The sequence below is a fragment of the Microbacterium sp. KSW4-4 genome, from assembly GCF_023091185.1.
GTDB lineage: Bacteria > Actinomycetota > Actinomycetes > Actinomycetales > Microbacteriaceae > Microbacterium > Microbacterium paraoxydans.
The window spans coordinates 844,059-899,312 of the sequence record NZ_JAHWXJ010000002.1 but is presented as its reverse complement, the minus strand read 5'-3'; the positions used below and the strand labels follow the sequence as shown (position 1 = coordinate 899,312).

Below are 55,254 nucleotides of genomic sequence, written 5' to 3'. Positions count from 1 at the left end.
ACTTGATCTGCCCGTACAGATCGACCGGGTAGCCGTCCGTGCTGAACTCGGTGGGGGTCGCGTCGGCGAGCACGACGAACGGGTTGGCGGCGAGCGCCCACCACACGAGGTCGAACCGCGGCGCCTCGTACGTGTAGCTCTCCCAGCTCTCGCAGTCCACGTTGCCGTTGCTGTCGTAGGGGCGGCTGTAGCTCGTCGCCTCGCTGCGCACGGCCAGACCGCCGAGCGCGAAGACGATGATCGTGCCGATGACGAGCGCGGACACCACGAGGTAGGTGGACGCGACGGAGAAGAGCGGGCGGGCGATGAGTCCGCTCAGGCCGACGCCGATCGCGGCGACGATGATGATCTCGACGGCGAGGATGAGCAGCGCCACGAACAGCACGATCGGATCGGTCCCGCCCGCCAGCAGCGACGCCGCGAGGAAGGGAACCGCCACCAGGAGGAACGCGCCGCCCGTCGCGATCGCCGCGAGCAGCTTGCCCAGCATGATGTCGCCGGTCGACGCCGCGGTGACCTGGATCGGCGCGAGCGTGGCCGCCTCCCGGTCGCCGTTGATGGCGTTGCCGCTGAGCGTGGGAGAGACGAGCACGACGAGCAGCAGGACCACGTTGACGACGATGGACGATACGCCCGCCCCGACGTCCTCCCCCCAGGAGTACACGGCGAACGACAGGCCGGTGACACCGAGGAGCACGAGCGCGAAGACGCCGAGGAGCACGTACCAGCCGACGCTCCGCAGCCGCTGGGTCAGTTCGAGGCGCGCGATGACGCCGATGTTCGCGAGGCTCATGCTCCCGCCTCCGTTCCGTGGGGTGCCGCAGGCGGCGGGGGCGGCGGGGTCGTCGCCGCGGGCGGCTGCGGGTGCCGGAGCGCGAGGAACGTGTGCTCCAGATCGCTCTGCGCGGGTGCGAACTCCGCGACGGGCAGTCCCGCCTCCACGAGGAGACGCAGCGACCGGGCGGCGGCATCCTCCCCGGGGAAGCCGACGAGGACGGCGCCGCGGTCCACAGCGAGGGACTCGGGCGCCAGCCCGAGGGTCGATGCGACCTGCCACGTGTCCGCGTTCAGGCGCTCCGCGGTCGCACCCGCGAGCCGCACCCGCCAGGCGCGGACCGTGCTCTGCGCCGGGGCGGCATCCACGACGGCCCCGCCGACGAGGAAGACGGCGTCGTCGACGACCTCTTCCAGCTCGGACAGCACGTGGCTGGAGATGAGGACCGTGCGTCCTTCGGCCGCGAAGCGGCGCAGCAGCACCCGCAACTGCACGCGGGCCTCGGGGTCGAGACCCGACGCCGGCTCGTCGAGGAGCAGCACCTGCGGGTCGTGGACGAGAGCGCGGGCGAGGCCGAGCTTCTGCTTCTGCCCGCGGGAGAGCACCTTCGCGGCGGAATCCGCGAGCTCTCCCAGGCCGACGAGACCGAGGAGGTGCTGCGCCCGCCGCTCCGCGTCCGCGCGGTCGATCCCGTAGAGGCGGGCCGTGGTCACGATCGTCTCGCGGGCCGTGAGCGAGGGCCAGGCGCCGAGGGCGTCCGGCATCCACCCCAGCACGCGACGCGCCGCGAGCGGATCGGCTTCGGGGTCGATGCCGCCGATGCGGATCGAGCCGCTGTCGGGGGCGAGCAGCGAGGCGAGCATGAGGAGCAGCGTCGTCTTGCCCGCGCCGTTCGGGCCCACCAGGCCCGTCACCCTTCCCGCCTCTGCGCGCAGCGTGGCCCCTCGCACGGCCTGCACGTCCCCGAACGCCCTGCTGACGTCGTCCACCACTATTCCGGTCATGCGGTCAGTCTGGCATCGCCGGGCGCGAGCGCGGGGGACCTCCGGGCTGATGCCCAGCCGCGCCGCGCCGCGGGTGACACAATCGCTGTATGCGCACGATCCTCAACATCATCTGGGTCATCCTCGCGGGCTGGGCGCTCTTCCTCGGCTACGTGCTGGCCGGCCTGCTGCTGTGCATCCCGATCATCACGATCCCGTGGGCCATCGCGTCGTTCCGTATCGCCGCCTACGCCATCTGGCCGTTCGGGCGCGAGGTCGTCAGCAAGCCGACGGCCGGCGTCGGGTCGTTCCTCGGGAACGTGCTCTGGGTCATCCTCGCGGGGTGGTGGCTCGCGCTCGGCCACATCGTGTCGGGACTCGCGCTGTGCATCACCATCATCGGCATCCCGATGGGCATCGCCGACTTCAAGATGGTCCCGGTGTCGCTCATGCCGCTCGGCAAGGAGATCGTCTCCACCCGTCAGGGCGCGTTCGACCGCACGCTCTGACCCGACGGGTCAGCTGCGGAAGAACGCCACGCCGAGATGGGGGTGGTCGACGAAGACGCCGTCCACGCCCTGCCGGGCGATCACGCCCCACTCGGCCTCGTAGTGCCCGAACGCGCTCTTGCCTCCCGGACCGCGGTAGGGCGCCGCGAGGAAGGCGTTCTCCGGGCGGCAGGTCCACGTGAAGACGGTCAGGCCGCGGGCGTGCGCATCGGCGACCAGCGCCGTGCCCGGCACCAGGAGCATCTTCTTGTCGACGCTGATCCCGTCGACCCGACCGACCAGGCGGTCCAGATTCCCGGGGGTCACGGTCTCCGGGTAGCTCAGGGCCTTCGACCCCTCGGCGACGAGCAGGTCGTACGGCTGTCCCGCCGCCTCGATGAGGTAGACGAAGCTCGCGTCGACCCCCACGGCGCGGAGCTGTCCGAGCACGGTCGATTCGAAGCTCTCGACGATCAGCGGCAGCTCCCCCGCCGCCCACCGCGCATCCCGCAGCTCCTGCGCGATGAGGGGCGCGAGGTCGAGCCCGATGCTCGCGAAATGCGTGGCGTGCTTCACCTCGAGCACGACGCCGATCGGCCGGCCCTGCTCCTGCGCGGCCGCCCGTACGAGGTCCAGGACGTCGCGCAGGCGCAGGATGGGTTCCGTGCCGTCGAAGGAGGCGCTGGACGCCCGGAGCTTCGGCAGCCGTTCCCGGCAGCGCAGCGTGGACAGTTCGGCCCAGGTGAAGTCCTCCGTGAACCAGCCGGTCAGTGCGGCGCCGTCCACGCGCCGCGTCGTGCGGCGGTCGGCGAACTCGGGGTGATCGGCGACGTCCGTGGTGCCGGAGATCTCGTTCTCGTGCCGCACGACCAGGACGCCGTCCTGGGTGGCGACCACATCCGGCTCGACGGCGTCGACCCCCATCGCGAGGGCGAGCTCGTAGGACGAGCGGGTGTGCTCCGGTCGGTGGCCCGGGGCACCGCGGTGCCCGATGACGAGCGGGGATTTGCTGGGCACGCTCACAGCGTAAGGCACCCCGGGAGTGTCGCCTCACGGGTATCGTGGAGGAAAGCGACCTAAGACCCCCCTTTGGAGTGAGGCCCACCTGATGAGCAACTTCGCTTTCAACAATCCTGCTTTCCAGCAGCAGGACCCGCGCAACGTCGCGACCTACCCGGGTGCGCCCCAGGGCGCTCAGGGCGCGCAGGCCGCGTCGCTCCAGCACGGCGCGATGGATGCCGCCGCCAACGCGCAGCTCGAGGGCATGTACGCCGCTCCCGCCGCGGGCGCCCTCGAGACCGACCGGATGTCCGTCGAGGACACCGTGTGGAAGACCGCCGGCCTCTTCGGCATCCTCCTCGTCACCGCCGTCGTCGGCTGGGTGCTGACGCTCGGCGGCCTCGACGTGCCGCGCTACGACCCGTACAACCCCGCCGCCGTCAACGTGCTGCCCTGGGCTCTCGGGGCGCTCGGCGGCTTCGTGCTGGCGATGGTCATCACCTTCACCTCGCGCAAGAAGGTCCGCCCCGCGCTGATCTTCGCCTACGCGGCCTTCGAGGGCCTCTTCATCGGCGGCATCTCGGCGTTCTTCGAGGTCCGCTGGCCCGGCATCGTCTTCCAGGCGACGCTCGCGACCGTCTCGGTCGTCGGCGTGACCCTCGCCCTCTTCGCGAGCGGCAAGATCCGCGCGTCCAAGAAGGCCACGAAGATCTTCATGATCGCGATGATCGGCTACCTGGTCTTCTCGCTCCTGAACCTCGTCCTCATGTGGACCGGCGTCAACACCAACGCCTTCGGACTCTTCAGCCAGGAGATCATGGGCATCCCGCTCGGCCTCATCATCGGCGTCCTCGTCGTGATCATGGCGGCGTACTCGCTGGTGCTCGACTTCGACCAGATCCAGCAGGGCGTCCGCAACGGCGCTCCGCGCAAGTACGGCTGGCTCGGCGGCTTCGGCATCATGGTCACCGTCGTCTGGCTCTACGTCGAGATCCTCCGGATCATCGCGATCGCCCGCGGCAACAACTGACGCGATCCGTCGCGACCAGAGGCCCGTCTCCCTGCGGAGGCGGGCCTCTTGCCATATCCGGGAGGGAGCGCGCAAGGGGTTGGCACGCGATTCCGCGGCCGGGCACAGTAGGTGTCACGAAGCCCCGGCACCCCGGGGCTCCTGACCCAAGGAGCTGACCATGAGTTTTCTCGGCTTTCTTCTTCTCGGCCTCATCGCCGGAGCCATCGCGAAGCTGATCCTGCCCGGCAAGCAGGGTGGCGGATGGTTCATCACCCTGCTGCTCGGCGTCGTCGGCGCCCTGCTCGGCGGCTGGCTCGGCAGCCTGATCCTCAACCGTCCGCTCACCGAGTTCTGGGACCTCGGGACCTGGCTCCTCGCCATCGGCGGTTCGATCATCGTGCTGCTGATCTACGGCCTCATCGCCGGCCGCGGCCAGCGGGTCAACGACTGACGCAGACCCCACTCGACGCGCTCCGCGTCACCCACGCCCGTCCCTCACGGCTGCGAGAGCATCCGTGAGGGGCGGGTCTTTTCGTGCCGCGGCCGGTCAGCTCGCGGCGCCACGCGCCTTGCGCTCCAGGAGCTCGCGCTCACGGTCGTTGCCGGCCAGCCCCGCGGCCGCCGCGAACTCGCTGCGCGCCTCGCTCTCCCGCCCGAGTCGCCGCAGCAGCTCGCCGCGCGTGGCCGGGAGCAGGTGGTAGCCGTGCAGCGCCCCGGACGCCGCCAACTCATCTATCAGCCGCAGGGCGGAGGCGGGCCCGGTGGCCATGGCCACGGCGGCCGCGCGGTTCAGCTCCACCACCGGGGACGGGGTGAGCCTACTGAGCGCCTCGTAGAGGACGACGATGCGATCCCAGTCGGTCTCGTCCACGGACGGCGCGACGGCATGGCATTCGGCGATGGCGGCCTGCAGAGTGTACGGCCCGCGTCCACGGCCGAGCCCGTCCGCCCGCGCCAGGGCCCCTCTCCCCCGCGCGATGCGGCTGTGGTCCCACCGCCGACGGTCCTGATCCGCGAGCAGCACCGGGTTCCCGTTCCGGTCGGTCCGCGCCGGGAAGCGTGCGGCGGTGAGCTCCAGGAGCGCGAGCAGACCGTGCACCTCCGGTTCCCGAGGCTGCAGCGCGGCAAGCACCCTGGCGAGCCGGATGGCCTCGTCGCTCAGCTCCGGCCGCATCCACTCCGGACCGCTGCTGGCCGCGTGCGCCTCGTTGAAGATGAGATAGAGCACCCCGAGGACCGCACCGAGCCGCGCCGGCTGCTCTTCCCGCGGCGGCAACTCGAACGGCGCGTGCGCGGCCGCCAGCGTCTTCTTCGCGCGCACGATCCGCTGCTGCACGGTCGCCGTGGGGACGAGGAATGCGCGGGCGATCTCCTCACTCGACAGACCACCCACGACCCGCAGCGTCAGCGCGACCTGCGCCTCCCGGGAGAGCACCGGGTGGCACGCGATGAAGAGGAGGCGTAGCACATCGTCGTCCACGGCATCCGGGTCCCAGGGCAGCTCGGGCCCCTGCGCCTTCTCCCGTTCGAGGTCGTGCGCGATCAGAGCGAGGCGGTCGTCCAGCCGCTCGCGGCGGCGCCACCCGTCCACCGCCTTCCGCTTCGCCACGGTCGTGAGCCACGCCGCGGCGTTGCGTGGCACCCCCTCGACGGGCCACTGCCGCAGCGCGGCGACCAGAGCCTCCTGCGCGAGGTCCTCCGCCAGACCGAAGTCGCCGACCATCCGCGTCAGTGTGCCGACGATGCGCGCGGACTCGATGCGCCACACCGCCGCGACGGCCCGCTCGGCCGCCTCCTGCGCGGAGGCGGCCGAGCTCGTCACGGGGTCGGGTGAGCGGTCCATCAGCGCAGCGGCGTCACGCCTGCTCGGCGCGGCGGGCCTGCTCCTCCCGCCAGCCCGCCTCCTTCTCGATCCACTCGTTGTCGGCGGGGAAGTCCTCCGGCCCGGTCACCCGTCGCACCTCGAGGAACGATCCCGGTCCGAGCGGCGCCCGGCTCGCCCATTCCGCGGCCTCCTCCCGCGAGGAGACCTCGATGATCCAGAAGCCGTTGAAAAGCTCCTTCGTCTCCCCATAGGGGCCGTCGGTGATGAGCGGCTTCTCGGCGCTGAAGTCGACAACGAAGCCCTCGGCCGCGTCGGTCAGCCCCTCGCCCGCGACGAGGACGCCCGCCTTCATCATGGACTCGTTGTACCGGCCCATGGCCTCGATGACCTGCTCGAAGGGCATCTCCTGATAGGCCGCCACCGCGTCGTCGGTCGCGCGCATGATGAGCATGAACTTCATGATGTTCTCCTTGTTCCGAAGGGCCGTGTCTCGACCCTCTCATCACAGACGTCGAACGGGAACGGCGGAGATCGACATCGGGGGCGGAAGTTCTTCCCGCTCCCACGCCGAGCGCCCTGTTCGACATCGTCGGGGCCGGGGGCGCGGGAGCGCTACGGACCCGACGTACCGCGACGCCCCATCGGGACGGTCGCGTTTCAGCGGCGCCGTGACGGAGCCTGCACGACGGCTGAGATGGTCGCGGCCAGCGCCTCCATCGACCGCTCCGGACTCCACGCCGCAGCGACGGCCGGCGCCTCGGCACGCAGCGCCGTCAGACGCTCCGGGTCGGTCAGCAGTTCCCGCAGCGCAGCGCCCAGCGCAGCGATGTCTCCCGCGGGGACGAGAACGCCACCGCCCGCGCCGAGGACATCGCGGATGCCGTACCGCACGTCGTAGGACACCACCGGCGTGCCGTGCAGGAGCGCCTCCACGATGCCGAGCGGCTGTCCTTCGAACGCGGTGGAGGTGATCAGGACGGACGCACGATCGAGCACGGTGGCCGGGTCCGCGGTATAGCCGCAGAGCCGCACGCGGTCCGCGGCGTCGAGCTCGGCGATCAGTGCCGCCAGCTGCTCCTGCTCCGCTCCCGTGCCCCAGATCTCCATCCGGGAGCCCGGCACGTCCGCCTCGACGAAAGCGCGGATGGAATGGTCGATGCGCTTGCCGGCCGCGAGCCGACCCAGCACGACCACGAGACCCTCCTCGCGCAGGTCGTCACGACGCTCGACCGGCGCGATGGGATTCGGCACCACGACATGGTTGGCGGCCTCACCGAACCGCGCCACGACATCGTCCCGCTGCGTAGCGGTCGGCCAGATGACCGCATCGAACCGGTCGGCGAGGCGGAACCAGCGCGTCCAGAGCGTATTCAAGCCGGCGTCGGGCGTGTAGGGCGCCTCGACGTGCATGGTGTGGATGGGGTGCAGGATGCGCACGCGCGGGTCCCCCCAGTCGGCGACCAGTTCGCCGAGCTGACGGGATTCGCAGATCACGACGATCGGACGGTCCCCCACCGCCGCGGTGACGTGCCCGAGCCAGGCACCGTAGAGTCCGCGGAAACCGTGCAGCGCCCCGACAACCACGCCGGCGCCGTCGTACACCAGCACCGGTTCATCCGTCAGATGCCAGTCGGGGTTGCCGGGGATCACCGGGAGGGCCACGAAGGGACGACCCTCCGGGTCCGCGAGCACCCGGTACTCCACATCGGGGTCGACCGTCACCGCATCGTCTGCCGCGTCCCGCAGCCAGGCGGCGGCTCCGCCCTGCGGGGCGACGGCCTCGTCGAAGAGGTTCCGCAGACGATCCGGGTCCGCGAGCGCGCCGCGGTCGGCGAAGACGCGGCGGTGCTCGGCGTGATCCGCGCGCGTTCCCGGGTCGAAGGTCAGCAGCTGCGGACCCCGGCCCTCACCGGCGCCCGCTCCAGCGAGCATCCTGGCGCGCGCGAGCGTCGCGATTGTGTACCCGCCGTCCAGACCCGGGATCAGGCGACTGGACAGCACCAGATACTCGGCGTCCGGGAGGACCGGTGCCGAGACCGGGGGCATCGTGCCCCCTACTCCCACTCGATCGTCCCCGGCGGCTTCGACGTGACGTCCAGCACGACGCGGTTGACGTCGCGGACGCCGTTCGTGATGCGGTTCGAGATCTTCGACAGTACGTCGTACGGCAGACGGGTCCAGTCGGCCGTCATGGCGTCTTCGCTGGAGACCGGACGCAGCACGATCGGGTGACCGTAGGTGCGGCCGTCGCCCTGCACGCCCACCGAGCGCACGTCAGCGAGGAGCACGACGGGGCACTGCCAGATCTCCTGGTCGAGTCCCGCCTTGGTCAGCTCCTCGCGGGCGATGGCGTCGGCCTCACGCAGAATCTCGAGACGGTCAGCGGTGACCTCACCGATGATCCGGATACCGAGGCCGGGCCCCGGAAACGGCTGACGCCCGACGATCGCCTCGGGGATGCCGAGCTCGCGGCCGATCGCACGGACCTCGTCCTTGAAGAGGGCCCGCAGCGGCTCGATGAGCTCGAAGTCGAGGTCGTCCGGCAGGCCGCCCACATTGTGGTGCGACTTGATGTTCGCGGTCCCCGCGCCGCCGCCCGACTCGACGACGTCCGGATAGAGCGTGCCCTGCACGAGGAACTTCACCGGGGCGCCGCCGTCGGCCTTCGCCTCCTCGACGAGGTCGAGCTGCACCTTCTCGAACGCGCGGATGAACTCGCGGCCGATGATCTTGCGCTTCTCCTCGGGGTCGGTCACGCCCTTCAGATGGCCGAGGAAGGTCTCCGCGGCGTCGACCGTGATGAGCCGCACACCGGTGGACTCGACGTAGTCCTTCTCGACCTGCTCGCGCTCGCCCTTGCGGAGGAGACCGTGGTCGACGAAGACGGCGGTGAGCTGGTCGCCGATGGCCTTGTGCACGAGAGCGGTCGAGACGGCGGAGTCCACGCCGCCGGACAGCGCGGAGATGACCCGGGCGTCGCCGACCTGCTCGCGGATGCGCTCGACCTGCTCGGCGATCACGTTGTCGGGGTTCCAGTCGGACGCGAGGCCCGCCCCCTTGTGGAGGAAGTTCTCCAGCACGCGCTGGCCGTGGTCGGAGTGCTTGACCTCCGGGTGCCACTGCACGCCGTAGAAGCCGCGCTCCTCGTTCGCGAAGGCGGCGACCTTCGTGGCCTCCGTCGTCGCGAGCACCTCGAAGCCCTCCGGTGCCTTCGCGACCTGGTCGCCATGGCTCATCCACACGTTCTGCTCGGTCGGCTGCCCGCTGAGCAGCGTGCCGCCGTCGCCGGAGATGACGGCATCCGTGGCGCCGTACTCGCGGAGGCCGGTGTGCGCGACCTCCCCGCCGAGGGTCTGGGCCATGTACTGGAAGCCGTAGCAGATGCCGAGCGTGGGGACGCCGAGGTCGAAGACCGACGGGTCGAGCTTCGGCGCGCCCTCCTCGTACACCGACGAAGGTCCGCCGGAGAGGATGATCGCGACGGGGTTCTTGGCGGCGATCTCCTCGGCCGTGGCGGTGTGCGGCACGATCTCGCTGTAGACGCCGGCCTCGCGGACGCGGCGGGCGATGAGCTGCGCGTACTGGGCGCCGAAGTCGACGACGAGCGCGGGGCGCTGCTGGGTCTCGGACTGTTCGGTCAACGGACACCTTCCGGGGCGATCGCGGAGGCCTCGGCGGCCTCCCGGGTGGCGAGATAGGTCTTGACTTCACGGGCGACGACCGCCTCCATGAAGAACGACAGCAGCGGCACGACGCCGCCGAGCGCGAGCAGGATGAACCGCGGGAAGCGCCAGCGCATCAGGCTCCACATGCGGAAGCACGCGAAGAGGTAGACGACGTAGAACCAGCCGTGGGCGACGAGGATGAACAGCGAGATGTTGAAGCCGTCCCCGAGGGAGGTCATCTCGCACGAGTTCGTCCACGGCGCGAACAGCGACCACCACTGGCAGTCCGGCCCCGCGATGACGCCGGCGAACCAGAGCGGGCCGCCCGATCCTCCGGCGAAGAGCTCGAGGTGGATCGGGGTGTACTTCAGCACCATCTCGGCGAGCAGCAGGAGCAGCATGACTCCCGTGATGATCGACGCGATCTGGTAGAACTTCAGCGCACCGCGGATCGCCGGAAAGCTGGCGACTTTCGGTTCGGGCATGCCCCCAGTCTAGTCGGCAGCGGGCGACGCCCCGACCCCGCGGGAACGACGGAGGCCGCCGGGTCGCCCCGACGGCCTCCGCCTCGTCATCCGCCGATCGGCGTCAGAACCATCCGGTCAGGAGGTCCCACAGCCAGTCGACGATGTCCTTGATGATCCCGCCGATGCCGCCGGCGCGGTTGACGGTGACCGTGGCCGTGGCCTCGTCCCCATCGGCCTGCGCCACCGCGACGGTGTACTTGCCGGGCTGGGCGTTCTTCGGCACCGTCACCGAGGCGCTGAACGTGCCGTCCTGCCGGACCTGCACCGTGCCCACCTGGACGCCCTGCCCCTTCTTCGGCCGGAGCTCCACCGTGACGGTCTCGCCGGGCTGGTAGCCCTCGCCGGTGACGTCGAGCTTCTTACCCGCGGCCACCTTCGAGGAGCCGAGCGCGATGGTCCCCGCGAACTCCTCCTCGCCGGCGATCGTGAACGGCACCTGCACCGTCGTGCCCGTCGCCGGGACCTCGACCGTGAGCTGCTGCTCACCGAACACTCCGGACGGCACCGCGAAGGTGAGGGTGGCGCGGCCGCCCTCGTCGGTGGTGTCCACGATGGTCGGGTCGACCGTGCCGGCCGCGAGCTGGGTGTCTCCGAGCGACAGCGTGACCGCTCCCGGTGCCGCCTCGCCACCGCTGAACGCCAGCGAGGAGAGCGAGACCGTCACCTGGTCGCCCGCGCGGTAGCCGTCGGCGTCAGCCGGACTGACGGTCACGCCGACCGCACGCTGGGCGAGGTCCGGCGAGGCCGTCTTGTTCGCGTCGAACCAGTCGACCATCGACTGGAGGTCGATCTTGCCGGTGTCCCGCTTGCCCGCGCCCTCCTTGAAGGTGGCGAAGTTGTCGCCGCCCGCCGCGAGGAAGGAGTTCGCCGCCACCGTGTACTCCCCGTTCGGGTCGATCGCGGTGCCGTTCAGCGTGATCGAGGTGATCCGCGAACCCGCGGCCGCCGTCGGGTCGTAGGTGTAGACCAGACCCTCGGAGACGCCGAGCTTGAGGAACGGTCGCGCCGATCCGGCCGGCTGCCACTGCTCCTCCAGCACGCCCTTCAGCTGCGTCCCGGTGAGGGTCAGCGTGACCAGGGTGTTCGCGAACGGCTGGACGGTCGCCGCCTCTCGGTAGGTGACGTTGCCGTTCGGGTCGGCGGCGTTGCTCGACGCGTAGGTCAGGTTGGCACGGATGCCACCCGGGTTCATGAGCGCGATGTCCGCACCCGTGGACCACTTCTGCACGTCGGCGACGAAGTTGCCGATGGTGGACTCGCCACCGCGGTTCTCCGAGCCGTTGGTCTGCCGCGCGCGGTTGAAGTCGGCGGTGATGTCGCCCACCTTCACCGCTCCCAGCACGTCGGCCTCCGCCTTCGCCTTGTCGACGATGGCCTGCACCTCCGGCACCGCCGGGTACAGCGGCTTGCCTGCGGACGTGAGGGGCTTGATCTCGTTGGTGATCGAGAGCAGCTCCTTCGTCTTCGGGTCGACCTGGATGTTCATGAGGCCGAGGTTCTCGCCGTACTGCCCCGCCGAGACGACCGGCCGGCCGTCGATGACGTGGTTGTAGGCGAGGTGCGTGTGCGCCGAGACGATCGCGTCCACGTCGTCGTCGACGCCGTAGACGATCTCGCCCAGCGGCGAGTCCTCGGTGATCGCGGACAGCGCGGTGCTCTCCGCACCCTCGTGCACGAGCAGGATCACGACGTCCGCCTCGCCGTTCGCGGGGTCCCCGTCGCGCAGGTCGTCGGCCACGGCGTTCACGGAGTCGACGATGCTGCGCACCTCGAGATCCGCGATGCCTTCAGGCGAGACGAGCGAGTCGAGGTCTTCGGTGACGGCGCCCACGAAGCCGACGCGCACCCCGTCGAGCTCCTTGACCCAGGCCGGGGCGAGCGCGGGCTCACCGGTCTCGGTGAGGAACACGTTCGACGAGATGTACTCCCAGTCCGCGCGCTCCTGCACCCGGTCGCGCAGGTCTTCCCACCCCTGGTCGAACTCGTGGTTGCCCGCAGCGCTCACGTCCAGGCCGGCGGCGTTGAGCGCGTCGATCGTGGGGTTGTCATCGTTGATGAACGAGGTGAACGTCGAGGCCCCGATCAGGTCGCCGGCTCCGGCGAAGATCGTGTTCGGGTTCGCCGCGCGGAACTGCTGCACAGCGCCCGCGAGCACCGCGGCACCCGCCGCGGCCCCGTCGGCCTCGATACGGCCGTGGAAGTCGTTCACCGTCACGACGTCGATGTTCACCGGCGGGATCTCCGAAGAGACGCCGACGAGGATCGGGTCGTGGTCGCTGGACCGGTAAGGGGTGCCCTCCTCGGTGGCGCCGAACGCATAGCCGCGGTCGCTCCACTCCGGCGAGTTGATGCCCCACACACCGGCGCCCGTGATCGACGGGACGAGCGAGGGCGACGCGATCACGTGGTCGAGCGAGCCGAGCTCCCCGTCGAACGTGTACGTGTACTGTCCTGCGGCCTCGTCGGCGGCCACGTCGCTCCACCCCTGCGAGGTGAACACGTCGATCGGGTCTTCCTGCCCGTAGGCGTTGAAGTCGCCGATCAGCAGCATGTCGCTGCTGCCGCTGGTCTCGGCCAGCTCGTCCGTGAAGGCGAGGATGGCCTGCGCCTGCTTCACCCGGTCGGCGTTGAAGAAGCCCTGGCCGTCGGCCGGCTCCGCCCCGGCGCCCTGCGGCGGGGACTTCGACTTCAGGTGATTGGCGACGACGGTGACCACACGGCCGTCGATGTCGAACGCCTGCGCGATCGGCTCGCGGGCGTTGCCCCACACCGACTCGTCGGTGACGGTGGCGCTGTCGCCCACCGTGCTCACGGCGTCCTTCTTGAAGATGATCGCGTTGGTGATGTAGTCCGTCGTCGCCGGGTCCTGCAGGGCCTTCGGCGTGCGGACGTAGTCCCACACGTCCGAGCCCGCGTCGGCGTTGAGGCCGGCGACGAGGTCCTTCAGGGCGGTGTCGACGGGCTTACCGAGCTTGACCGAGTTCTCGATCTCCATGAGCGCCACGATCTCGGCGTCGAGGCCGTTGATGGCCGAGACGATCTTGGACTTCTGGATCGCGAACTGGGCGGCGTTCGCCGCGCCACGGGCGTCGGCGTTCTCGCTCTTCAGCGTCGTGAAGTAGTTGTAGACGTTGAACGACGCCACCTGCGCGTCACCGCCCACCTCCGGAGCCTTCTCGGGACGCGGGTTGGTCGCCTCGAAGGTGACCTTGCGCTCCGCCGGGGAGGCGTCGTCGATCGGGACGACCGGCTGCAGCCGCCAGTCGTCGAAGCCCCACTGGAGCACGTAGCCGTTGGACCCGAAGTCGACGGTGTCGCCGTTGCGGACCACCGTGTCCTCCGTGAAGTACGGCTGCTGGCCCGGGTGGCCGTTGTTGGTCACCTGGATGGACCAGGCGTCGTCGAGCAGGATGCGGTTGGCGCGGTTCTCGGCCGCGATGGCGGCCGCGTCGGCACCGGGACGCGTGGTCTCGGTGCTCTTGACGTTGAGGTCGTCGCCGGCGTTCAGCCACAGCGCCCCGTAGTTGTAGAGCTGGTGGCTCGACGCAAGCCGATAGGTGCCTGTCGGGGCGACGTACATGTTCTCGTACTGCTCGCGGTCGGCACCGCGCACGGTGTCCGGGAGCGGCGTGAGGGCGGGCACGCCCACACCCGCGGTGACGACGGAGACGTCGGCCACCGCGGCGGGAGCGATCTGGGTCTGGCCGTAGTACTCGCTCACGGTGCCGGTCACCGAGACGAGGTCGCCGATCTCGAGCGTGGGCGCCATCGCGTTCAGGAAGACAAACACGCCATCCGAGGCGCCGGGGGTCGCGTCGGTCTCGCCGCCCGAGCCCTGCGTCTGGATCACGATGCCCTTGTAGCCGCCGGTGCGGTGATCGGCGGTGACGACACCCTCGACGCGGACGCGCTGTCCGGCCAGCGGCGAGACGTCGCCGGTGCCCTGGACCTCGGCGATCGTGGCGGTCTTGGGCTCCGTCCCCGGCTCCTCGCCCGGGTCGGTGCCGGGGTCGGTGCCACCGGAGTTCTGCGGGGTGATCGTCGCCGACAGCGCGAAGTCCGCCTTGTTGTCGTCCTTGTCGGCACCCGCGGTGCGGTTCAGCGAGCGGACGTCGGTGTTGCTCGAGGGTGCGGCGGCGGCCGCCGTCTCGAAGGTGTTCGAGGTGCCGTAGCCCAGGAGATCGATCACGCCGTCCACGCCGACCGTCGAGCCGGGGGTCAGGGTGACCGCCGCGGTGCCCTCGACGAGGGCCAGCGTGCCGTTGGTGCCGCTCGGGCTCAGCGTCGTGGTGGCGTCGGGGGTCGGGAGGGCGGCGCCGTTGGTGCCGTTGCTGTTCCCCTGCACGAGGAAGTAGCCGCCCGCGGGGATCGTGCCCTTCAGCGGCGCGACGCCGTTGAAGGCGCCGGTCCCCGCCGCGGAGCGGTACTGCAGCGACAGGCCGTCGAGAGTGACGGGCGCCGTCGTCGGGTTGTACAGCTCCACGAACTTGTTCGTGAACGCCGCCCCCGCGCTTCCGCCGGACAGGTAGGCCTCGTTGATCACCACCCCGGTGCCCTCGGTGTTCGCCGACGCGGGCGCGGCCACCAGCGAGCCGAGGCTCAGGGCGGCGACGCACGTCGCGGCGAGGGCGCCCACGCGCCCTCGGATTCTGCGGTGCGAGACGGGGGTCAGGGTCTCCCCGTGCTCAGGAGCGGACATCATCGGTGCTGTCTCCTCGATCGTGTTCCGGCGCTGCTCAGGACGCTGTCATCGCACACATCGGGAACTCCCAGCGTGCGCACATGGAGCGAGCATACGGAGCGGTTCGGACATCCTCAACGGAGTTTTCCCATTGGTCATCCAGCGCTCACCGAATGGCCGCGACACCCCCTGACGAAGGTTCACACGGAGCCGTCTCGGCGCGCAGAAGCGCAGCGTCCGTCGCGCGGATGCGCAACAGCGGTCAGACGGCCGCGGACCCCTCGGCGTCCTCGAACTCCTCCAGCTCGCGCTCCCAGGCATCCTTCGCCAGGCGGTACCAGAGGTAGAACGCGAAGCCGGCGAAGATGACCCACTCGGCGGCGTAGAACACGTTGAGCCAGTTGACCGGCGACTGCTCGTCGGGCGCCGGGGAGGCGATGTCGGCGAGGCCTGCCGTCGCGGTCGTAGAGGCGAGGTACGGACGGTAGACGTCGAGCTGCTCGATGTCGTGCCAGCGGCTCAACAGAGCCGCCGGGGACATCCGGTCCAGCTGCTCCGGATCGGTGCGCGGCGGCACCGACGGACCCTCATCCGAGATGATGCGACCGGCGACGGGGACCACGCTGCCGTCCGCGTCGGCCTCGAGGCGCTCCACAGCGGCATCGGCGGCCTCCCGATCCGGTGCCCAGCCGATGGCCACCGCCAGCGAGACCCGCTCGTCGACGCGGAGCTGACCGGTGACCCAGTACCCCTCGACGCCGTCGTTGAAGCGGCTGCCCACGACGAGGAAATCCCCGGGGACCCAGACACCCTCGGTCTCCACGCGCTGCCCGACCAGGGGCTCGGGGAGGTACTCCCCCGGCACTACGACGTCATCGAGCGGTCGGATCTGCTCGGTCGCCCCCGGCGCCGGAGGATCGGTCTCGATCGCCCGCTCCAGCTGCCACTGACCGAGCCAGGCGAACACCCCGGCGACGACGAGACACAGCAGCAGCATCGCGATCCAGCGTCCCCGCAGCATGACCTCACGGAGGGTCGGCGGGAAGGGAGCAGGTGCGGTCACGGTGATGCGGAGACCTCAGGCCTCGTACGGAGCCAGGACGACCTCCACCCGCTGGAACTCCTTGAGGTCGGAGTACCCGGTGGTGGCCATCGACTTGCGCAGCGCGCCGATGAGGTTCGCGGTGCCGTCGGCGACCGGAGCGGGGCCGTAGAGGATCTCCTCCAGCGTGCCGATGCCGCCCACCTCGACGCGTCGCCCGCGCGGGAGCTTGGGGTGGTGCGCCTCGGGACCCCAGTGGAACCCCTGGCCGGGGGCGTCCGTGGCACGGGCCAGGGCGACGCCGAGCATGACCGCGTCGGCGCCCATGGCGAGCGCCTTCACGATGTCGCCCGAGGTGCCGACGCCGCCATCGGCGATCACGTGCACGTAGCGTCCGCCGGACTCGTCGAGGTAGTCCCGACGCGCGGCCGCCACATCCGACACCGCGGTCGCCATGGGCGCGTGGATGCCGAGGGTGGCACGGGTGGTGGACGCCGCACCGCCGCCGAAGCCCACGAGCACGCCGGCCGCGCCGGTGCGCATGAGGTGGAGCGCCGCGGTGTAGGTCGCCGCTCCGCCCACGATCACCGGCACGTCGAGGTCGTAGATGAACTTCTTGAGGTTCAGCGGCTCCGCCACGCTCGACACGTGCTCCGCGGAGACGGTCGTGCCGCGGATGACGAACAGGTCGACCCCGGCCGCGGCGACGGTGTCGTAGAACTCCTGAGTGCGCTGCGGGGTGAGGGAGCCGGCGACGGTGACGCCCGCCTCCCGGATCTCGGCGAGGCGGCGGGTGATGAGCTCGGGCTTGATGGGCTCGGAGTAGAGCTCCTGCATGCGCACGGTCGCCCGGTCCTCCGCGAGGCCCGCGATCTCGGCGAGCAGCGGCTCCGGGTCCTCGTAGCGGGTCCAGAGCCCCTCCAGATCGAGCACCCCCAGACCGCCGAGCTGTCCGAGCATGATCGCGGTGCGCGGGCTGACGACCGAGTCCATCGGCGCCCCGAGCACCGGGATCTCGAAGCCGAAGGCGTCGATCGTCCACGCGGTGGACACGTCCTCCGGGTTGCGCGTGCGCCGCGAGGGCACCACCGCGATGTCGTCGAACGTGTACGCGCGACGCGCGCGCTTTCCTCGGCCGAGCTCGATCTCCATGGTCACCCGTCCAGCCTACCCGGCGCCCGGCGGCCTCCGCGGCGGTCAGCGCGCACGGGCCACCCGCCGCTCGTCCCACACCGGCTCGTCGGACTCGTAGACCTCGCCGTCCGTTCCGAACACGAGGAACCGGTCGAAGGAGCGCGCGAACCACCGGTCGTGCGTGACCGCGACCACCGTGCCCTCGAAGCGTCCGAGCGCCTCCTCCAGCGCCTCGGCCGACTCGAGGTCGAGGTTGTCGGTGGGCTCGTCGAGGAGGAGCAGAGTCGCGCCGGAGAGCTCGAGCAGGAGCACCTGGAACCGCGCCTGCTGTCCGCCGGAGAGCGATTCGAACGGCTGCTGCGCCTGACGCACGAGGCCGTACCTGTCCAGGGCCGAGCTCGCCGCGTCGCGGGGCATCCCGTCTCGGAGGTCGTCCCCGCGGTGCAGGATCTCGAGCAGGGTGCGGCCGACGAACTCCGGATGCGCGTGGGTCTGTGCGAAGAGCCCTGGAACGACGCGGGCGCCGAGCACCGCGCGACCGGTGTGCGCGACCGGGCTGAGCTCCTCCGCGACCGCGGTCACGTGCCCGAGGGACGGATCCGGGTCGGTCCCGCCGAGGGCCAACAGCCGCAGGAAGTGCGACTTGCCCGAGCCGTTGGAGCCGAGCACGCCGACGCGGTCGCCGTACCAGATCTCGGTGTCGAACGGACGCATGAGGCCGGTCAGCTCCAGACGGTCCGCGACGACGGCCCGCTTGCCGGTCCTGGCACCGCGGAGGCGCATGTCGAACTCCTGCGCCGGGGGCCGCTCCTCCGGCGGGCCCGCCTCCTCGAACTTCCGCAGCCGCGTCTGCGCCGCCTGGTAGCGGGACGCGAAGCCGTCGTTGGCGGACGCCTTGACCTTGAGGTTCGCGACGAGGACGCGGAGCTTCTCGTGCTGCTCGTCCCACCGCCGGCGCAGCTCGTCGAGCCGGTCCATCCGGTCGGTGCGCGCCTGGTGGTAGGTGGCGAAGCTCCCGCCGTGCACCCAGGCGGTCGACCCCGCCGCGCCGGGCTCCAGCGTGATCAGCCGATCGGCGGCCCTGGCGAGGAGCTCGCGGTCGTGCGAGACCAGCAGCACGGTCTTGTCGGTGGCGCGCAGCCGCTCCTCGAGCCACCGCTTGGTCGGCACGTCGAGGTAGTTGTCCGGCTCGTCGAGCAGGAGCACCTCGTCCGGGCCGCGCAGCAGCGCCTCCAGGGCGAGCCGCTTCTGCTCGCCGCCGGAGAGGGAGGTGAGCTCGCGGTAGCGCGCCCGCTCGAACGGCACGCCGAGCGCCGCCACGGTGCACTGATCCCACACGGTCTCGTGCTCGTAGCCGCCGGCGTCCGCGTACTCGGCGATCGCGGAGGCGTAGGCCATCTGGGTGTCGTGCTCGTCGCGGTCGATGAGGGCGTTCTCCGCCGCCTCCAGCGCCTGCGCGGCGGAACGGACGCGGGTGGGAGCCACCCGCACGAGCAGCTCGTGCACGGTCTGGCCCGGCTCGCCGTGTCCGACGAACTGGTCCATGACGCCGAGGCCGCCGTCGATCGTCACCACCCCGTCGTCGGCCGGCTGCTCGCCGCGGATGATCCGCAGCAGCGTCGTCTTCCCCGCCCCGTTCGGCCCGATGAGAGCACTCGTCGAGCCCGCCCCGACACGGAACGACACCTCGTCGAGAAGCGGTCTGCCATCGGGAAGCGTCAGCGAGATCCCGGATGCGTCGATGTACCCCACAGGCGTGGCCGTCCTTCCGCCCGCGGACAGCGAGCCGACCAGGCTATCAGTCCGCGCGGCTCCGCGACCACCGGGGCGAGCCTTCCGGGCCCGTCAAGCCGCGTCTTCCTGCGCTGCGGCCGCTCGACGCTCATCGTGGAGCGTGTTCGCCAGACTCGCACCGGTGAGCTGCGCACGGACAAGTGTCCGCGCCTGCTCCCGTGCGAGGAGGACGACGCCGCCGCGGTCCTCCTCGATCATCAGCAGAGTGGTGCCCTCGTTCCAACGCTGCCGCGCGCGCAATTCGCCGGGAATGACCAGGCGCCCGTGGTCATCCAGCGAAGCAGTGAAGGTGGCGGTCATGACGCCCAACGTACCGCTCCCCCACCGATGTGTCAGTCCGCGCGGCTGAGGGTCTGCAGCACCTCGGTCTTGGGTGCCGCCGGGAGGAAGAACCGGAACTCGGTGCCCACCCCCTCCTCGCTGGTCACGTCCATGGAGCCGCCGTGGGCCAGCACGATCGCCCGCGTGATCGTGAGACCCAGCCCCACGCCCGGCACGGCGTTGCGGGTGGCCGTCGAGGCCCGGAAGAACCGGGTGAAGAGCATGCGCTGCTCGTCCTGCGGGATCCCGACCCCGGTGTCGGCGACGGCGACCTGCACCCCGCCGTCGAGGCGACGCACGGCGGCCGTCACCCGACCCCCGCGCGGGGTGAACTTGATGGCGTTCGAGAGGAGGTTGTCCACGGCCTGCCCGAGGCGTCCGGGATCGACGAGCAGCGGGATCGGCTCGTCGCCGACCTGCAGGTCCAGCTCGATCCCCTCGCGCTGCGCGTGCGGTCCCGCCGAGGCCACGGCCGAACGCACGAGCGCCGCGACGTCCGCCTCGTCCCGCTCCAAAGGGAAGCGCCCCGACTCCACCTGCGCCGTGAAGAGCAGGTCGCCGACGAGGTTCAGCAGGCGCTTCGCATTGCGCTCGATGATGCCGACGAACTCCTGCTGGTCCTCGGTCAGCGGCTGACCCGGATCGTTCTGCAGCAGGTCGAGGAAGCCGATGATCGCGCTCAACGGCGTCCGCAGCTCATGGGAGATCATCCCCACGAACTCGTCCTTCATGCGCGCGACCTCGACGGCTCTCGTCTCATCGGTGAGCACGAACAGGTAGCCCTGCTGCGCGCCGGACGGATCCTTGTGCGGCGTCACGGTCACCCGGGCGGGTACCGTCGTACCGCCCGCGGTCCTGACCTCGATGTCTCCGTCGACGGTATGCCCGGCGTCCGCCTGGGCGAAGAGCTCACAGAGGCCCTCCGAGACGCCGGTGCGCGCGGTCGGATCGCTCGCCGCCCCCGCATCCCCTTCGCGCGCGGCGGTGTCCTCGGCCAGCATGGCCAATGCCGACGACGAGAAGAAGCGGTCGACACGCACGTCGTCGAGAGCCTCGTCGTGAGAGAGCCCGAGCAGGCGGACGGCCCCGGGGTTCCACGCCGTGACGCGCCCCTCGCGATCGGTGCCGATCACGGCCTGCGCGGTGATCGACGCCCACAGGCCCTCGAACGAGTCGAGCAGCACGCGGTACTCGTGCTCCTTCTGTCGCAGCTGCACGATCATCGAGACGTTCTCGGACAGCGCCTTGGTCCGCTCCGTGACCAGCTCCTCCGCCTGCTGCACCCGCAGGCGCTGTTGCCGGGAGAGCTCGTTCACCACGGCCGCGACGGCCGCGAAGACGAGAGGACCGACGACGCCGCGGAGCCACACGACCGCGTTCGTCGGCGGTTCGATGACGTAGGGGATCAGCAGCGCGAGCGACGTGAACGCGCCGACGACGAAGACCCAGCGGATTCCTGGCGCCGCCGCGATCCAGATCACGGGGAGCAGCACGAGCGAGCTGAAGAGCGAGGCCGCGCCTCCCGTCCCGGCGCGGAAGAGCCCCAGCCCCAGGATGTCGACCATCGGGACCAGGAGCACGATCCAGCCCTCCCGGATGTGCAACGCGCTGAGCACTCCGGCGTGGAGCGTCGCGACGAGGACGATCGCGAGGCCGGCCAGGGCGAGGGCGACATCGGTGAACGGCAGGCTGGGGATGGCCCAGGTCATCACGCCTGCGATCGCGGCGGCGACGAGCGTCGGGATCTGCTTGACGATCGGGTTCGGGTTGTCGATGACCCGGTACCAGCGGTTCTCGGCGCGCTCCAGCGGTGTCGCCCTCATCGCGGAACCCGTTCCACGGCGCGATGCAGGTCGGCCCCGGTGATCGGCTTCGGCAGGGCCGCGTCCGCCGGCGGGTACTCGGCGACGTCCAGCACCGAGCTGACGATGAGGAAGCAGTCCGGAAAGCGTTCGTGGATCAGCCGGCAGCAGGCCTGCCCGGAGATTCCGGGGAGCAGCAGGTCCAGGACGGCGACCCTGGGGTCGATGTCCGGGAAGGCGGCGATCGCAGACTCGGCGTCGGACGCGACGAACACGTCGAAGCCCTCGCGATCGAGGTACCGACCCAGCAGGGTCGCCTGATCCGGAGCGTCCTCGACGACCAGGGCGAGCGGTCGTCCGGTCATCGCAGGAGCAGCTCTCGGACGACGACGATCACGACCACGACGGCGAGGGAGATGAGCGCCTGCGGGATGAGGCGGCGCTCCTTCCGGGCGTCGGCCGCGATCTCCTCCACCTCGGCGTCGTGCGATGGTGCGTCGGTCATGAGTCGACCCGTCCGATCTTCTCGGTCTTGATCCAGGAGGCGTCCGCGCGACGCCACTCCTTGAGGTACGAGTCGGCGGTGATCGCGCACAGCAGCGATCCGTAGCCGCAGATGTAGAGCAGCAGGCCCGCGAAGAAGCGTCCGGCCGGAAGCGGCTCGACCGCTCGCGCGAGCCAGATGCCGAGCATCGACACCGGCCCCCAGAGGGCGAACGCCAGCAGCCACAGCACACGCGTCTGCTCCGTCGACTCCTGCCCGGCCGCGCCGATCAGGCCGTCCAGGGCCCAGGGGAACAGCGCCAGGGCCATGAGGATCAGCGCCCCGAGTCCCGGGAACATGATCGCCTCGCGCCACGACTGCCGCCCGATGCGCGGATCGAGCTGGACGGAGTAGAGCATCGAGAAGATGTAGATGGCCGCCGCGGCGATCCACATGAACCGGAACACGAACTCCGCGACGTCGCTGTGCAGGAGCAGGAGGACGATCATCGCGGTGGCGGCGAGGAGCAGGAGCGCCGGCATCAGCAGGATCGTGAACCAGGCCAGCCCGAAGGGGATGCTGCCCAGGTTGTGGTCGCGACTCGGACGGAACCAGAGCCTCTTGTAGATCGAGGTGAGCTGCACGTTGCCGCGCGCCCAGCGCAGCCGCTGCTTCCAGAGACTGTCGATCGTCCGCGGCTCCTCGGCGAGCACCACGGCGTGCGGCTCGAACACCATCCGGCGGCCGTGGAGCTGACTCTCGAAGGTCGTCATGGTGTCCTCGGCGAGCGTGCCCGTCGGGATGCGTCCGCCGATCGCCTCGAGGTTCGCGCGGGAATGCAGCTGGGCGCCCCCGGCGAGGCAGGCGATCGCTCCCCCGACGTTCTGCGTGCGCCGTGCCGAGAGCTGGCCGATGACGTACTCGATCGCGATGAACCGGGTGAGGTAGTTGCGGTCCCTGCTGCCCTCCGCGATGTAGGCCGTGACGGCCCCGACCTCCTCGTCGGCGAGGTGCCGGGTGAGCTTGCGCAGGGAGTCCCGCGCGAAGATCACGTCGGCGTCCATGATGAGCACCGCTTCGGTCCACGGGTCGGCGAGCACGACGTCGAGGCCGTGGTTCAGCGTGTGTGCCTTGCCTTCCCCGCCCTTCTCGCGCCGCAGGTGGACGACCCGCCCCGGGTGGGTCGCCGCCTTCTGCTGCACGATCGCCGGGGTGTCGTCCGTGGACGCATCGTCGACCACGAAGACACGGAGGCGCTCGGCGGGGTACTCGAGCTGGAGCAGCCGCTCGATCGCGGGGCCGATCACCAGGCCCTCGTTCCACGCCGGGATGACCACCGCCACGTTCGGGTGGTACGGGGCGGCCTTGCCGTAGTGATTGCGGAAGGCGTGCAGCGGCAGCATGAGGAACTGCAGACCGGTGTTGACGACCGGCAGCGTGCCGATCAGCACGCACAGCAGGAGGATGACGACGACGACCGTCTCGATCCAGGTCAGTTCGGGCATCAGCGTCCTTCCGTCCCTGTGAGCAGCGGGACGATGCGGGAGTACCGGCCGACGTCTGCGGCCACGTGGCTGTCGGTGGAGGCCACGATGCCGGCGCCCGCGCGCTCCAGGGCGTTCAGCGCCTCCGCGCCGGGGCACACCCACTTCTCGTTGACCTCGACGAGCGTGCCCGTCTCCGCGGCGGCTCGCGCCCACGCGTCGAGGCGCTCGACCCCGAGCTCCTCCTCCGCGAGACCGATCTTCGGCAGGATCGAGAAGCAGTGCGCGAGCTGGTTGCCCGGATGGCGGCGCATGGTCGCGACGATGGCGTCCACGAACTGGTCGAGGACGTCGGCCGGCGCCCAGCCCGCGGCGATGCGTTCGCGGACCGCGGTGGGTCCGAGCGGCCCGTCCACACCGGGGAACTGATGATCGGCGATGAGGATCCGGTCGATGCCCGCCGGAAGCGCCGGGATGTCGAGCGCGCCTGAGGCGTCGAGGACCTTCGCCTCGACGCCGGTCAGCACCGTCAATCCGTCCGGGACGTCCAGCCGGCGGACGGCGGCGAGGTACTCCGGCACCCAGGTCGTGGTCTGCCGCACGTGGTCGACGAGACGGACGGTGTCGAGACCGACGGCCGCAGCCGCGGCGACGTTCTCCTCCAGCGTGGAGACCGCGTCGTCGGAGAACGTGGAGTGGACGTGGTGGTCTCCGCGCAGGGCGGGATGACTCACAGCTCCTCCTGGTGACCGGCGTGCGCCGACACGAGCACGTCGTCGACCTCGACGATCACGTCCTCCAGGAAGCGCACGGAGGCGACCTCCCGGAAGGGCACCTGCACCGGGATCTCCCGGCCGAGGAAGAGGTCGGCGACGAGCGAGGGGATGTCGACTCCGGCGGCGATCGTCAGCGGGAGCGCGCCGGGGAAGCGCGGGTTGACCTCGAGCAGCACGGCGCGCCCGTCTCGATCGCGGCGGAGCTGCACGTTGGCGACGCCGACCAGGCCGATCGCCCGCGCGATGGCGGCAGCGGTCTCCTCGAGCTCGGGGTCGCGGAGCGTGCGGCCGGCGATCGCGACCCCGGAGTCCACGCGGGCACGGGTGCGCGGCACCGCGGCGACCACGCCGCCGGAGGCGTCGGCGATCACATCGACCGAGTACTCCTCGCCCGGGAGGAAGTCCTGCACGATCAGCCCCTCATCCGTGGGGAGGGCGGCGAGCGCCTCCGCGTCGGGGACGAGGCGCACACCGCGGCTGCCCGCCCCCTGCCGGGGCTTGGCGAACACGGGGAACTCCCACGCGACCTCCGCGGCATCCGGGCCGGCGAGCACGGTGCGCGGCACACGACCGGTCGGCGCGCAGCGCTCCGCGAGGGCGAGCTTGTCGAGGGCGGTGTGCAGCGTGTCGGCGGGCGGCGCGGCGAGGACCGCCGGGGCCAGCTCGTCCCTGCGGTCCGCGAGCGCGATCAGCTCCACGTCGACGGTGGAGATAACGAGGTCGAGACCGTCCTCGGCGACCATCCGCGCGATCGCCGGCACGAAGTCCGCGTCCCGCCCCGGGGGAACCAGACGACGCTGCGCCGGCGGAACGAGGTAGAGGCCGCTCGCCCAGCCGTCCATGTCGGCCGCGAAGACCGTCAGATCGGACCGTCGCAGCAGGGAGCGGATCACCGCGACTCCGGCGGGGCCCCCGGCTCCGGTGACCAGTACGCGCTTCGTCATCAGCTCTCCCGTCGGGTCAGTTCATGGGCGCCGATGAACTCGGCGGTCTCGCGCACGACCTCCAGCGGCTCGACGGCCACGCCGCCGCCGAACCGCGACCAGTAGCGGGCGGTGGCCGTGACGAACTCCGGCGCGAGGTACTCCCGGTTCGCGGCGGCCTGGGACTGGAAGCACTCCAGCAGCCGCAGCTTGTCGTCGAGGAAGCGATCGATGCGGACGAAGCGCGTGGGCCGGTAGTCGATGGTCGCGGAGGGGCTCTGGTAGCACGCGACCGTGCCGACGCGGCGCGTCGCGACGATCGTCGCCTCGTTCACCGCGCGGTGATCCTGGTGACGGTCGTGGTGCGAGTGCGTGTAGACGATGGTCGGCTGGATCTCCTGCACGACCTCCTCGATGAGGCGGACGGTCGACCCGCCGCCGGAGATCTCGGTGTCGACGAGGTCTTTCACGAACAGCCGGGCACCCAGCTGCTCGGCGGCGGCGAGGGACTCGTGCTGGCGGCTGTCGGCATCACCGCCGCGCGCTCCGCGGGAGAGCGTGAGGATGGTGATGCGATCGCCGGCGGCGGCATGGGCTGCAAGGATGCCGCCGACACCGATCTCGACGTCGTCCGGGTGCGCTCCGATCGCGAGGACGACCTCACCGGTCTTCGCCTCCGCCTTCCGGCGCCGGGACTCCTCGACGAGCCGGGTGACCGACTCCACGAGCCGGGCGTTGTCGAGCGGCTTGGTGAGGAACTCGTCGGCCTGCGCCCGGAGCGCGGACACCGCGTACTCGACCGAGACGTGCGCCGTCATGACGATGACCGGCACGGTGGGCATGACGCGGCGCAGCTCCGCGAGCAGCTCCAGACCACCGAGTCCCGGCATCTCGATGTCGGTGACGACCACGTCGGGTTTCACCGCCGCGGCCTTCTCGAGCGCCGACCGGCCGTCGTCCGCGAGATCGACGACGCAGCCCGCACGCCGTTCCAGGACGGTCTTCACAAGCAGGGCGACGTCGTGGTCGTCGTCGACGACGAGGATGCGAGGGGGGACCTCAGCCATGTACAGCTCTCCTTGGGGAGATTCCCTGCCGAGGGGATTCGGCGGTGCGACCGCGGTGCCTTCATCACCGGGCCGCAGGGAAAGTCGAGCGGGGTACGTCGATTCTGGCACAGGGCTCCACCCCCGGCCCGCAGCGCTTCAGCCCGCGCGCGCCGCCCGCTTCTCCTCCTGGTAGAGCCGGATCGCCTCGTACCGCTCCGCCGATCGCGCCCGCCTCTTCGCCGCCTGCTCCTCGCGGTTCTTGGGCGGCGCCGCGGTCACGAGGTCATCGAGCAGCCGCCGCGTGGCCACGGCGATCTCGGCCACCGCGCGATCGAAGACCTCACGGTTCGCCCGCGACGGCGCCGTCGTCCCGGAGATCTTGCGGACGAACTGGAGCGCAGCCTCGCGGCACTCCTCGTCGGTGGCCGCGGGCTCGAGGTTGTTCAGAGGCACGATGTTCCGGCACATACCGGCACCGTACGCGCGGCCCGCCGGCCGCGAAAGGGGGATGGCATGCCCGGCCCGCCGTCGCTACGCTCTGGGCTACGACCGGAACCGAGGAGAGATCATGACCGATACACCGCCGCCCGACGCCCCGCCGCCGTACAACCCGCCACCTCCCGGCGGCACGCCCTCGCCGTATCCCGCCGCCTCCGCTCCCCCGCCCGGCACCCCCTACGCGCAGGACGTGCCGACGTCGCCCCCGGGACGGGTGCTGTCGATCATCGGCCTCGTGCTGGCGTTCCTGCTGCCGCCGGTCGGCCTCATCCTCAGCATCATCGCCGCCGTGCAGCTCGGCAAGGCGAAGGCTCCCAAGGGCATCGCGATCGCCGGCATCATCGTCGGCGCCGTCCTGACGATCTTCGCGATCATCGGCATCATCCTGCTGGCGACCGTGCTGGCCGGCGTGATCGGGACGTGCGCCGAGCTCGGCCCCGGGGTCTGGGACGTCGGCGGCGTCACCTACCGCTGCGGCTGACCGCACCGCGAACGACGAGGGGCCGGATGCAGCGCATCCGGCCCCTCGTGCGTCCCCCTGCGGGGGTCGCGGTCACTTCTTGTAGTTCGGCGCCTCGACGACGATCTGCACGTCGTGCGGGTGCGACTCCTTGAGCCCGGCCGAGGTGATGCGCACGAACTTGCCGCGCTGCTTGAGCTCCTCGATGGTGCGGGCCCCGACGTAGAACATCGACTGCCGCAGGCCGCCGACGAGCTGGTAGGCGACGGCCGAGAGCGGGCCGCGGTAGGGCACCTGGCCCTCGATGCCCTCCGGGATCAGCTTGTCGTCGCTGGGCACGTCGGCCTGGAAGTAGCGGTCCTTCGAGTAGGACGTCTGCTTGCCGCGCGTCTGCATGGCGCCGAGCGAGCCCATCCCGCGGTACTGCTTGAACTGCTTGCCCGACTGGAAGACGATCTCGCCCGGCGACTCGTCGGTGCCGGCGAGCAGCGAGCCGAGCATCACGGCGTCAGCACCGGCGACGAGCGCCTTCGCGATGTCGCCCGAGTACTGCAGGCCGCCGTCGGCGATCACCGGGACGCCGGCGGGGCGCGCCGCGAGCGATGCCTCGTAGACGGCCGTGACCTGCGGCACGCCGACACCGGCGACCACGCGGGTCGTGCAGATCGAGCCGGGACCCACGCCCACCTTGACGGCGTCCACGCCCGCGTCCACCAGCGCCTGCGCGCCCTCGCGGGTGGCGACGTTGCCGCCGATGACGTCGATGTGCGCGAACGACTCGTCGGCCTTGAGGCGCTTGACGAGGTCGATCACGCCCTGCGACTGCCCGTTGGCGGTGTCGACGACGAGCACGTCCACTCCGGCGTCGCGGAGGGCCTCGGCGCGCTTCCACGCGTCGCCGAAGAAGCCGATCGCCGCGCCCACCCGCAGGCGGCCCTGGTCGTCCTTGGTGGCGAGCGGATACTTCTCGCTCTTGTCGAAGTCCTTGATGGTGATGAGGCCGGCGAGCTTGCCGTCCTCGTCGATGAGGGGCAGCTTCTCGACGCGGTGCTTCGCGAACAGCGCGATGACCTCGCCCGCCGCGACGCCGACGGGGGCGGTGACGAGGTTCTCCCTCGTCATGACGTCCTTGACGAACGTGCTCTGACGCTCGAAGCCGGAGACGAAGCGCATGTCGCGGTTCGTGATGATGCCCACCAGGCGACCCTCGTCGTCCACGACCGGGAGGCCGGAGATCCGGTACTTGGCGCACAGGGCGTCGACCTCCTCCACCGTCGCGTCCTGCGTCGTGGTGATGGGGTCGGTGATCATGCCGGACTCGCTGCGCTTCACGCGGTCGACGTGCGCGGCCTGGTCGGCGATCGAGAGGTTGCGGTGCAGGATGCCGATGCCGCCCTCCCGGGCCATGGCGATCGCCATGCGGGATTCGGTCACCGTGTCCATCGCGCTGGAGAGCAGCGGCGTCGCGACGGAGATCCGTCGGGTGATCCGGGACGACGTGTCGGCCTCACTGGGGATGACGTCGGTGTGCCCGGGGAGCAGCAGCACGTCATCGTAGGTCAGTCCGACGAAGCCGAAGGGATCGTGCTGGTCCATGGAATCTCCTCCTGCGCGAGTGGCGCGGATCCGGGTGCGAATGGGGGGTCGACGTCGGCCGGTGCGCGGGCGTGACCCGTATGGAGATTCTAAGCGAGACACGCCCGAGAACATTCCCAGGGCCCTGTCGTTACCGGACCGTTGGCCCGGACGATAGGTGATTCGCCGATCGCCCATTACGCTCAAGTGCGTCGTCCATCCCCGCGGTTCGACCCGAGCCCGCGGAGACAGCACTCACAGTGGAGGTTGCGTGGGACCCACAGCACTCGCCGGACCGCGAAAGCGCCCTTGGGCCTTCGCCTTCTTCGGAATCCTGATGGCGCTCGCGGCATCGCTCCTGCTCCCTCCCTCAGCGGCCTCCGCCGAGACCACGGACGACGGGCAGGAGGTCACCGACTTCTACTTCGCCGGGGTCGTCACCGACGGCGACGAGCCCGTCGAGGGCGTCGTGATGACGATCGAGGGCAACGGCTTCGACGCCGAGACCGAGACCGACGCCGAGGGCAAGTGGCGCCTGTACGTGCCGGAGAAGGAGACGTACACCCTCACGGTGGACGAGTCCACACTTCCGGACGGCGTGATCGTCGACGCGACGCAGCTCCCCGAGGGGATCCAGCCCGTCTCGGGCACGACCGCCTCATTCGAGCTGGAGTTCGGGCTCACCGGGACGAAGATCGTGAACCTCTTCCTCGGCGAGGGAGAGCGGGTGACCGTCTCCTTCCTCGACCAGCTCCTGTCGCGCCTGGTGGGCGGCCTGAACTTCGGGCTCCTGCTGGGGCTCGCCTCGATGGGCGCCGCGCTCATCTACGGCACGACCCGGCTGTCTAACTTCGCGCACGGCGAGATGGTGACGTGGGGCGCGGTGATCACCCTCGTCGTCACCTCCTTCTGGCAGCTCCCGCTGTGGGCCGGCATCATCGCCGCGGTCATCGGCGGCGCGGCACTCGGCTGGGCGCTCGACGCCGGCATCTGGAAGCCGCTGCGTCGGCGCGGACTGGGCGTCGTCCAGCTCATGATCGTCAGCATCGGCCTCTCGCTGGCCCTTCGCTACGGCCTGCAGTACATCATCGGCGGCAGCACCTATCAGCTGCCCGGCGCGAGCCCGGAGCCGATCCGCCTCGGCCCGATCTCCCTGTCGTACATCGACATGATCGGCATGGCCACGAGCATCATCGTGATCCTCGGCGTCGCGTTCTTCCTCACCCGCACCCGCATCGGGAAGGCGACGAGGGCGATCTCGGACAACCCGCAGCTCGCCGCCGCCTCCGGCATCGACGTGGACAAGGTCATCCGCGTCGTCTGGATCCTCGCCGGCACCCTGGCCGCGATCTCCGGCATCCTCTGGGCGTACTTCCGCCCCGGCGTGAAGTGGGACATGGGCATGCAGATGCTGCTGCTGATGTTCTGCGCCATCACGCTCGGCGGTCTCGGCTCCGCGATCGGCGCCCTGATCGGCTCGATCATCGTCGGCCTCGCGGTCGAGGTCTCGACGCTCCTCGGGGTGCCGACCGACCTCAAGTACGCCAGCGCCCTCGTCGCGCTGATCATCATCCTGCTCGTGCGACCGCAGGGCATCCTCGGACGCAAGGAAAGGTTGGGCTGACGCATGGACTTCGGAAGCATCTTCGGCAACACCGCCTCCTACCTGTTCAGCCCGACCACGATCGCCTACGCGCTCGCGGCCACGGGCCTCGCGGTGCACTTCGGGTACACGGGTCTGCTCAACTTCGGCATGGCGGCGTTCATGGCGATCGGCGGCTACGGCTACGCGATCTCGATCCTCACCTTCGGATTCCCGTGGTGGCTGGGCGTGCTCGTCGGCATCACCGGCGGCGCGCTCTTCGCCCTGCTGCTGGGCATCCCGACGCTGCGGCTGCGCGCCGACTACCTGGCCATCGCGACCATCGCGGCCGCGGAGGTCGTGCGCCTGATGTTCGTCACCGAGCTCTTCAAGGACTGGACGAACTCCGCCGGCGGTCTCTCCGGCTACCACCAGAGCTTCCGCGACGCGAACCCCTTCCCCCCGGGGACCTACGGCTTCGGCCCGTGGACGTACAACGCCAACGACCTCTGGGTGCGGGTGTTCGGACTGCTCACCCTCGCTCTCACGATCCTCGTGGTCTGGGCGCTCATGCGCAGCCCCTGGGGTCGCGTGCTCAAGGGCATCCGCGAGGATGAGGACGCCGTGCGCTCGCTCGGCAAGAACGTCTTCGCCTACAAGATGCAGGCACTCGTGGTGGGTGGCGTGATCGGTGCACTGGGCGGAATCGTCTTCGTCCTGCCGTCGGCGGTCATCCCCGGCAGCTACTCCACGTCGCTGACGTTCTTCCTGTGGACGATCCTGCTCCTCGGCGGCGCGGCCACGGTGTTCGGCCCGACGCTCGGCGCCGTGCTGTTCTGGGTGGTGTTCGCCTTCCTCGGCGCGCTCCTCCCCGCGATGGCCACGGCCGGCTACCTGCCCATGACGAGCGCTCAGGCCGACGTGGTGCGCTATATCCTCATCGGCATCGTGCTGATGCTCATCGTCGTGTTCCGCCCGCAGGGCATCCTGGGGAACAAGAGGGAGATGACCTTTGTCAAGTGAGAACGACGCGGCCGTCACGCCCGCGAAGAGCGCTCCCCGCGCGAAGACCACCGGCCTCACCGCGGGTCCCGCCGCCCCCGGAGTCAAGAAGGTCGACCCGATCCTCGTCGTGGACGCCGTGCAGCGGCGCTTCGGCGGCCTCACGGCGGTCGACGTCGACCACCTCGAGATCCCGCGCGGCGCCATCACGGCGCTCATCGGCCCCAACGGCGCCGGCAAGACCACGCTGTTCAATCTCCTGTGCGGCTTCGACAAGCCCAACAGCGGCACGTGGTCCTACGACGGCAAGAACCTGTCCGGCATCCCGTCGTTCAAGGTCGCCCGCATGGGACAGGTGCGCACCTTCCAGCTCACCAAATCGCTGTCGCTGCTGACCGTGCTGGAGAACATGAAGCTCGGCGCGAAGGACCAGCGCGGCGAGGGCTTCTGGGCAGGGCTGTTCCCCTTCCTCTGGCGCAAGCAGGAGCAGGAGATCGAGCAGCGCGCCCACGAGCTCCTCGTGCGCTTCAAGCTCGACGCCAAAGAGCAGGACTTCGCGGCGTCGCTCTCCGGCGGGCAGCGCAAGCTGCTGGAGATGGCCAGGGCCCTCATGAGCGACCCGAGCCTGGTGATGCTCGACGAGCCGATGGCCGGGGTGAACCCCGCCCTCACCCAGTCGCTCCTCGATCACATCCTCGACCTCAAGGACCTCGGGATGACGGTGCTCTTCGTCGAGCACGACATGCACATGGTGCGTCACATCGCCGACTGGGTGGTCGTGATGGCCGAGGGGCGCGTGGTGGCCGAGGGGCCGCCGGAGACCGTCATGGAGGACCCCGCGGTGGTGGACGCCTACCTGGGTGCCCACCAGGACGTGGACCTGGGCGCCGTCACCGGCCGTCTCCCGGTGATCTCCGACGCCGACGCGGAGCGCATCCGCGAGCAGATCGAGACCGAGGTCGAGGCCGAGGTCGAGGCCGAGGACGCTGCCGAGGAGGACAAGGCATGAGCACCGCAACCCCCGCCGAAAGCGCCGCCCCGGCCGACGACGTGGTCGTCGAGCTGAAGGACGTGCACGCCGGCTACCTGCCGGGAGTGAACATCCTCAACGGCGCGAACCTCGTCGCCCGCCAGGGCGAGCTCATCGGCATCATCGGCCCGAACGGCGCCGGGAAGTCGACGCTCCTCAAGGCGATCTTCGGCATGGTCAACGTCCGCGAAGGCGACATCACGGTCAAAGGCGAGAGCATCGTCGGCCTCAAGGCCGACAAGCTCGTGCGCCGCGGTGTGGCCTTCGTGCCGCAGACGAACAACGTGTTCCCGTCGCTCACCATCCAGGAGAACCTGGAGATGGGTCTCTACCAGAACCCGAAGATCTTCGCGGAGCGGCTCGAGTTCGTCAGCAGCATCTTCGCGGAGATCGGCAAGCGTCTGAAGCAGCGTGCCGGCTCGCTCTCCGGCGGCGAGCGGCAGATGGTCGCCATGTCGCGGGCTCTCATGATGGACCCGTCGGTGCTGCTGCTCGACGAGCCGTCCGCCGGCCTCTCCCCCGTGCGGCAGGACGACGCCTTCATCCGCGTCTCCGACATCAACAAGGCGGGCGTCACGACGATCATGGTCGAGCAGAACGCCCGTCGGTGCCTGCAGATCTGCGACCGCGGATACGTGCTCGACCAGGGCAAGGACGCCTACGAGGGCACCGGCCGGGAGCTGTTGAACGACCCGAAGGTCATCGGCCTCTACCTGGGCACCCTCGGCACCGACGCCGCCTGAGGCCGGTTCCTGGTACGACGAAGGCCCCGGATGCCGAAGCATCCGGGGCCTTCGTCGTCGCTGCGTTACTTGATGCGCGAGGTGACGTTCTCGGCGTCGAACTCGTAGACGCCGATCGCGGCACCCTTCGGGTCGTTGTTCTCGTCGAACGTGATCTCGCCGGAGAGACCGTCATAGTCCGGCGTGCCGCCGTCGTTGATGATCGCGGCGCAATCGGCGAAGTTGTCGCACTTCTCGCCGTCACCGTCACCGCCGGAGACGGTGATCATCTCGGCCGCGATGTCCGGGCCCTCGACCGAGCCGGCCTTCAGCGCCGCCAGGGCGATCAGCACCACAGCGTCGTACGCCTCGGCCGAGTAGGTCACGGCGTCGATCGGGTCGTTGCCCTCGGCCGTCCAGACCTCGTTCAGCTGGTCGAGGAAGTCCTGCGGCAGCTCAGCACCGGCACGGGTGCCCTTCGAGCCCTCGAGGCTGACCGAGACGTCCGAGCCCCAGTCCTTGAGGTTGCCGTCGACGAGGTACAGGGACCCGGTGTCGACCCCGGCGTTGCCGAGCAGCGGCGCGATGGTGGCGAACTGGTCGTAGGAGACGACCGCGACCGCGTCCGGGTTCGCCGCGGCGATCTCCGAGACCTGCGCGTTGAACTGACCGTCACCCTGGTTGTACGACGCGTCGGCGACGACCTCGCCGCCGGTGCTCTCGAAGGTGGCCTTGATCGCCTCGAACAGCCCCGTGCCGTACGGGTCGTTCTGGTAGATGATGCCCAGCGTCTTGTGGCCGTCCTCGGCGATCTCGTTGCCGAGGACCTCGCCCTGGAGGTTGTCGCTCGGCGCGGTCCGGAAGTACAGCGGATTGATGCCCGTGAAGTCCGGCGAGGTGTTCGACGGGGACACGGTGAGGATGTCCGCGCCCGCGTTGCCGTCGAGGATCAGCTTGGTGACGCTGGAGGACGCCGCGCCGATCATGGCGGTGATGTCGTCGTTGCGCAGGTTGTTGATGGAGGTCTCGTAGGCCTTGTTGTCGAGGTCGCCCTCGTCGGCCGTGCTGACGTCGATCGTGATGCCGGCGTCGGCCTCGTTGATCTGGTTGACGGCGAGCTGGACACCGGCCTCCATCGGCGCGCCCAGGAACGCGAGCGTGCCGGTGGCCGGCAGCAGCGAACCGAGCTTGAGCGTCAGGTCGGCGGCCGGCTTGTCGCCACCCCCGTCCGACGGCTCCGCGTTCGGCGTGCTGCTGCAGCCCGCGATGATGAGGGCGGAAGCGCTGACCAGCGCGATCCCGGCGAAGATCCTCGCGCTGCGCGAGCCCTTCAGTGCGTTCATGATGCTCCCTTGCGTAAACGAACGTGGATGGTGACCACAGTCGGGTGCTCTAACACTAGGGCGTGCGCCCCGCGCGCAGGAGGGGCAAGTATCTCGGTGCGTTAACGATCCAGGACCGCTGTTTCCGCCTGCGAGCGGGCGGGATCAGAACCCCGCGGCGGGGGTGTCCCGGCGGCCGCGCCGCGCGGCGAGGAGCAGATCGACGACGAAGACCGCGATCGCGATCCAAACCAGGACGAACCCGATCCAGCGCTCCGGTGGCATCGGCTCCTGGAGCACGGCGACCCCGATCACGAACTGCAGGATCGGGGTGAGGAACTGCAGCATGCCGATCACGGCGAGGTCGACCCGACGTGTCCCGGCCGCGAACAGCAGCAGGGGGACGGCTGTGGCCACCCCCGCGAACGCCAGCAGCACGGCGTGCGACCAGCCCGCCGTCCCCATCGTGAGTCCGACGGGCGTCGTCGCCACGATCACGAGCTGCACCACCGCGATGGGGATCAGCCAGAACGACTCGAGCGTCAGCCCGCTGACCGCGTCGACGGCGGGGCCGATCTTCTTCTTGATGAGCCCGTACAGGCCGAAGGAGGCCGTCAGCGTCAAGGCGATCCAGGGGACGTCGCCGTACGCCACGACGATGACGACCACCGCGGCGGCCGCGATGCCGACGGCCACCCACTGCAGCCGTCGGAGGCGCTCCTTGAGCACGAAGACGCCGAGCAGCACGGTCGTGATCGGGTTGATGAAGTAGCCGAGCGCCGTCTCCACGACTTTCCCGCTCAGCGTGCCGAGGACGAACACCTGCCAGTTGACGTAGATGAGGAGGCCGGCCAGGGCCGTCCACCCCAGCAGTCGCGGACTCCGGACGATCGCGAGGAAGGCGGCCCATCCTCGGGTGACCGTGAGCAGCAGGAGACAGAAGACGAAGGAGAGCAGCACCCGCCAGGCCACGACCTCCCACGGACCGGTGGGCTGCAGCAGGAGGAAGTAGAGCGGCAGGACGCCCCACAGCAGGTAGGCGCTCCCGGCGTACGCGACGCCCGCCGTCCGGGTGGCGCGGCTCGTCTCGGGGGTCACCGCACAACCCTATGCCCGCGCCGCCGGGCGACGCGCCGTTCGGGACGCAGAAGAGGGCCCGGATGCAGAAGCATCCGGGCCCTCTGCGGACCGGGTTCCCGTCCGGCGAGCGGAGGGAACCGGGTGTGCGATCAGCGGACGACGACCGCCAGGACGTCGCGAGCCGACAGGACGAGGAACTCGTCTGCACCGAACTTCACCTCGGTGCCGCCGTACTTGCTGTAGAGCACGCGGTCGCCGACGGCGACGTCGAGCGGAACGCGGTTGCCGTTGTCGTCGATACGGCCGGGGCCGACCGCCACGACCTCGCCCTCCTGGGGCTTCTCCTTGGCGGTGTCGGGGATGACCAGGCCACTCGCGGTGGTCTGCTCGGCCTCGACCTGCTTGATGACGATGCGGTCCTCGAGCGGCTTGATGGAAACCGACACGGTCTACCTCTTCTTTCTTGACGCTGACACGAAAGACTCGTTCGCACTCTCAACCCGAGAGTGCTAATGCCAGTGTAGGCGGTCGGCTGGCACTCATGCAATGCGAGTGCCAACCCGGGTCGGGGCGGCGAGCGCGCCGTAGGCTGGGAGGGTGGAGATGTCCGAGCTGCGCGCCCTGCTGACCCCCGCCGGCCTGGAGCTGCTCGATGCGCTCGGGCCGGTCACCTCCACCGCGGAGGCCGCAGCCGCCGTCTCCCGGCTGCGGGCTGCGGGACACTCCCCCGACCTCGTCTCCGCCGTCGTCGGGCAGGCGCACCTGCGCGCCAGGGCCACGGCGAAGTTCGGCCCCTTCGCCGCCCGCATGCTCTTCACCCGCGCCGGCCTCGAGCAGGCCACCCGCCTCGGCGTGGCCGCCCGCCACGCCCAGCGGATCCGCCGAGCCGGCCTCACGAGCGTCGCGGACCTCGGCTGCGGGATCGGCGGCGACGCCCTCGCGTTCGCCGGCGCGGGACTGGCGGTGCATGCGGTGGACGCCGACGAGGTGACCGCGGCCCTCGCCGCCTACAACCTCGCCCCGTTCGGCGACGACGCCACGGTCCGGCACGCCACGGCGGAGGACGCGCTCGGAGAGCCGGTCCCCGGCCAGGCGATCTGGATGGATCCCGCCCGCCGCACCTCCGGACACAGCGAGACCCGGCGCGTCTCCGCCGACGACTACTCGCCGTCCCTCGACTGGGCGTTCGCCGTCGCCGCGCAGCGCCCCACCGGGATCAAGCTCGGCCCTGCCCACGACCGCGACGCCCTGCCCACGGACGCGGAGACGCAGTGGGTCAGCGCAGACGGGAGCGTCGTCGAGCTCGTGGTGTGGTCGCGCGAGCTGGCGAGGGAAGGAGTCCGGCGCTCCGCACTCGTCATCCGCGGCGAGCGCTCGCACGAGCTCACCGGCGCCGCAGACGCCGAGGACGCTCCCGTCCGTGCACTCGGGGCCTTCCTGCACGAGCCGGACGGCGCCGTCATCCGGGCGCGTCTCATCGGCGACGTCGCCCGCAGCCTGGACGCAGGGATGCTCGACGCGCGCATCGCCTACCTCACCTCCGATGCGGCCCTGACGAGCCCGTTCGTGCAGTCCTTCCGCGTCCGGGAGACGCTGCCGATCACGCCGAAGACGATCAACGCCGCCCTGAAGACCCACGGCATCGGCCGCATCGAGATCAAGAAGCGCGGGGTGGACGTCGATCCCGCGGCCTTCCGGCGCAAGCTGACCCTCCGCGGCGATGCCGAGGCGACCCTGATCCTCGCCCGATTCGGCGATCAGCGCCGCGCGATCCTCGCCGACCGGGTGCCCGCCGCGGACTGAGGACGGTCAGTCCTCCGACTCCCGGCCCGGGATGTCGACGCGGATCGGATCCCCGGGCGGCCCGGTGGTCACCAGGTACGACTCGCCCGTCGCTTCGTCGACCACGGCCGGGCCCGAGGTCACGGTGAGGTAGGGCGTCTGCCAGCGAGTGAAGTCCACCTCGATGACGGATGCCGACAGCAGCTCCCCGGTCTCCTGGTCGACGTCGAGCAGCTGTACGCGGAGCCCGGACTGCACCGCTTCGTCGATCGTGGCGCACTGGCGTGAGCCGTCGGCGTCGACGATCAGGCAGCGCTGGGAGGGCCCGCTCTCCGTGCTGCGGTCGCCGAGCCAGACCGGCTGCTCGCGGAAGGACCCGAGGACGGAGAGGTTGAGGTCGTAGCCGTCCCCGACGAGCTCCTCCGCCCTTGCGCGCTCCGCCTCGCCGAACTGGGCGACGAGCGTGGAGCTGCCTCCCCAGCGCTGGATGCTCACCATCGGCTCGTCCGTGGTGGAGAAGAGCATGACCGCCGTCACGCTGTCGAAGGAGAAGGAGTCCTCCTCGGCGTCCGCTGCGGAGGACGGGACGGGGAGCGAGGCGTACAAGCCCGGTCCCGCCTCCTCCCCCGCCAGACAGGTCGACTGGGAGTCCGTGCCGACGTCGAGGATCAGACACCGGCTGGCCCCGTCGTCCTGCGTGGCGAACCAGGCGAGCGCGCCCTCCGCCTCCGCCACCGGACGCACGGAGCCGGGGTCGTAGCCCTCACCGGCGAGTGCGATGCGCCGGTCCTCCTGCGCCTCCGTCAGGCGAAACGCGTCCGACCGCGGGGCGAACAGCGCCCACCCGGCCCCCACGCCGATCGCGAGGAGAGCCGCCGACGCCACGAGCACCGGCACGAGACCGCGGCGGTTCACGGCCGACGCCTCCGTCCGGGAGACGTCGTCCGGGGTGGCCGGAGGGGTGTCCTCCGCGGCCGGCACGTCCTCCGGCGCCGGGCGAGCGGTCACGGACTCCGGCGCGTCATCGCCCACGGATGGCGATTCCATCGGCTCGTCCTGCGCGAAAGGGGTCAAGCGACGATGTTCCTCCTGAAGCTCCTGAAGCCGACGGGCCGCTGCGGCGTCGAGCCCGCCGTCGCGGCCGTACGCCGCGCGCTCCAGCGCCCGGCGCTCCGCTGCCGCGGCGTCCTCTCCGTCAGTCTCCGCCCGCACCGGCGTCGCTCCCCTCGCGGATGATCGTGAAGGACGGCACTCCCGCGCTGGTCGGCAGCTCGTACGTCGTCACCTGCCCGGTCGTCGCGTCCGTCACCTGCAACCGCAGCCGCCCGTCGTGCTCCGCCAGCGTCTCGGTCTCCTCGCAGGCCATCGGAGCGTCGGCCGTCGATCCGTCGTAGACGAGACAATGCCGCCCCGAATCCTGCGCGGAGGCCGTCCAGATGGGGACATCGTCGTCGTACCCGACGACCCAGATGGAGTTCGGGTCGAACCCTTCCTCGACCAGACGCGCGGCCGCGCGGGTCTCCGCCTCGTTCGCATAGGTGATGCCGCCGCCGTCACCGATACCGTACTCCGAGACGTCGACGCTCACCGCCGGTTCGCCGTCAGGCGTGAGGATCAGCTGAGCCATGATCTGGCGCGTGTAGTCGTCGTCGCGCTGCGTCGTCACCTCGCCCCACAGGCCTTCCTCCTGCACGGTCTCGCGCCGATTGCAGCTCGGCGTCGTGCTCTCCGCCGACCGGAGGACCAGGCAGATGCTCGCGCCGCCGTTCTGCGTCGCCGTCCAGACGACAGCGTCGTCCTCCGTGGCGAGCGCACGCACCGAGCCGGCGTCGTACCGTCCGGACGCGACGAGCTCGGACTGCCACTGCTGCTGCGTGGAGCTCAGGGCGACGGCCGCTCCGCCGGTCCGGCCGAAGGCCAACCAGCCGATGCCGACACCGAGCAGCAGCACCACCACTGCGGCGAGCACGCGCGTCCCGAGGAGACGGCCCTGCCCCGCCCGGAGAGTCGGGGAGTCGGTCCGGGCGGTCGCGACCTCCTCGGATTCCTCCTCCGGCATCGCGGAATCGCCGCCGGGGGCCGGAGGTTCGTCGTCGTGCGGACCGGACGTGGCCCCGGAGGACGGCGGAGGGCCGGGGGGCCGGGTCTCCTGGACGGGATCGGTCATCGACGCGGACGCGGGCGGCCCCGCCGAGCGTGTCCGATGGGAATCCTCGAGCGCGCGCAGCCGGGCGGCCTCCGCGGCGGTCAGCTCCCCGCCGGGCCCGTACGCCTTGCGCTGCAGGGCCCTGCGCTCCTCGACGTCGTCGTCGTCCGTCATGGCCACCCCGCCTAGCCGAGTCTCTCGAACTGCATGCCCGCCCAGACCAGCCATCCCAGGCTGTACACGGTCGCGCACAGACCCAGCACGAGCGCCCAGCGCGCGATCGCGCGGTTCTCGACGGGGCGGCGCAGCGACATGATCGCGGCGATCACGGCGACGACCGCGACCGGGATCCCCCACCCCACGAAGAACGATGCGCCGAGAGCGACGATCGCCGCGAGCAGCGCCCACGGGGCCAGGCGGGTGTCGTCGACGACGGCCGGCTCGACCGCAGGCTCCCACCCCTCGTCCTCCCCGTGGTCGAGGTCGGGTCCGCTGACGACCACCGGTTCGATGCCCACCGGACCCGTGGGGAGCTTCGTGTACCCCTCCCGCGGGGCTCCGGGAAGGCGCGCCGTCCCCGCCGGACGTTCGACCTGCCCGCTCGCGCGCTCGACCCGCGCACGGGGCGTGGCCCCGTCCGGCTCCGGTCCGCGCGCGAGCCCGCTCACGCCGGCACCGCCTCCGCGACCTGGATCTCGGTGACCGGCAGCGTCGAGTCGGCGCCGAAGCCGAGCGTCGAGGCGGGGCGCCCCGACGCGATGAGCTCAGCGGCGAGCGCGGCGATCATGGCGCCGTTGTCCGTGCAGAGGGAGAGCGGCGGGATGCGCACGGTGACCCCGGCCTCGGCGGCCCTGGCCAGCGCCACCTCGCGGAGCCGACGGTTCGCGATCACACCGCCGCCCAGGAGCAGCCGCGGCACCCCGAGGTCGGCGCACGCGTTGAGCGCCTTGGTGACGAGGACGTCGACGACGGCCTCCCGGAAGCTCGCGGCGATGTCGGCGATCGGCAGCTCGCGCGCGTCGGTGCCCGCGGCGGCGTTCTCGGCTTCGAAGCGCTCGATCCAGCGGGCGACGGCGGTCTTCAGCCCGGAGAACGAGAAGTCGTAGCGATGCTTCGCGAGGTCGGAGGCACGGGAGAGCCCGCGCGGGAAGCGGATCGCATCCGGGTCTCCGCCGACGGCGGCCCTGTCGATCTCGGGGCCGCCGGGATACGGCAGGGACAGCAGCCGGGCGACCTTGTCGAAGGCCTCGCCCGCGGCGTCGTCCACGGTCTCGCCGAGCAGCTCGACATCGGTCGTGAGGTCGCGCACGTGGAGCAGGGAGGTGTGGCCGCCGGAGACCAGCAGCGCGATCGTCGGGTACTCCAGCGGCGCCGCATCCGGGGTGAGGATGTCGGCGGCGATGTGGCCGACGAGGTGGTTGACCGCGTACAGGGGCTTGTCCAGGGCGACCGCGAGGCCCTTCGCCGCCCCCACGCCGACCATGAGCGCTCCCGCGAGGCCAGGGCCGCTCGTCACCGCCACCGCATCGAGGTCGGCGAGGCGGACGTCGGCCTCGGCGAGGGCGGCGTCGATGGCCGGCTGCAGCGCTTCGAGGTGTGCGCGGGCGGCGACCTCCGGCACGACGCCGCCGTACCGGGCATGCTCGTCCATGCTGGAGGCGATCGTGTTGGACAGCAGCGTGCGGCCCCGCACGATGCCGATGCCGGTCTCGTCGCAGCTCGTCTCGATGCCGAGCACCAGGGGCTCACTCATGCGGTCGCCTCCTCCGGCGTATCGGCGGGCGCCGGATGGCGGCGCAGGTCCAGACGCATCACGATCGCGTCGACGTCGTCCGGCTGATAGTAGCGGGGGCGCCTGCCGATCTCCTCGAAGCCCTCCGCGCGGTACAGGCCCTCGGCCGGCGGGTTGTCGGCGCGCACCTCGAGGAACACCTCGTGCGCACCCCGGGCCGCGGCCGTCCGCAGCAGGGCACGCAGCAGCGCCCGCCCGCGTCCCTGTCCCCGGACCTCGGCGAGGAGGGCGATGGTCTGGATGTCGGCGTCCGCGCCGCCCTGCAGGGCCCTGACCCCGCCGTAGCCGACGATGGCCCCGCCCTGCTCGTCGACGAGGTAGCGGCCGTGCGGGCTCGCCAGCTCGCTCGCCATGGTGTCCCGGCTCCACGCGTCGGTCGGGAACGAGCGCTCCTCGATGGCCATGATCGCGTCGAGGTCGGCCGGCCTGGCGTCCCGGAGGGTCATGCGCCCACCTTCTTCGGGGCACCGGGCAGGGTGACGTCCGGGTGCCGCAGGTAGAGCGGCTCCTCGCCGGCGAGGACCCTGCCGGCGGCGAGCGCCCGTGCCCCCACCCGGGCGAGGTCGACCGCGGACAGCGTCGTCACGTCCACCCGGCGGAGGCCCGCGAGGTGCTCGTCGGCGTCGGCGGCCCGCACGAGCACGGTGTCGGCGATCGTGCGCGGGATCCCGTCCTCGTCCTGCCCGTCGAACACGGTGACGGCGACCTCGCGGCGGCGGGCGTCGGTGACGACGGCGAACGGTCCGGTCACGGTGGCCTGGATCGTGAGAGCGGCCGCCGTGTGGCTCGGGACCGGGACGACGGAGACGCCGCGGCCGAGGGCGAACGCCCGCGCGGTCGCGATGCCGATGCGCAAACCGGTGAACGGGCCGGGCCCCATGCCGGCCACGACGTGCGTGATGCCGTCGGATCCGCCCTCGCGGAGCACGTCGCGCACGAGGTCGCCGATCACCTCGGCGTGGCCCAGCGGATCGGCGGTACCGGCCTCGGCACGACGCGTCCCATCCGGGTCGATGAGGGCGACGGCGGTGCCAAGGGAGGTGTCGACGGCGAGGATCACCTCTCCAGGGTAGTCGTCACCCCGCCCGTCACGGCCGGCGCCCCGGCCCCGCACGGGTCAGCCCAGCGGCGCCCGCACGGGGTAGTCCTGGCCTTCGAGGATGACCTGCGTCGCCGCTCCCGTCGCCCGGTTCACGACGACCGGCGCCAGCAGGTTGACGCTGACACCCTCGGCGGCGGGGTGGGCGACCACGAGCACGAAGGCGTCGTCCGCCGAGGAGAGCGCGAGGTCGGCGACCTGCGCGTCCGTGAGGATCGGCGCATACTCCGTGAGGACGGTGTTCGGGTCGACCAGGTAGAGCCGCAGGGCCTCGTCCTCGACCGCCCGCATCGCGAAGAGCCCGTCCGCGCCCTCGACGGGCACGAGGGCGAAGTCCACGTGCGGAGCCAGGCCGGGCGGCGGGGCCGTGAAGGTGAGCGCGGCGGTCATCGCAGGAAGTCCATCAGCGACGGCTGCAGCACGCGCGCGTTCACCGCGAGCGCCGAGCGGTACACGAGCTCCTGCGCCTGCAGGCGGATGAGCACCTCGACCGAGTCGACGTCCTCGACCGCGGCGCGGCGGGACTCGAGGGACACGGAATTCTGCACTGCCGCCTCCTTGGCGCGTTCGATCTGGGCCTGTCTGGTGCCGACCGCGCCCTGCACGCCCAGCATCGCCGTGCGGCGGTCGTCGATCTCCGCGAGCCGTGGCCCGACGTTGGTGCCGGATCGGAGGTCGGCGACGATGCGGTCGACGAGGGCGAACACCGAGTCGTCGCCCGTGCCGAACACCGCCGCCCCGTCGGTGTCGACGCGGACGGCCGCCGCATCGGACACGCGGCGCGTGACCTCGGAGCCGGCGACACCGCTGTACGAGTAGTCGGCGGCGAAGGCCGCCGTGTCCGAGGTACCGGCGAACACGGACCGCCCGAGCAGCCGGGTGTTCGCCTGCGAGAGCAGCTCGTCGCGGATGCCCTCCAGCTCCACCGCGAGGGCCTCCTTCGCCGCGGCGTCCAGCGCCCCGTCGTTCGCTCCCTGCGCGGTGAGGTCCCGCACCCGCGAGAGCAGGGAGGTGCTGGAGGTGATCGCCGTGTCGGCCGCGGTCACCCACGCCAGGCCGTCGTCGATGTTGCGCGCGTACTGCTCGGTGCGTCGCTGCTCGGCGTGCAGGGCGAGGGCGGCGGCGGCGGCGGCCGGATCGTCCGAGGGCGCGGCGAACGCCTTCTGCGACGTCGCCTGCTCCTGCAGCCGGGCGAGCTCGGAGAGATTGGACTGCAGCTGACGCATCGCCGTCTGCGTCATGGTGGTCTGGGTCACGCGAGAGATCATGGAGCTTCTCCGATCAGCGTCCGACGACGCCCGTGCGGTTGATGAGGACGTCGAGGGCCTCGTCGACGGCGGTGAGCACGCGGGCCGCTGCCTGATAGGCGGTCTGGTAGGTGAGGAGGCTGATCGTCTCCTCGTCGCCGTCCACGGCCGCGACGGACTGCTGCGCGCCGACGGCGCCGACCGCCGCCGCATCCGAGACCTTCGCGCGCTGCACGTCGGCCGCGGTGGCCACGCCGAAGCGGGTCACCTGGTCGGTCCACAGCGCATCCGGAGAGGTCGCGCGTTGCCCGATCTGAGAGATGAGGTCGGCGTTGGTCGCGTCCTTGGAGCCGGCTCCGGGCGCGGCGAGAGCGAGCTCGGCCGCCGTGGTGACGGCCACCTGCAGCCCGAGCGCGGCGGAGCCGGTCGCCGGGAGGGTGAAGAAGTCGCCACCCGGCTGTCCGGATGCCGTCACACCGGCGCGGTGCTGCGCGTTGAGCGACTCCGCGAGCGCCGTCGCCACCCGGTCGTAGGTGGCGGCGAGCTGTGCCAGCATCCCGCCGTCCGCCGCGGGGGCGAGCACCGCGAGCGAGCCGCCGAGCTCTCCGCCGTCGACGACGAGGGGCAGATCCGGCACCGACTCCCAGGCGACCCCGACGCGCGGAGCACCGTCGATCGTCGCCGAGCCGGTCAGCGCGAGGTGACGGGCGTCGCCGCCGGCGACCAGGGCGTTGCCGCCGAGGCGCACCGTGAGCGTGCCGTCCGTCTCCAGCGTCGCCGTCGCGCCGGCGAGCCGGGCCACGTCCTCCGCGAGCAGGTTGCGGCGGTCGGTGAGCTCGTTGGCCGAACGCCCCGAGGCCAGAGCCTCGCGGATCTCGCCGTTCAGCACCGCGATCTGGTCGGCCGCGGCGTTGACCTGGCTGACGGTGCGCTCGGCGGTCCCCCGGGCGGCCGTCCACTGCGCGGCGACCGTGCGATAGCCGCCGGAGATGTGGGCGGCGAGCTCCTTCGCCGACTCCAGGATGCTCGCGGCCGCGGCACCGGAGTCCGGGGTGTTGGCGAGGTCCTGCCAGCCGGCCCAGAAGTTCGTCAGCCGGTTGGCGAGCCCCTTGTCCGTCGGCTCCGCGAGCGCCGACTCGGCGGTCGTCGCGGCGAGCGCGCGCGTGGCCCAGTAGCCGGAGGCGCCGAGGGTGTCGCGGACCCGGGCGTCCAGCAAGGCGTCGCCGAGGCGGGACACCCCGTCGATGGAGACGCCGTGTCCGGGGAGCGCGCCCATGCTGAAGCGCCCCGTCTGCGCGACGGCGGCGATGGAGGAGGTCTCGACGCGCTGCCGCGTGTACCCCTCGGTCTTCTGGTTGGCGATGTTCTGCCCCACCACATCCATGCCCCGCCGCGCGGCGGCGAGGCCGCTGGCGGCGGTGGTCAGTCCACTGAAGGTCGACATGAATCCCTCTCGGTCACATCTCGGTGTCGATGATGCGGGCGGCGTCCTCGCGGGCGCGGTCGCCGCGGGTGGTGTATTCGCCGCTCTCCTGGCCGAGAGCGGCGATCGTCTCCTGGGTGGCGCGAAGCACCCCGCTGAGCTGTTCCGCGGCGGCGTCGCGCATCTGCTCGACCTCCGCCGTCAGCTTCACCAGCGCGCGCATGTGGTCGGTGAAGACGTCGCCCCAGGCCCCGTCCGGAGCGTGCTCGATGAGCTGGCCGATCGTCGCGTCCTGCGGAGCCCCCCACTCCTCGGCGACACCGGCGACCTCGACGGCCCTGGCCAGGCTCGCGGCGCGCAGGCGGTCGAGCACCTGATCGATCTCCCTGGCCGCGAACTGGATCCAGTGCGACCGGCCGGCGGCGAGCAGCAGCTGTTGCTCGTCGAGCTTGAAAAGCAGCATCTCGAGCAGCTCGCGCTCGCGCCAGAGCTGCATCGATAGTTCGTTGGCTCCCATGATCCCCTTGTCCCCAGCGATCCCCCGCCCCACGCAGGTGCGATCGGCCCGCTTGTTAACGGTTCATAAATCTCTATCGGCCGCCGCGCCCCTAAGGTTACTATGTGGACTGGCGGCGGTTAGTGCTCCCCATGGACATATCCCGGACCTTGTGATATGACCATCTACCCCTCGCCATGGAGCTTCCGGAGTGCATCCAGAGAGGTGGATCATCCCCCATGTCGTCGCGCGCTGAGCGCAACCGCCTCGTCGAGGCCAACCTCCCCCTGGTCGGCTACCTCGCTGCAGACACCCATGCTCGGGCTACCCATATCCCCCGCGAAGAGCTCGCCGCCGTCGGCGCGCTCGCCCTCGTGACCGCCGCCGACGCCTACGACCCCGCGCTCGGCGTCCCGTTCGGCGCGTACGCCCGCCGCCGCATCCTCGGCGCGTTCGCCGACGAGATGCGCGCCATGGACTGGGCGTCCCGCGGCATCCGCAAGCGCATCAAGGAGACCGTCGCCGTCCGCGACACCCTCACCGCCGCCCTCGGTCGCACGGCGACCGCCACCGAGATCGCCACCGCCATGGGCTCCCCCAAGGAGGCGGTCGTGGAGGCCCTCGCCGACGCTGCACGCACGGTCGCCCCGCTCGACGACCCCGCCACCCGGGACCTCGTCGCCGACATCCCTCTCCCCGAGGAGTCCGCGCTGGTCGGCGAGCGACGAGAGGTGCTCGAACACGCCATCACCGCTCTCCCCGAGCGCATGCGGCGCATCGTCGTTGCCGTCTACGTCGAGGAGCGCCCCGTCAAGGAGATCGCCGAGGAACTCGGCGTCACCCACTCCGCCGTCTCGCAGCAGCGGGCGGAGGCGGTGCGCCTGCTCCGCGACGCCCTCGACCGCTACTTCGCCGAGGGCGGCACGGAGACCACGACCACCACCCGGGTGTCGCCCGCCGCGCGGGATGCGTACTTCGGCCGCATCGCCGAGGCCGCCGGCGTCCGGATCGGCGACGTCTTCCGCGCCGCCGCCCCCGCCTAACGCGTCCGCATCCTCCGCCGATAGGTGAGGGCAGGAGACCACGGATGGTCTCCTGCACAACACATCACGGAGGAAACCCTCATGGGTATGCAGATCAACACCAACGTGGGCGCGCTCAACGCCTACCGCAACCTGTCCAACACGCAGAACGACCTGTCGAAGTCGCTCGAGAAGCTCTCGAGCGGTCTGCGCATCAACCGCGCCGCGGACGACGCCGCCGGCCTCGCGATCTCCGAGGGCCTGCGTTCGCAGGTCAACGGCCTGAACGTCGCGGCCCGCAACGCCCAGGACGGCATCTCGGTCATCCAGACCGCAGAAGGCGCCCTGACCGAGGTGCACTCCATCCTGCAGCGCGTTCGCGACCTGACCGCTCAGGGCGCGAACGACTCGAACAACGCGAAGTCGCGCGAGGCGATCCAGAAGGAGATCAACACCCTCGGTGACGAGCTCACCCGGGTCGCCGACAGCACGAACTTCAACGGCATCAAGCTGCTCTCGGGCGGCGCGACGCTGACGTTCCAGGTCGGTGCGGGCTCGGTCGCCGCCGATGACCAGATCTCGGTCGCCCTGACCGATTTCGACACCCTCGGCGCCGACATCAAGACGCTCGCGGCCACGATGACCGACGCGGCATCGTACGGTGCGGCTCTGGCGGGCATCGACACGCAGATCCAGGCGGTCTCGACCGCACGTGCCGGCTACGGTGCGCTGCAGAACCGCTTCGAGTCGACCATCAACAGCCTCAACGTGTCGGCCGAGAACCTCGCCGCCGCCGAGAGCCGTATCCGCGACACCGACATGGCGTCCGAGATGGTCAAGTTCACGTCGGCGAACATCCTGTCGCAGGCGGGAACGGCCATGCTGGCCCAGGCCAACCAGGCCAACCAGGGCGTGCTCCAGCTGCTGCGCTGATCCGCGCCGCCGCACGGAATCACTCCGGGGGTCCGGGTGACGGCTTCGGCCGTCGCCCGGGCCCCGCCGCACACAGAAGGGAAGCCGCATGTCGCTCTCGCTCGACGGCCTCGTGTCGGGGCTCAAGACCACCGAGGTCATCAAGGCCCTGATGGACGTGCACGCCATCCCCCGCACGCTGCTCAAGGCCAAGATCGACGACAAGAACGTCGTCATGACGCAGCTGCGCACCCTCAACACGGCCGTGCAGAACCTCGCCGCCGCCGCCGAGAAGGCCGCAGCACCCGGTGGTCTCGACCGCTTCACCGGCAGCGCGTCGTCGGAATCGGTGAAAGTCGCCCTGCGCACCGGCGCGGCGCCCGTGTCGACCGACATCGTCGTCGACCGTCTCGCCCAGGCGCACACGGTGGTCTCCGCATCCGCGACCCGCTGGCCCGCGGACCCGCCCGTCCTGACGCTCGAGGACTCCACGGGGAAGCGCGTCCAGGTGCAGGCCGACTCGACGTCGATGCAGGACATCGCCCAGGCCATCAACGACGCCGACACCGGTGTGCTCGCCACGGCCGTCCCCGCCGGCAAGGATGCCGACGGCACCCCCGTCTACCGCCTGCAGCTCCGGGCCGAGGAGTCCGGAGAGGCCGGGCGGTTCCGCGTCTACGCGGGCGACCTCGCCGCCGTGGCCGCCGGCACCGCCACGGACGTGTCCGCGGAGCCCGGCGCCGCCGTCATCGCCACGGGCACGGATGCGCAGCTGCGTCTCTGGGCCGGCACCGCGGCCGAACAGGTCATCACCTCGTCCGGCAACACGTTCACCGATCTCTTCGAGGGCGTCGACGTCACGGTCTCCACCGTCTCGACGACCCCCGTCACGGTCACCGTCGCCGTCGACGGCGAGGCCAGGACCAAGGCCTCCGGCGAGTTCATCGCCCTCCTCACCGACATCTTCACGCGCATCGACAACGGCTCGAAGGCGACGGTCGCCGCGGGACAGGGCGAGAAGACCACCCTCGGCGTCTTCACCGGCGACAGCACCATCCGCGGTCTGCGGACGGCCCTCGCCGATGCCGTGCAGCACCCCGTGGACGGCGTCTCGCCCTCCACGATCGGCATCTCGACCGACATGTACGGCAAGCTCACGTTCGACGAGGAGAAGTTCTCCGAGGCACTGGCGAAGGACCCCGCGGCCGTCGGCGCGCTCTTCTCCGCGGTCGCGGCACGCGTGGAGCAGACGGCGACGTCCTACTCGGACAAGTACGACGGCCTGCTCACCTCGCGGATCACGGGTCAGGAGAGCGAGGTCAAGAGCCTCGGCGAGCAGATGGAGCGCTGGGACGTGCGCCTCGCGCAGCGCAAGGCGTCGCTGGAGCGCACGTACGCGCGCCTCGAGGTCATGCTGTCGCAGATGCAGTCGCAGTCGTCGTACCTCGCCTCCCAGATCAACGCGCTGCCGAGCAGCCGCTCCGGGTCGGACTCGTGAGCATGAACGCCGCTCTGCGTGCCCAGCAGCGGTACCGCGAGGACGCCATCCTGTCCGCCTCGCCGGAGCGCCTGGTCACGATGCTCTACGACCGGCTCCTGCTCGACATCGAACGCGCCGAGACGGCACAGCGGGCTGCCGACTGGACCGAGGCCAACACCCAGCTCCAGCACGCGCAGGCGATCGTCGCCGAGCTGTCGTCGTCCCTCACCGACGACTGGAGCGGCAGCGCCGGGCTGCGCTCGCTGTACGTCTTCCTCTCGCAGACGCTGATCGGCGCCAACATCGGCCGCGATCCGGAGCGCACGCACGCCTGCCGCGAACTCGTCGTACCGCTGCGCGACGCCTGGCACGCCGCCGCCCTGGCCGTCGTGGAGGGCCGCGCATGACGGACGAGGACTGGGCCGCGCTGCTCGACCGGCTCGAAACGGACGCCGACCGGATCCTCGCCGCGCCGGCGGGAGCCGTCGAGGTGCACGACATCATCCCCTGGGCGCCGCCGTCCTCCCCGCTCCCCCCGCACCTGGCCGATCGCGCCCGCGCGGTGATCGACCGGCAGCACGCCGCCATGGAGCGCGCCCGCTCGGAGCTCGAGGGGCTGCGGCAGCACCTCGGTGCCGTCCGGCGGGTGCCGGCGCCCCGCTCTCCTGATGCCCCCGCGTACCTCGACGTGGACGGGTGAGCGACCCTTCTAACGAATCCGCACGGACGGCCGACAGTCTCCCGAGAGCACGGATCGCTCGCAAGACTCGGCCAGGGAACGGCCACTTCGCCCACACACGGGGAGCCGGTTCGTGTTCGACTCTGTGACCATCACCGCACTGACGAGTGCGCTGAACGGCCTCTCGCTGCGCCAGCGAGCCATCGCCGACAACATCGCCAACATCAACACCCCCGACTACCACGCCAAGCGCGTGCAGTTCGAGGCCGCGCTCGCCGACTCGATCGCCGCCGGCGACGGGGAGGTGTCCGCCACGGTCGGGACATCGCTCGAGCCGACACGGCTGAACGGCAACAACGTGAACCTCGACACCGAGACGCTCTCCAGCATCGACACCATGCTGCGCTACCAGTTCGCGACGCAGGCCGTGAACGGGTCGTTCTCCTCGATGCGCACCGCGATGAGGACGTCATGACCTTCGACGCCATCGGGATCGCCGGCACGGGACTGACCGTGCACCGGAAGTGGCTCGACGCCATCAGCGACAACATCGCCAACATCAACACCGCGACACCGACCGACGGCGCGGCGTTCCGAGCGCGCTACATCCTGGCGCAGACCAGCGACCAGTCCCCCGGGGTCTACGTCGCCGGCACCGTCCAGGGCGACGCGGAGGGCCGGCTCGTGCACCAGCCCGACCATCCGCTCGCCGACGCCGACGGCTACGTGCGCTACCCCGACATCGACCTGGGAGACCAGATGAGCCAGCTGATCCTCGCGCAGCGCGGATACCAGGCGAGCGCGGCGATCGTGGACCGTGCCCGCAACTCCTACGAGGCGGCGCTGCAGATCGGACGGAACTCGTGAGCGCCGTGGCCGGCATCGAGGCCGTCGCCTCGTCCCTCGGCATGACCACTTCGCCCGTGACGGGCGCCAAGACCGGCGACGACGCGGCCTTCGCGAACAGTGTCACCGGGGCGATCGACGAGCTGCGCTCGCTGCAGTCCGAGTCCGACGCCCTGAAGGTCGCCGCCGTGACCGGCGACCTCGACGACATCCACGCCGCGATGATCGCCTCCTCGCGCGCTGCCGTCACCCTCGAGCTCGTCGCCGCCGTCCGCAACAAGGGCGTCGACGCGTTCAACGAGATCATGCGGATGCAGGCCTGATGCCCCCGGCAGTGACCGGGGCGTTCCAGCGGATGCGGCGGATGATCGCCGGATTCTCGCTCGCGCAGCGGACCATCGCCATCATCGGCATCGCCGTGCTCGCGCTCGGCATCATCGCCCTGTCCAGCTGGCTCAGCCGCCCCACCTACACGCCGCTGTTCTCCGGCCTGAACGCCTCCGACGCGAACGCCGTCGTGGAGCAGCTACGCTCCGCCTCCGTTCCCTACGAGCTCGCCGACGGCGGCGCCACCGTGCTCGTCCCCGAGAAGGACGTCTACGACCAGCGGCTCGCCGCCGCCTCCGCCGGGCTGCCGAGCGCCGGATCCGCCGGATACTCGCTGCTCGACGACATGGGCGTCACCACGAGCGAGTTCCAGCAGTCGGTCACCTACAAGCGCGCGATCGAGGGCGAGCTGGCCGCCACGATCTCGGCCATCGACGGCGTCTCCGCGGCGTCCGTGCAGCTCGCGATCCCCGAGGAGAGCGTGTTCGTGTCGGAGACGGTCGACGCGACCGCCTCCGTGTTCGTGGAGACCGCCGGTCGCACGACGCTCGACCAGAAGCAGGTCGAGGCGATCGTGCACCTCACCTCGGCTGCGGTCAGCGGCATGAAGCCGGAGAACGTGGCCGTCGTCGACCAGACCGGACGCACGCTGTCGACCGTGGGTGGCGGAGCCACCGGCGGCCTCGACCAGCAGGCGAGCGACTACGAGGCCCGTGTGGCCGCGAGCGTGCAGCAGATGCTGGACACCGTCGTCGGCCCGGGGAACGCGACCGTGACCGTGGTCGCCGAGATCGACCGCTCCGTGAACGAACGCGTCGAGGAGACCTACACCCCGGCCGAGGGCACACCCCCGCTCACCGAAGAGGTCCGCGAGCAGAACAGCAACGGCTCCACCTCGGAGGCAGGCGTGCTCGGTCCGGACAACATCGCGGTTCCGAACGGGAACGGCGACGGCACCTACACGAACACGGAGGAGACGCGCACCAACGCCGTCAACAAGGCCACCGAGAGCACCTCCACCCCCGCCGGAAACCTGCTGCGGCAGTCGGTGTCGGTCGCCGTGGACGCCGGCGCGGGCGGAGACCTCAGCTCCGCCCAGCTCAGCGATCTCGTCGCCACCGCGGCCGGCATCGACCGCACCCGCGGCGACGAGCTCGCCGTCGAACTCGTCGCCTTCAGCCAGACGGATGCCGAGGCCGCCCAGGCCGCGCTGCAGGCGGCGAAGGAGGCCGAAGAGGGCGCCCGTCAGGCCGCGCTCCTGAACACCGTCATCATCGCCGCCGCCATCGCCATCCCCCTCATCGCCGCGATCGCCGCCCTCATCGTCCGTTCGCGGCGGAAGGCACGCGGTGTGGAGGAGTTCGACCAGCTCTTCGGCGACCGCCCCGCCGAGTTGTCCGCGCTCTCGGCCGACGCGCCGACGGCCGTGCTGGAGGCGCCGACCACACCGCTCGCCTTCCTCGAGCCGGTCCCCGACCTCGACCCCGAGCCGGACCCCGAACCCGCGCAGATCAGCCTGGAGCGCCGCCGCGCCGAGATCGCCGCCCTCACCCGTCAGGATCCGCAGCGCACCGCGGAGCTGCTGCGCACCCTCATCGACGACAGGTCGCGGGTATGAGCGGACTGACCGATCGGCAGACGGCCGCGATCGTCCTGATGAACCTCGACCGCGCACAGGCCGTCGAGGTCATGAAGCACCTCTCCGAAGCGGAGGCCGAGGCCGTCGCCGCCGAGATCATCGGACTGCAGGATCTCGACGCGGAGACGACGGTGCAGGCACTCGGGCAGTTCCATCGCATCGCCGCCGGGCACCTCCCGCCGGCGCGCGGCGGACGCGACATCGCCGCGGGCCTGTTGGAGGCGTCGTTCGGCTCCGAGCGGGCGGCGGCCGTGCTCGGCCGGGTCGGCTCGACCTCGATGAGCGCGTCCTTCGACTTCCTCGCCTCCGCCGATGCCGCCCATCTCGCCACGCTCCTCGACGGCGAGCTGCCGCAGACCGTCGCCCTCGTGCTCGCCCATCTCCCCGCCGATCAGGCCGCCGCGGTCCTCGCCGCGCTGCCCGATCCGGCCAGGACCGACGTGGCCCAGGCCATCGCCACCATGGGCACCGCCTCGCAGGAGGCCATCACGATCGTCGCCGATGCCCTCAAGGCCCGCACCGGCAGCCTCGCCTCGCGGGACAGCCCCGAGGTGCTCGGCGGAGTCGAGCCGCTCGTGGAGATCATCGGGCGCTCCGGTGCGACGATCGAGAAGGCGCTGCTCGCCAGCATCGAGGACCGCGACAGTGCCCTCGCGGAGGACATCCGGTCGCGCATGTTCACCTTCGCCGACATCGTCAAGCTCGACGACCGCGACACCCAACGCGTGCTGCGGGGCATGGACATCCGCTCGCTGGCCCTGGCTCTCAAGGGCGCACAGCAGCCCATCGTCGACCTCATCCGCCGCAACGTGTCCGAGCGCAACCGCGAGAACCTCGACGAGGAGGCCAGGACGCTGGGCCCTGTGCGCGTCTCTCAGGTCGAGGAGGCGCGCGCCGAGATCGTCCGGACGATCCGTGCGCTGGAGGCCGCGGGAGACATCACCGTGCAGCGGGCCGACGAGGACGAATATGTCTACTGACGCGTTCGCGCCCGCCGCGTTCCCGCGACTCGGCGGATCCGACCACCGGGCCGAGCAGGAGCGTGCGCGCCGCCGCGGGTACGCGGAGGGGCACGCCGTCGGCTTCCGGGCGGGGGTGGCCGATGCCGAAGCTGCTCGACGAGAGGCCGAGGCCGCGCAGGCGGAGCGGGAGCGCATCCGGGCCGAGGACGTCTCGGCCGCCGTCGCCGCGCTGCACGCCGCGGCCCGGTCCCTGACCGCCCGAGAGACCGCGCTGGAGTCCGCCGCGACCGCGCAGGTGCTCTCGCACGCGATCGACCTCGCGGAGCTCATCCTCGCGGCCGAACTGGGCGACGCAGGATCGTCTGCGTCCGCCGCGGCTCGCCGCGCCCTGAGCGCGACCGATGCAGCCGCCGTACGGCGTCTCCGCGTGCACCCGGAAGACCTCCGCATCCTCGCCGAGGAGGCAGGAGAGGGCATCTCCGAGATGGCACTGGTGGCCGACGACACCCTCGCCCGCGGCGACGCCGTGGCCGAGCTGGAGCACGGCCTGATCGACGCCAGGGTCGGGACGGCCCTCGCCCGCGCGCGCCGCGCTGTCCTGGAAGGCGCGCCGTGAGCTCCTGGGCCGCCGTGCTCGAGGCGGCGCGTCCGGAACGGATCGGCGAGGTCTCGCAGGTGCGCGGTCTCAGCGTGCAGGTCCGGGGCCTCGACGGCGCCGTCGGGGACGTGCTGACACTCGACGGCATCGACGCCGAGGTCGTGGCCACGGGCGAGGACGGCCTGCGGTGCATGCCCCTCGCCCCGGTCGCCGGGCTCACCGTCGGCGCCCCGGTTCGAGGGCGTGGCGGCCCGGTTCGGGTTCCCACCGGATCCGCGTTGCTCGGCCGGGTCCTGGACGGCCTCGGACGCCCCATCGACGGCAAGGGCCCCCTCGCAGCGCCGCACGTGAGCCTGGACCACGACACGCCTTCGATCATGGAGCGCGACCGCATCGACACCCCGCTCCCCCTCGGCGTGCGTGCGCTCGACACGCTGGTCAGCGTCGGCCGGGGACAGCGCGTCGGCCTGTTCGCGGGATCCGGGGTCGGGAAGTCGTCGCTGCTGTCGATGATCGCCCGCGGCACCGAAGCCGAGGTCACCGTCATCGCCCTCGTCGGCGAGCGCGGCCGCGAGGTGCGCGAGTTCATCGAGGACGACCTGGGCCCGGAGGGACTCGCGCGCTCCGTCGTCGTCGTCTCCACCTCGGATCAACCGGCGATGGCCCGCATCCGCGCCGCCTTCACCGCCACCCGCATCGCGGAGGCCTTCCGTGACGAGGGCGCACACGCCATCCTCATGATGGACTCGCTGACCAGGGTCGCCATGGCCCAGCGCGAGATCGGGCTCTCCGCGGGCGAGCCGCCGGCCACCCGCGGCTACCCGCCCTCCACCTTCTCCCTCCTCGCCGGGCTGCTGGAGCGCGCCGGCACCGACCGCACCGGCTCCATCACCGGCATCTACACCGTGCTCGTCGACGGCGACGACCACAACGAGCCCATCGCCGACACGGTCCGCTCGATCCTCGACGGCCACGTCGTGCTGGATCGCACCCTCGCGCTCGCCGGTCATCACCCCGCGATCGACGTCCTCGGATCCGTCTCCCGCGTGGCCGGCAAGGTCACGAGCCGGGAGCGCCGCGACCACGCCGCCACCCTCCGTGCGGTGCTCGCGGCGCGACGCCGGGCGAACGATCTCATCGACATCGGCGCCTACCACGCCGGTGCCGACGCCCGCATCGACGCGGCGATCGCGCACGAGCGCGTCATCTCGGCGTTCCTCACCCAGCCGCTCGACGAGACGAGTCCGATCGAGGAGTCCTGGATGCGGCTGGAAAGCCTGGTCTCCGCCTTCGAGGGGGTGTCATGAGCAGAGGGTTCTCCCTCGCCGGTCTCCTGCGGGTGCGGGAGATCCAGGAACGCGCGGCGGCGCAGCGCCTGTCGCGCGCGGTCATCGACGCGCAGCACACCGAAGCCAGGGACCGGGTCCTGCGCGCACATCTGGCCGGCACCGATACGGAGGCCGTGGACGTGCGTGCGCTCGCCGCGCTCGCCGCAGCCCGCGTCTCCGGTCGCGCCCTGCTCGCCGATCTCACGGCGCTCGCCGACCTCCAACGGGAGACGGTCGCCGAGGCGCGGTCCGCGCACGCCGACGCCCGGCGCACTCTCCGCGGACTCGAACGGCTCGCCGACGACCACGCGGAAGCAGTGCGGACGGCAGACCTGCGCGCAGAGCAGGCGGAACTGGACGAGATCGCCTCCCGATCGCGGACGGAGAACCCGGCATGACCGCCCTCGACCTCCTCGCGGCTCTGGACGTGCGCCCCGTGCG

At 71.1% G+C, this 55,254-nt stretch carries 58 protein-coding genes (2 of these 58 running past the window's edge); 23 read left to right on the top strand and 35 right to left on the bottom strand.

Annotated elements, in window-relative coordinates:
• Positions 1-793, bottom strand: partial view of an ABC transporter permease gene (locus tag KZC57_RS13935; protein WP_247641996.1) — the 5' portion only. Its footprint begins 224 nt before the window's first position; the window shows 793 of its 1,017 coding nt (coding positions 1-793); it begins with the start codon at positions 791-793; its stop codon lies off the left edge, out of view.
• Positions 790-1,779 (bottom strand): ABC transporter ATP-binding protein, encoded by a 990-nt coding sequence (locus KZC57_RS13930; RefSeq protein ID WP_025103759.1) that lies wholly within the window; start codon positions 1,777-1,779, stop codon positions 790-792. The genes KZC57_RS13935 and KZC57_RS13930 overlap by 4 nt, the downstream gene beginning before the upstream one ends.
• Before the next feature lie 89 nt (positions 1,780-1,868).
• Between KZC57_RS13930 and KZC57_RS13925 the strand changes: the two genes are divergently transcribed.
• Positions 1,869-2,267 (top strand): YccF domain-containing protein, encoded by a 399-nt coding sequence (locus KZC57_RS13925; protein ID WP_060922036.1) that lies wholly within the window; start codon positions 1,869-1,871, stop codon positions 2,265-2,267.
• A 9-nt stretch (positions 2,268-2,276) separates the two neighbouring features.
• On the opposite strand, the gene KZC57_RS13920 is transcribed toward KZC57_RS13925, so the two are convergent.
• Positions 2,277-3,263 carry a glycerophosphodiester phosphodiesterase family protein gene (locus KZC57_RS13920; RefSeq protein WP_247641995.1) on the bottom strand — a complete coding sequence of 329 codons (987 nt, stop codon included), beginning with the start codon at positions 3,261-3,263 and terminating at the stop codon, positions 2,277-2,279.
• Between the two features lie 91 nt (positions 3,264-3,354).
• Here KZC57_RS13920 and KZC57_RS13915 point away from each other — a divergent pair, with 91 nt between their 5' ends.
• Positions 3,355-4,275 (top strand): Bax inhibitor-1/YccA family protein, encoded by a 921-nt coding sequence (locus KZC57_RS13915; protein WP_025103756.1) that lies wholly within the window; start codon positions 3,355-3,357, stop codon positions 4,273-4,275.
• A gap of 160 nt (positions 4,276-4,435) precedes the next feature.
• Positions 4,436-4,708, top strand: coding sequence for a GlsB/YeaQ/YmgE family stress response membrane protein (locus KZC57_RS13910; RefSeq protein ID WP_025103755.1), 273 nt, complete (start codon positions 4,436-4,438; stop codon positions 4,706-4,708).
• Positions 4,709-4,804: 96 nt separating this feature from the next.
• On the opposite strand, the gene KZC57_RS13905 is transcribed toward KZC57_RS13910, so the two are convergent.
• The 18 genes from KZC57_RS13905 to KZC57_RS13820 form a co-directional block, all read right to left on the bottom strand.
• Complete coding sequence (locus KZC57_RS13905; protein ID WP_247641994.1) at positions 4,805-6,100, bottom strand: RNA polymerase sigma factor; 1,296 nt, start codon at positions 6,098-6,100, stop codon at positions 4,805-4,807.
• A gap of 13 nt (positions 6,101-6,113) precedes the next feature.
• A complete protein-coding gene (locus tag KZC57_RS13900; RefSeq protein WP_025103753.1) occupies positions 6,114-6,542 on the bottom strand; it encodes a YciI family protein in 429 nt (142 codons plus the stop codon).
• Between the two features lie 197 nt (positions 6,543-6,739).
• Positions 6,740-8,128 carry a glycosyltransferase gene (locus KZC57_RS13895; protein WP_247641993.1) on the bottom strand — a complete coding sequence of 463 codons (1,389 nt, stop codon included), beginning with the start codon at positions 8,126-8,128 and terminating at the stop codon, positions 6,740-6,742.
• Positions 8,129-8,136: 8 nt separating this feature from the next.
• Positions 8,137-9,723, bottom strand: a complete 1,587-nt coding sequence (gene guaA, locus KZC57_RS13890) for a glutamine-hydrolyzing GMP synthase (RefSeq protein ID WP_060922040.1) — start codon at positions 9,721-9,723, stop codon at positions 8,137-8,139.
• On the bottom strand, positions 9,720-10,232 hold the full coding sequence (locus KZC57_RS13885) for a DUF3817 domain-containing protein (protein ID WP_060922041.1): 513 nt from the start codon (positions 10,230-10,232) through the stop codon (positions 9,720-9,722). The genes guaA and KZC57_RS13885 overlap by 4 nt, the downstream gene beginning before the upstream one ends.
• Positions 10,233-10,335: 103 nt before the next feature.
• The gene (locus tag KZC57_RS13880; RefSeq protein ID WP_247641992.1) at positions 10,336-14,976 is read right to left on the bottom strand and encodes an ExeM/NucH family extracellular endonuclease; all 4,641 of its coding nucleotides are present in this window, start codon (positions 14,974-14,976) and stop codon (positions 10,336-10,338) included.
• Between the two features lie 241 nt (positions 14,977-15,217).
• A complete protein-coding gene (locus KZC57_RS13875; protein WP_082750040.1) occupies positions 15,218-15,976 on the bottom strand; it encodes an SURF1 family protein in 759 nt (252 codons plus the stop codon).
• A gap of 57 nt (positions 15,977-16,033) precedes the next feature.
• Positions 16,034-17,149 carry a GuaB3 family IMP dehydrogenase-related protein gene (locus tag KZC57_RS13870; protein ID WP_025103746.1) on the bottom strand — a complete coding sequence of 372 codons (1,116 nt, stop codon included), beginning with the start codon at positions 17,147-17,149 and terminating at the stop codon, positions 16,034-16,036.
• Positions 17,150-17,194: 45 nt separating this feature from the next.
• Complete coding sequence (locus KZC57_RS13865; protein WP_247641991.1) at positions 17,195-18,883, bottom strand: ABC-F family ATP-binding cassette domain-containing protein; 1,689 nt, start codon at positions 18,881-18,883, stop codon at positions 17,195-17,197.
• Positions 18,884-18,976: 93 nt separating this feature from the next.
• Positions 18,977-19,225 (bottom strand): AbrB/MazE/SpoVT family DNA-binding domain-containing protein, encoded by a 249-nt coding sequence (locus tag KZC57_RS13860; protein ID WP_247641990.1) that lies wholly within the window; start codon positions 19,223-19,225, stop codon positions 18,977-18,979.
• A gap of 32 nt (positions 19,226-19,257) precedes the next feature.
• Positions 19,258-21,069 (bottom strand): ATP-binding protein, encoded by a 1,812-nt coding sequence (locus tag KZC57_RS13855; RefSeq protein WP_247641989.1) that lies wholly within the window; start codon positions 21,067-21,069, stop codon positions 19,258-19,260.
• Positions 21,066-21,413, bottom strand: coding sequence for a response regulator (locus tag KZC57_RS13850; RefSeq protein ID WP_247641988.1), 348 nt, complete (start codon positions 21,411-21,413; stop codon positions 21,066-21,068). Before KZC57_RS13850 ends, KZC57_RS13855 begins: the two co-directional genes overlap by 4 nt.
• Positions 21,410-21,553: a hypothetical protein gene (locus KZC57_RS13845; RefSeq protein ID WP_157524008.1), complete on the bottom strand. Its 144-nt coding sequence runs from the start codon at positions 21,551-21,553 to the stop codon at positions 21,410-21,412. The genes KZC57_RS13850 and KZC57_RS13845 overlap by 4 nt, the downstream gene beginning before the upstream one ends.
• Positions 21,550-23,037, bottom strand: a complete 1,488-nt coding sequence (locus KZC57_RS13840) for a glycosyltransferase (RefSeq protein WP_060922047.1) — start codon at positions 23,035-23,037, stop codon at positions 21,550-21,552. The genes KZC57_RS13845 and KZC57_RS13840 overlap by 4 nt, the downstream gene beginning before the upstream one ends.
• A complete protein-coding gene (locus tag KZC57_RS13835; protein ID WP_247641987.1) occupies positions 23,037-23,750 on the bottom strand; it encodes a PHP domain-containing protein in 714 nt (237 codons plus the stop codon). Before KZC57_RS13835 ends, KZC57_RS13840 begins: the two co-directional genes overlap by 1 nt.
• The gene (locus KZC57_RS13830; RefSeq protein WP_105949365.1) at positions 23,747-24,736 is read right to left on the bottom strand and encodes an ATP-grasp domain-containing protein; all 990 of its coding nucleotides are present in this window, start codon (positions 24,734-24,736) and stop codon (positions 23,747-23,749) included. Before KZC57_RS13830 ends, KZC57_RS13835 begins: the two co-directional genes overlap by 4 nt.
• Positions 24,736-25,782, bottom strand: a complete 1,047-nt coding sequence (locus KZC57_RS13825) for a response regulator (protein ID WP_105949364.1) — start codon at positions 25,780-25,782, stop codon at positions 24,736-24,738. Before KZC57_RS13825 ends, KZC57_RS13830 begins: the two co-directional genes overlap by 1 nt.
• A 138-nt stretch (positions 25,783-25,920) precedes the next feature.
• Positions 25,921-26,232: a DUF2277 domain-containing protein gene (locus tag KZC57_RS13820; protein WP_060923105.1), complete on the bottom strand. Its 312-nt coding sequence runs from the start codon at positions 26,230-26,232 to the stop codon at positions 25,921-25,923.
• 100 nt (positions 26,233-26,332) lie between these two features.
• Here KZC57_RS13820 and KZC57_RS13815 point away from each other — a divergent pair, with 100 nt between their 5' ends.
• Positions 26,333-26,743 carry a hypothetical protein gene (locus KZC57_RS13815; RefSeq protein WP_105949363.1) on the top strand — a complete coding sequence of 137 codons (411 nt, stop codon included), beginning with the start codon at positions 26,333-26,335 and terminating at the stop codon, positions 26,741-26,743.
• Positions 26,744-26,815: 72 nt separating this feature from the next.
• Here KZC57_RS13815 and guaB read toward each other — a convergent pair whose 3' ends face one another.
• Positions 26,816-28,318, bottom strand: a complete 1,503-nt coding sequence (guaB, locus tag KZC57_RS13810; protein WP_247641986.1) for an IMP dehydrogenase — start codon at positions 28,316-28,318, stop codon at positions 26,816-26,818.
• Positions 28,319-28,634: 316 nt separating this feature from the next.
• Here guaB and KZC57_RS13805 point away from each other — a divergent pair, with 316 nt between their 5' ends.
• From KZC57_RS13805 to KZC57_RS13790, 4 genes are read left to right on the top strand one after another with little or no spacing between them, the layout of a single operon-like run.
• Positions 28,635-29,921, top strand: a complete 1,287-nt coding sequence (locus tag KZC57_RS13805) for a branched-chain amino acid ABC transporter permease (protein WP_060923108.1) — start codon at positions 28,635-28,637, stop codon at positions 29,919-29,921.
• A 3-nt stretch (positions 29,922-29,924) separates the two neighbouring features.
• Positions 29,925-30,902 carry a branched-chain amino acid ABC transporter permease gene (locus tag KZC57_RS13800; RefSeq protein WP_025103732.1) on the top strand — a complete coding sequence of 326 codons (978 nt, stop codon included), beginning with the start codon at positions 29,925-29,927 and terminating at the stop codon, positions 30,900-30,902.
• Positions 30,892-31,890 (top strand): ABC transporter ATP-binding protein, encoded by a 999-nt coding sequence (locus KZC57_RS13795; RefSeq protein ID WP_247641985.1) that lies wholly within the window; start codon positions 30,892-30,894, stop codon positions 31,888-31,890. The genes KZC57_RS13800 and KZC57_RS13795 overlap by 11 nt, the downstream gene beginning before the upstream one ends.
• On the top strand, positions 31,887-32,654 hold the full coding sequence (locus KZC57_RS13790; protein WP_105949360.1) for an ABC transporter ATP-binding protein: 768 nt from the start codon (positions 31,887-31,889) through the stop codon (positions 32,652-32,654). Before KZC57_RS13795 ends, KZC57_RS13790 begins: the two co-directional genes overlap by 4 nt.
• Before the next feature lie 65 nt (positions 32,655-32,719).
• Here the strand turns inward: KZC57_RS13790 and KZC57_RS13785 are convergent, their stop codons facing one another.
• The 3 genes from KZC57_RS13785 to groES all read right to left on the bottom strand — a co-directional run bounded on the left by KZC57_RS13785 (position 32,720) and on the right by groES (position 35,481).
• Positions 32,720-33,976: an ABC transporter substrate-binding protein gene (locus KZC57_RS13785; RefSeq protein ID WP_060923111.1), complete on the bottom strand. Its 1,257-nt coding sequence runs from the start codon at positions 33,974-33,976 to the stop codon at positions 32,720-32,722.
• Positions 33,977-34,120: 144 nt separating this feature from the next.
• Entirely contained in the window at positions 34,121-35,053 is a 933-nt protein-coding gene (gene rarD / locus KZC57_RS13780; protein WP_060923112.1) for an EamA family transporter RarD, read from the bottom strand.
• Positions 35,054-35,184: 131 nt separating this feature from the next.
• On the bottom strand, positions 35,185-35,481 hold the full coding sequence (gene groES / locus KZC57_RS13775; protein WP_017203655.1) for a co-chaperone GroES: 297 nt from the start codon (positions 35,479-35,481) through the stop codon (positions 35,185-35,187).
• A 157-nt stretch (positions 35,482-35,638) separates the two neighbouring features.
• Between groES and KZC57_RS13770 the strand changes: the two genes are divergently transcribed.
• Complete coding sequence (locus KZC57_RS13770; protein WP_276550914.1) at positions 35,639-36,838, top strand: SAM-dependent methyltransferase; 1,200 nt, start codon at positions 35,639-35,641, stop codon at positions 36,836-36,838.
• A gap of 6 nt (positions 36,839-36,844) precedes the next feature.
• Here KZC57_RS13770 and KZC57_RS13765 read toward each other — a convergent pair whose 3' ends face one another.
• The 10 genes from KZC57_RS13765 to flgN all read right to left on the bottom strand — a co-directional run bounded on the left by KZC57_RS13765 (position 36,845) and on the right by flgN (position 45,041).
• Positions 36,845-37,864, bottom strand: a complete 1,020-nt coding sequence (locus tag KZC57_RS13765) for a hypothetical protein (RefSeq protein ID WP_247641983.1) — start codon at positions 37,862-37,864, stop codon at positions 36,845-36,847.
• A gap of 148 nt (positions 37,865-38,012) precedes the next feature.
• Positions 38,013-39,137 (bottom strand): hypothetical protein, encoded by a 1,125-nt coding sequence (locus tag KZC57_RS13760; protein ID WP_060923330.1) that lies wholly within the window; start codon positions 39,135-39,137, stop codon positions 38,013-38,015.
• Between the two features lie 11 nt (positions 39,138-39,148).
• Positions 39,149-39,631 (bottom strand): hypothetical protein, encoded by a 483-nt coding sequence (locus tag KZC57_RS13755; RefSeq protein ID WP_060923329.1) that lies wholly within the window; start codon positions 39,629-39,631, stop codon positions 39,149-39,151.
• Positions 39,628-40,716: a tRNA (adenosine(37)-N6)-threonylcarbamoyltransferase complex transferase subunit TsaD gene (gene tsaD, locus KZC57_RS13750; protein WP_144880721.1), complete on the bottom strand. Its 1,089-nt coding sequence runs from the start codon at positions 40,714-40,716 to the stop codon at positions 39,628-39,630. The genes KZC57_RS13755 and tsaD overlap by 4 nt, the downstream gene beginning before the upstream one ends.
• Positions 40,713-41,201 (bottom strand): ribosomal protein S18-alanine N-acetyltransferase, encoded by a 489-nt coding sequence (rimI, locus tag KZC57_RS13745; RefSeq protein ID WP_247641982.1) that lies wholly within the window; start codon positions 41,199-41,201, stop codon positions 40,713-40,715. The genes tsaD and rimI overlap by 4 nt, the downstream gene beginning before the upstream one ends.
• Positions 41,198-41,815 (bottom strand): tRNA (adenosine(37)-N6)-threonylcarbamoyltransferase complex dimerization subunit type 1 TsaB, encoded by a 618-nt coding sequence (tsaB, locus tag KZC57_RS13740; protein ID WP_217583958.1) that lies wholly within the window; start codon positions 41,813-41,815, stop codon positions 41,198-41,200. Before tsaB ends, rimI begins: the two co-directional genes overlap by 4 nt.
• A gap of 57 nt (positions 41,816-41,872) precedes the next feature.
• The gene (locus tag KZC57_RS13735; protein WP_217583960.1) at positions 41,873-42,244 is read right to left on the bottom strand and encodes a flagellar assembly protein FliW; all 372 of its coding nucleotides are present in this window, start codon (positions 42,242-42,244) and stop codon (positions 41,873-41,875) included.
• Positions 42,241-43,110 (bottom strand): flagellar hook-associated protein FlgL, encoded by an 870-nt coding sequence (flgL, locus tag KZC57_RS13730; protein ID WP_306304914.1) that lies wholly within the window; start codon positions 43,108-43,110, stop codon positions 42,241-42,243. The genes KZC57_RS13735 and flgL overlap by 4 nt, the downstream gene beginning before the upstream one ends.
• 25 nt (positions 43,111-43,135) lie before the next feature.
• Complete coding sequence (flgK, locus tag KZC57_RS13725) at positions 43,136-44,545, bottom strand: flagellar hook-associated protein FlgK (RefSeq protein ID WP_217583962.1); 1,410 nt, start codon at positions 44,543-44,545, stop codon at positions 43,136-43,138.
• Positions 44,546-44,558: 13 nt separating this feature from the next.
• Entirely contained in the window at positions 44,559-45,041 is a 483-nt protein-coding gene (gene flgN / locus KZC57_RS13720) for a flagellar export chaperone FlgN (protein ID WP_025104341.1), read from the bottom strand.
• Positions 45,042-45,259: 218 nt separating this feature from the next.
• Between flgN and KZC57_RS13715 the strand changes: the two genes are divergently transcribed.
• The 14 genes from KZC57_RS13715 to KZC57_RS13650 form a co-directional block, all read left to right on the top strand.
• Positions 45,260-46,063, top strand: coding sequence for a sigma-70 family RNA polymerase sigma factor (locus KZC57_RS13715; protein WP_060923201.1), 804 nt, complete (start codon positions 45,260-45,262; stop codon positions 46,061-46,063).
• A gap of 81 nt (positions 46,064-46,144) precedes the next feature.
• A complete protein-coding gene (locus KZC57_RS13710; protein ID WP_060923202.1) occupies positions 46,145-46,975 on the top strand; it encodes a flagellin in 831 nt (276 codons plus the stop codon).
• An 88-nt stretch (positions 46,976-47,063) separates the two neighbouring features.
• Positions 47,064-48,452: a flagellar filament capping protein FliD gene (gene fliD / locus KZC57_RS13705; protein WP_105949351.1), complete on the top strand. Its 1,389-nt coding sequence runs from the start codon at positions 47,064-47,066 to the stop codon at positions 48,450-48,452.
• A 2-nt stretch (positions 48,453-48,454) separates the two neighbouring features.
• On the top strand, positions 48,455-48,841 hold the full coding sequence (gene fliS / locus KZC57_RS13700; protein ID WP_060923204.1) for a flagellar export chaperone FliS: 387 nt from the start codon (positions 48,455-48,457) through the stop codon (positions 48,839-48,841).
• Complete coding sequence (locus KZC57_RS13695; protein WP_247641981.1) at positions 48,838-49,134, top strand: hypothetical protein; 297 nt, start codon at positions 48,838-48,840, stop codon at positions 49,132-49,134. The genes fliS and KZC57_RS13695 overlap by 4 nt, the downstream gene beginning before the upstream one ends.
• A gap of 112 nt (positions 49,135-49,246) precedes the next feature.
• Positions 49,247-49,588 (top strand): flagellar basal body rod protein FlgB, encoded by a 342-nt coding sequence (gene flgB / locus KZC57_RS13690; protein ID WP_060923206.1) that lies wholly within the window; start codon positions 49,247-49,249, stop codon positions 49,586-49,588.
• Positions 49,585-49,980 carry a flagellar basal body rod protein FlgC gene (locus KZC57_RS13685; RefSeq protein ID WP_060923207.1) on the top strand — a complete coding sequence of 132 codons (396 nt, stop codon included), beginning with the start codon at positions 49,585-49,587 and terminating at the stop codon, positions 49,978-49,980. Before flgB ends, KZC57_RS13685 begins: the two co-directional genes overlap by 4 nt.
• Before the next feature lie 41 nt (positions 49,981-50,021).
• Complete coding sequence (fliE, locus tag KZC57_RS13680; RefSeq protein WP_060923210.1) at positions 50,022-50,282, top strand: flagellar hook-basal body complex protein FliE; 261 nt, start codon at positions 50,022-50,024, stop codon at positions 50,280-50,282.
• A complete protein-coding gene (gene fliF, locus KZC57_RS13675; protein ID WP_105949349.1) occupies positions 50,282-51,904 on the top strand; it encodes a flagellar basal-body MS-ring/collar protein FliF in 1,623 nt (540 codons plus the stop codon). Before fliE ends, fliF begins: the two co-directional genes overlap by 1 nt.
• Positions 51,901-52,905: a flagellar motor switch protein FliG gene (gene fliG / locus KZC57_RS13670; protein WP_060923209.1), complete on the top strand. Its 1,005-nt coding sequence runs from the start codon at positions 51,901-51,903 to the stop codon at positions 52,903-52,905. Before fliF ends, fliG begins: the two co-directional genes overlap by 4 nt.
• On the top strand, positions 52,895-53,503 hold the full coding sequence (locus tag KZC57_RS13665) for a FliH/SctL family protein (protein WP_247641980.1): 609 nt from the start codon (positions 52,895-52,897) through the stop codon (positions 53,501-53,503). The genes fliG and KZC57_RS13665 overlap by 11 nt, the downstream gene beginning before the upstream one ends.
• Positions 53,500-54,792, top strand: a complete 1,293-nt coding sequence (locus KZC57_RS13660) for a FliI/YscN family ATPase (protein WP_247641979.1) — start codon at positions 53,500-53,502, stop codon at positions 54,790-54,792. The genes KZC57_RS13665 and KZC57_RS13660 overlap by 4 nt, the downstream gene beginning before the upstream one ends.
• On the top strand, positions 54,789-55,211 hold the full coding sequence (locus KZC57_RS13655; RefSeq protein WP_247641978.1) for a hypothetical protein: 423 nt from the start codon (positions 54,789-54,791) through the stop codon (positions 55,209-55,211). Before KZC57_RS13660 ends, KZC57_RS13655 begins: the two co-directional genes overlap by 4 nt.
• Positions 55,208-55,254: the start of a flagellar hook-length control protein FliK gene (locus tag KZC57_RS13650; protein WP_247641977.1), read on the top strand. Its footprint extends 1,339 nt past the window's final position; the window shows 47 of its 1,386 coding nt (coding positions 1-47); its start codon is at positions 55,208-55,210; the stop codon falls past the right edge of the window. The genes KZC57_RS13655 and KZC57_RS13650 overlap by 4 nt, the downstream gene beginning before the upstream one ends.

Bases quoted from the DNA above. Each gene is read 5' to 3' on its own strand.
- KZC57_RS13800 (WP_025103732.1), top strand. From the start codon at position 29,925: ATGGACTTCGGAAGCATCTTCGGCAACACCGCCTCCTACCTGTTCAGC.
- KZC57_RS13825 (WP_105949364.1), bottom strand. From the start codon at position 25,782: ATGGCTGAGGTCCCCCCTCGCATCCTCGTCGTCGACGACGACCACGAC.
- KZC57_RS13715 (WP_060923201.1), top strand. From the start codon at position 45,260: ATGTCGTCGCGCGCTGAGCGCAACCGCCTCGTCGAGGCCAACCTCCCC.
- fliG (WP_060923209.1), top strand. From the start codon at position 51,901: ATGAGCGGACTGACCGATCGGCAGACGGCCGCGATCGTCCTGATGAAC.
- KZC57_RS13910 (WP_025103755.1), top strand. From the start codon at position 4,436: ATGAGTTTTCTCGGCTTTCTTCTTCTCGGCCTCATCGCCGGAGCCATC.
- KZC57_RS13870 (WP_025103746.1), bottom strand. From the start codon at position 17,149: ATGGAGATCGAGCTCGGCCGAGGAAAGCGCGCGCGTCGCGCGTACACG.
- KZC57_RS13850 (WP_247641988.1), bottom strand. From the start codon at position 21,413: ATGACCGGACGACCGCTCGCCCTGGTCGTCGAGGACGCTCCGGATCAG.
- guaB (WP_247641986.1), bottom strand. From the start codon at position 28,318: ATGGACCAGCACGATCCCTTCGGCTTCGTCGGACTGACCTACGATGAC.
- KZC57_RS13895 (WP_247641993.1), bottom strand. From the start codon at position 8,128: ATGCCCCCGGTCTCGGCACCGGTCCTCCCGGACGCCGAGTATCTGGTG.
- flgK (WP_217583962.1), bottom strand. From the start codon at position 44,545: ATGTCGACCTTCAGTGGACTGACCACCGCCGCCAGCGGCCTCGCCGCC.
- KZC57_RS13900 (WP_025103753.1), bottom strand. From the start codon at position 6,542: ATGAAGTTCATGCTCATCATGCGCGCGACCGACGACGCGGTGGCGGCC.
- KZC57_RS13830 (WP_105949365.1), bottom strand. From the start codon at position 24,736: ATGACGAAGCGCGTACTGGTCACCGGAGCCGGGGGCCCCGCCGGAGTC.
- tsaD (WP_144880721.1), bottom strand. From the start codon at position 40,716: ATGAGTGAGCCCCTGGTGCTCGGCATCGAGACGAGCTGCGACGAGACC.
- KZC57_RS13915 (WP_025103756.1), top strand. From the start codon at position 3,355: ATGAGCAACTTCGCTTTCAACAATCCTGCTTTCCAGCAGCAGGACCCG.
- KZC57_RS13665 (WP_247641980.1), top strand. From the start codon at position 52,895: ATGTCTACTGACGCGTTCGCGCCCGCCGCGTTCCCGCGACTCGGCGGA.
- KZC57_RS13925 (WP_060922036.1), top strand. From the start codon at position 1,869: ATGCGCACGATCCTCAACATCATCTGGGTCATCCTCGCGGGCTGGGCG.
- KZC57_RS13735 (WP_217583960.1), bottom strand. From the start codon at position 42,244: ATGACCGCCGCGCTCACCTTCACGGCCCCGCCGCCCGGCCTGGCTCCG.
- KZC57_RS13760 (WP_060923330.1), bottom strand. From the start codon at position 39,137: ATGACGGACGACGACGACGTCGAGGAGCGCAGGGCCCTGCAGCGCAAG.
- KZC57_RS13765 (WP_247641983.1), bottom strand. From the start codon at position 37,864: ATGGAATCGCCATCCGTGGGCGATGACGCGCCGGAGTCCGTGACCGCT.
- KZC57_RS13860 (WP_247641990.1), bottom strand. From the start codon at position 19,225: ATGACCGCCACCTTCACTGCTTCGCTGGATGACCACGGGCGCCTGGTC.
- KZC57_RS13885 (WP_060922041.1), bottom strand. From the start codon at position 10,232: ATGCCCGAACCGAAAGTCGCCAGCTTTCCGGCGATCCGCGGTGCGCTG.
- KZC57_RS13815 (WP_105949363.1), top strand. From the start codon at position 26,333: ATGACCGATACACCGCCGCCCGACGCCCCGCCGCCGTACAACCCGCCA.
- KZC57_RS13905 (WP_247641994.1), bottom strand. From the start codon at position 6,100: ATGGACCGCTCACCCGACCCCGTGACGAGCTCGGCCGCCTCCGCGCAG.
- KZC57_RS13840 (WP_060922047.1), bottom strand. From the start codon at position 23,037: ATGCCCGAACTGACCTGGATCGAGACGGTCGTCGTCGTCATCCTCCTG.
- KZC57_RS13805 (WP_060923108.1), top strand. From the start codon at position 28,635: ATGGCGCTCGCGGCATCGCTCCTGCTCCCTCCCTCAGCGGCCTCCGCC.
- KZC57_RS13710 (WP_060923202.1), top strand. From the start codon at position 46,145: ATGGGTATGCAGATCAACACCAACGTGGGCGCGCTCAACGCCTACCGC.
- KZC57_RS13695 (WP_247641981.1), top strand. From the start codon at position 48,838: ATGACGGACGAGGACTGGGCCGCGCTGCTCGACCGGCTCGAAACGGAC.
- KZC57_RS13655 (WP_247641978.1), top strand. From the start codon at position 54,789: ATGAGCAGAGGGTTCTCCCTCGCCGGTCTCCTGCGGGTGCGGGAGATC.
- KZC57_RS13820 (WP_060923105.1), bottom strand. From the start codon at position 26,232: ATGTGCCGGAACATCGTGCCTCTGAACAACCTCGAGCCCGCGGCCACC.
- fliD (WP_105949351.1), top strand. From the start codon at position 47,064: ATGTCGCTCTCGCTCGACGGCCTCGTGTCGGGGCTCAAGACCACCGAG.
- KZC57_RS13875 (WP_082750040.1), bottom strand. From the start codon at position 15,976: ATGCTGCGGGGACGCTGGATCGCGATGCTGCTGCTGTGTCTCGTCGTC.
- KZC57_RS13770 (WP_276550914.1), top strand. From the start codon at position 35,639: ATGTCCGAGCTGCGCGCCCTGCTGACCCCCGCCGGCCTGGAGCTGCTC.
- KZC57_RS13855 (WP_247641989.1), bottom strand. From the start codon at position 21,069: ATGAGGGCGACACCGCTGGAGCGCGCCGAGAACCGCTGGTACCGGGTC.
- KZC57_RS13880 (WP_247641992.1), bottom strand. From the start codon at position 14,976: ATGATGTCCGCTCCTGAGCACGGGGAGACCCTGACCCCCGTCTCGCAC.
- KZC57_RS13685 (WP_060923207.1), top strand. From the start codon at position 49,585: ATGACCTTCGACGCCATCGGGATCGCCGGCACGGGACTGACCGTGCAC.
- KZC57_RS13785 (WP_060923111.1), bottom strand. From the start codon at position 33,976: ATGAACGCACTGAAGGGCTCGCGCAGCGCGAGGATCTTCGCCGGGATC.
- KZC57_RS13930 (WP_025103759.1), bottom strand. From the start codon at position 1,779: ATGACCGGAATAGTGGTGGACGACGTCAGCAGGGCGTTCGGGGACGTG.
- KZC57_RS13790 (WP_105949360.1), top strand. From the start codon at position 31,887: ATGAGCACCGCAACCCCCGCCGAAAGCGCCGCCCCGGCCGACGACGTG.
- fliS (WP_060923204.1), top strand. From the start codon at position 48,455: ATGAACGCCGCTCTGCGTGCCCAGCAGCGGTACCGCGAGGACGCCATC.
- flgN (WP_025104341.1), bottom strand. From the start codon at position 45,041: ATGGGAGCCAACGAACTATCGATGCAGCTCTGGCGCGAGCGCGAGCTG.
- fliF (WP_105949349.1), top strand. From the start codon at position 50,282: ATGCCCCCGGCAGTGACCGGGGCGTTCCAGCGGATGCGGCGGATGATC.
- rimI (WP_247641982.1), bottom strand. From the start codon at position 41,201: ATGACCCTCCGGGACGCCAGGCCGGCCGACCTCGACGCGATCATGGCC.
- KZC57_RS13845 (WP_157524008.1), bottom strand. From the start codon at position 21,553: ATGACCGACGCACCATCGCACGACGCCGAGGTGGAGGAGATCGCGGCC.
- fliE (WP_060923210.1), top strand. From the start codon at position 50,022: ATGACCACTTCGCCCGTGACGGGCGCCAAGACCGGCGACGACGCGGCC.